General features: G+C 41.1%; 45 protein-coding genes and 3 pseudogenes (1 of these 48 running past the window's edge). 21 read left to right on the top strand and 27 right to left on the bottom strand.

Features of this window, described 5'->3' with window-relative positions:
- Positions 1-8: 8 nt before the first annotated feature.
- Positions 9-1,119: pseudogene (locus ACSQ7D_RS07035) on the bottom strand (ISAs1 family transposase).
- 231 nt (positions 1,120-1,350) lie between these two features.
- Between ACSQ7D_RS07035 and ACSQ7D_RS07040 the strand changes: the two are divergent.
- The 5 genes from ACSQ7D_RS07040 to ACSQ7D_RS07060 are packed head-to-tail and all read left to right on the top strand — an operon-like array spanning position 1,351 to position 4,828.
- The gene (locus ACSQ7D_RS07040; protein WP_016479154.1) at positions 1,351-1,788 is read left to right on the top strand and encodes a DUF6452 family protein; all 438 of its coding nucleotides are present in this window, start codon (positions 1,351-1,353) and stop codon (positions 1,786-1,788) included.
- On the top strand, positions 1,754-2,584 hold the full coding sequence (locus ACSQ7D_RS07045) for a DUF6048 family protein (RefSeq protein ID WP_437135751.1): 831 nt from the start codon (positions 1,754-1,756) through the stop codon (positions 2,582-2,584). The genes ACSQ7D_RS07040 and ACSQ7D_RS07045 overlap by 35 nt, the downstream gene beginning before the upstream one ends.
- A 20-nt stretch (positions 2,585-2,604) precedes the next feature.
- On the top strand, positions 2,605-3,225 hold the full coding sequence (locus ACSQ7D_RS07050; RefSeq protein WP_278590123.1) for a hypothetical protein: 621 nt from the start codon (positions 2,605-2,607) through the stop codon (positions 3,223-3,225).
- A 10-nt stretch (positions 3,226-3,235) separates the two neighbouring features.
- Positions 3,236-4,117 carry a GTPase Era gene (gene era, locus ACSQ7D_RS07055; protein ID WP_437135752.1) on the top strand — a complete coding sequence of 294 codons (882 nt, stop codon included), beginning with the start codon at positions 3,236-3,238 and terminating at the stop codon, positions 4,115-4,117.
- Positions 4,118-4,123: 6 nt separating this feature from the next.
- Positions 4,124-4,828 carry a cell division protein FtsQ/DivIB gene (locus tag ACSQ7D_RS07060; protein WP_437135753.1) on the top strand — a complete coding sequence of 235 codons (705 nt, stop codon included), beginning with the start codon at positions 4,124-4,126 and terminating at the stop codon, positions 4,826-4,828.
- Between the two features lie 107 nt (positions 4,829-4,935).
- On the opposite strand, the gene rfbB is transcribed toward ACSQ7D_RS07060, so the two are convergent.
- The 12 genes and pseudogenes from rfbB to ACSQ7D_RS07120 all read right to left on the bottom strand — a co-directional run bounded on the left by rfbB (position 4,936) and on the right by ACSQ7D_RS07120 (position 26,197).
- On the bottom strand, positions 4,936-5,931 hold the full coding sequence (gene rfbB, locus ACSQ7D_RS07065) for a dTDP-glucose 4,6-dehydratase (protein ID WP_437135754.1): 996 nt from the start codon (positions 5,929-5,931) through the stop codon (positions 4,936-4,938).
- Positions 5,928-8,192 (bottom strand): GH92 family glycosyl hydrolase, encoded by a 2,265-nt coding sequence (locus tag ACSQ7D_RS07070; protein WP_009418795.1) that lies wholly within the window; start codon positions 8,190-8,192, stop codon positions 5,928-5,930. Before ACSQ7D_RS07070 ends, rfbB begins: the two co-directional genes overlap by 4 nt.
- A gap of 88 nt (positions 8,193-8,280) precedes the next feature.
- Positions 8,281-8,942: pseudogene (locus ACSQ7D_RS07075) on the bottom strand (DUF421 domain-containing protein).
- A gap of 40 nt (positions 8,943-8,982) precedes the next feature.
- Positions 8,983-9,765, bottom strand: a complete 783-nt coding sequence (locus ACSQ7D_RS07080; protein ID WP_323977899.1) for a hypothetical protein — start codon at positions 9,763-9,765, stop codon at positions 8,983-8,985.
- Between the two features lie 973 nt (positions 9,766-10,738).
- The gene (locus ACSQ7D_RS07085; protein WP_437135755.1) at positions 10,739-13,513 is read right to left on the bottom strand and encodes an ABC transporter substrate binding protein; all 2,775 of its coding nucleotides are present in this window, start codon (positions 13,511-13,513) and stop codon (positions 10,739-10,741) included.
- Position 13,514: 1 nt separating this feature from the next.
- Positions 13,515-14,393, bottom strand: coding sequence for a carbohydrate kinase family protein (locus tag ACSQ7D_RS07090; RefSeq protein WP_002673142.1), 879 nt, complete (start codon positions 14,391-14,393; stop codon positions 13,515-13,517).
- A gap of 190 nt (positions 14,394-14,583) precedes the next feature.
- The gene (locus ACSQ7D_RS07095; protein ID WP_178957624.1) at positions 14,584-15,750 is read right to left on the bottom strand and encodes an MFS transporter; all 1,167 of its coding nucleotides are present in this window, start codon (positions 15,748-15,750) and stop codon (positions 14,584-14,586) included.
- Between the two features lie 67 nt (positions 15,751-15,817).
- Positions 15,818-18,034 (bottom strand): GH32 C-terminal domain-containing protein, encoded by a 2,217-nt coding sequence (locus ACSQ7D_RS07100; RefSeq protein WP_437135806.1) that lies wholly within the window; start codon positions 18,032-18,034, stop codon positions 15,818-15,820.
- A 361-nt stretch (positions 18,035-18,395) separates the two neighbouring features.
- Complete coding sequence (locus ACSQ7D_RS07105; RefSeq protein WP_437135756.1) at positions 18,396-19,853, bottom strand: glycoside hydrolase domain-containing protein; 1,458 nt, start codon at positions 19,851-19,853, stop codon at positions 18,396-18,398.
- A gap of 122 nt (positions 19,854-19,975) precedes the next feature.
- Positions 19,976-21,355 carry a DUF4960 domain-containing protein gene (locus ACSQ7D_RS07110; RefSeq protein WP_437135757.1) on the bottom strand — a complete coding sequence of 460 codons (1,380 nt, stop codon included), beginning with the start codon at positions 21,353-21,355 and terminating at the stop codon, positions 19,976-19,978.
- The gene (locus ACSQ7D_RS07115; RefSeq protein ID WP_437135758.1) at positions 21,342-23,012 is read right to left on the bottom strand and encodes a RagB/SusD family nutrient uptake outer membrane protein; all 1,671 of its coding nucleotides are present in this window, start codon (positions 23,010-23,012) and stop codon (positions 21,342-21,344) included. Before ACSQ7D_RS07115 ends, ACSQ7D_RS07110 begins: the two co-directional genes overlap by 14 nt.
- A 41-nt stretch (positions 23,013-23,053) precedes the next feature.
- On the bottom strand, positions 23,054-26,197 hold the full coding sequence (locus ACSQ7D_RS07120; RefSeq protein ID WP_278590136.1) for a SusC/RagA family TonB-linked outer membrane protein: 3,144 nt from the start codon (positions 26,195-26,197) through the stop codon (positions 23,054-23,056).
- 370 nt (positions 26,198-26,567) lie between these two features.
- Here ACSQ7D_RS07120 and ACSQ7D_RS07125 point away from each other — a divergent pair, with 370 nt between their 5' ends.
- The 4 genes from ACSQ7D_RS07125 (at position 26,568) to ACSQ7D_RS07140 (ending at position 29,894) form a co-directional block, all read left to right on the top strand.
- On the top strand, positions 26,568-26,828 hold the full coding sequence (locus ACSQ7D_RS07125) for a hypothetical protein (protein WP_437135759.1): 261 nt from the start codon (positions 26,568-26,570) through the stop codon (positions 26,826-26,828).
- The gene (locus tag ACSQ7D_RS07130; protein WP_437135807.1) at positions 26,755-26,955 is read left to right on the top strand and encodes a dihydrolipoyllysine-residue succinyltransferase; all 201 of its coding nucleotides are present in this window, start codon (positions 26,755-26,757) and stop codon (positions 26,953-26,955) included. The genes ACSQ7D_RS07125 and ACSQ7D_RS07130 overlap by 74 nt, the downstream gene beginning before the upstream one ends.
- 263 nt (positions 26,956-27,218) lie before the next feature.
- Positions 27,219-28,307 carry a chorismate mutase gene (locus ACSQ7D_RS07135; protein ID WP_437135760.1) on the top strand — a complete coding sequence of 363 codons (1,089 nt, stop codon included), beginning with the start codon at positions 27,219-27,221 and terminating at the stop codon, positions 28,305-28,307.
- A gap of 228 nt (positions 28,308-28,535) precedes the next feature.
- The gene (locus tag ACSQ7D_RS07140) at positions 28,536-29,894 is read left to right on the top strand and encodes a suppressor of fused domain protein (protein ID WP_437135761.1); all 1,359 of its coding nucleotides are present in this window, start codon (positions 28,536-28,538) and stop codon (positions 29,892-29,894) included.
- Positions 29,895-29,929: 35 nt separating this feature from the next.
- Here ACSQ7D_RS07140 and ACSQ7D_RS07145 read toward each other — a convergent pair whose 3' ends face one another.
- From ACSQ7D_RS07145 to ACSQ7D_RS07165, 5 genes are read right to left on the bottom strand one after another with little or no spacing between them, the layout of a single operon-like run.
- Entirely contained in the window at positions 29,930-30,481 is a 552-nt protein-coding gene (locus ACSQ7D_RS07145; RefSeq protein ID WP_002673201.1) for an RNA polymerase sigma factor, read from the bottom strand.
- Positions 30,481-30,672: a hypothetical protein gene (locus tag ACSQ7D_RS07150; protein ID WP_002673203.1), complete on the bottom strand. Its 192-nt coding sequence runs from the start codon at positions 30,670-30,672 to the stop codon at positions 30,481-30,483. The genes ACSQ7D_RS07145 and ACSQ7D_RS07150 overlap by 1 nt, the downstream gene beginning before the upstream one ends.
- Before the next feature lie 7 nt (positions 30,673-30,679).
- The gene (bshB1, locus tag ACSQ7D_RS07155; RefSeq protein WP_437135762.1) at positions 30,680-31,396 is read right to left on the bottom strand and encodes a bacillithiol biosynthesis deacetylase BshB1; all 717 of its coding nucleotides are present in this window, start codon (positions 31,394-31,396) and stop codon (positions 30,680-30,682) included.
- Positions 31,397-31,400: 4 nt separating this feature from the next.
- Complete coding sequence (locus ACSQ7D_RS07160; RefSeq protein WP_437135763.1) at positions 31,401-32,321, bottom strand: VirK/YbjX family protein; 921 nt, start codon at positions 32,319-32,321, stop codon at positions 31,401-31,403.
- Between the two features lie 20 nt (positions 32,322-32,341).
- Positions 32,342-32,896 (bottom strand): glutathione peroxidase, encoded by a 555-nt coding sequence (locus ACSQ7D_RS07165; protein ID WP_437135764.1) that lies wholly within the window; start codon positions 32,894-32,896, stop codon positions 32,342-32,344.
- A gap of 85 nt (positions 32,897-32,981) precedes the next feature.
- On the opposite strand from ACSQ7D_RS07165, the gene ACSQ7D_RS07170 reads away from it, so the two are divergent.
- Positions 32,982-33,587 (top strand): DUF4254 domain-containing protein, encoded by a 606-nt coding sequence (locus ACSQ7D_RS07170; protein ID WP_437135765.1) that lies wholly within the window; start codon positions 32,982-32,984, stop codon positions 33,585-33,587.
- A gap of 68 nt (positions 33,588-33,655) precedes the next feature.
- On the opposite strand, the gene ACSQ7D_RS07175 is transcribed toward ACSQ7D_RS07170, so the two are convergent.
- The 7 genes from ACSQ7D_RS07175 to ACSQ7D_RS07205 form a co-directional block, all read right to left on the bottom strand.
- The gene (locus tag ACSQ7D_RS07175) at positions 33,656-34,408 is read right to left on the bottom strand and encodes a succinate dehydrogenase/fumarate reductase iron-sulfur subunit (RefSeq protein WP_002673219.1); all 753 of its coding nucleotides are present in this window, start codon (positions 34,406-34,408) and stop codon (positions 33,656-33,658) included.
- 6 nt (positions 34,409-34,414) lie between these two features.
- Positions 34,415-36,442 (bottom strand): fumarate reductase/succinate dehydrogenase flavoprotein subunit, encoded by a 2,028-nt coding sequence (locus ACSQ7D_RS07180; RefSeq protein ID WP_002673221.1) that lies wholly within the window; start codon positions 36,440-36,442, stop codon positions 34,415-34,417.
- 4 nt (positions 36,443-36,446) lie between these two features.
- Entirely contained in the window at positions 36,447-37,121 is a 675-nt protein-coding gene (locus tag ACSQ7D_RS07185) for a succinate dehydrogenase cytochrome b subunit (protein WP_437135766.1), read from the bottom strand.
- 195 nt (positions 37,122-37,316) lie between these two features.
- Entirely contained in the window at positions 37,317-39,971 is a 2,655-nt protein-coding gene (locus tag ACSQ7D_RS07190) for a heavy metal translocating P-type ATPase (RefSeq protein ID WP_437135767.1), read from the bottom strand.
- Positions 39,972-40,069: 98 nt separating this feature from the next.
- Positions 40,070-40,633: a helix-turn-helix domain-containing protein gene (locus ACSQ7D_RS07195; RefSeq protein WP_437135768.1), complete on the bottom strand. Its 564-nt coding sequence runs from the start codon at positions 40,631-40,633 to the stop codon at positions 40,070-40,072.
- 35 nt (positions 40,634-40,668) lie between these two features.
- Positions 40,669-41,451 (bottom strand): porin family protein, encoded by a 783-nt coding sequence (locus ACSQ7D_RS07200; protein ID WP_437135769.1) that lies wholly within the window; start codon positions 41,449-41,451, stop codon positions 40,669-40,671.
- Positions 41,444-42,517: a PCMD domain-containing protein gene (locus ACSQ7D_RS07205; protein WP_437135770.1), complete on the bottom strand. Its 1,074-nt coding sequence runs from the start codon at positions 42,515-42,517 to the stop codon at positions 41,444-41,446. Before ACSQ7D_RS07205 ends, ACSQ7D_RS07200 begins: the two co-directional genes overlap by 8 nt.
- 856 nt (positions 42,518-43,373) lie before the next feature.
- Between ACSQ7D_RS07205 and ACSQ7D_RS07210 the strand changes: the two genes are divergently transcribed.
- The 10 genes from ACSQ7D_RS07210 (at position 43,374) to ACSQ7D_RS07255 (ending at position 54,072) form a co-directional block, all read left to right on the top strand.
- Positions 43,374-43,871, top strand: coding sequence for a Fur family transcriptional regulator (locus ACSQ7D_RS07210; RefSeq protein WP_437135771.1), 498 nt, complete (start codon positions 43,374-43,376; stop codon positions 43,869-43,871).
- 11 nt (positions 43,872-43,882) lie between these two features.
- Positions 43,883-45,154, top strand: a complete 1,272-nt coding sequence (locus tag ACSQ7D_RS07215) for an adenylosuccinate synthase (protein WP_437135772.1) — start codon at positions 43,883-43,885, stop codon at positions 45,152-45,154.
- Positions 45,155-45,186: 32 nt separating this feature from the next.
- Positions 45,187-45,411, top strand: a complete 225-nt coding sequence (locus tag ACSQ7D_RS07220; RefSeq protein WP_437135773.1) for a hypothetical protein — start codon at positions 45,187-45,189, stop codon at positions 45,409-45,411.
- A gap of 14 nt (positions 45,412-45,425) precedes the next feature.
- Entirely contained in the window at positions 45,426-46,352 is a 927-nt protein-coding gene (locus tag ACSQ7D_RS07225) for a Dyp-type peroxidase (RefSeq protein ID WP_437135774.1), read from the top strand.
- A gap of 46 nt (positions 46,353-46,398) precedes the next feature.
- On the top strand, positions 46,399-46,614 hold the full coding sequence (locus ACSQ7D_RS07230) for a hypothetical protein (RefSeq protein ID WP_016479107.1): 216 nt from the start codon (positions 46,399-46,401) through the stop codon (positions 46,612-46,614).
- Positions 46,602-46,913: a type II toxin-antitoxin system RelE/ParE family toxin gene (locus ACSQ7D_RS07235; RefSeq protein WP_437135775.1), complete on the top strand. Its 312-nt coding sequence runs from the start codon at positions 46,602-46,604 to the stop codon at positions 46,911-46,913. Before ACSQ7D_RS07230 ends, ACSQ7D_RS07235 begins: the two co-directional genes overlap by 13 nt.
- Positions 46,910-48,988: a TonB-dependent receptor plug domain-containing protein gene (locus ACSQ7D_RS07240; protein ID WP_437135776.1), complete on the top strand. Its 2,079-nt coding sequence runs from the start codon at positions 46,910-46,912 to the stop codon at positions 48,986-48,988. The genes ACSQ7D_RS07235 and ACSQ7D_RS07240 overlap by 4 nt, the downstream gene beginning before the upstream one ends.
- Before the next feature lie 10 nt (positions 48,989-48,998).
- The gene (locus tag ACSQ7D_RS07245) at positions 48,999-52,178 is read left to right on the top strand and encodes a UvrD-helicase domain-containing protein (protein WP_437135777.1); all 3,180 of its coding nucleotides are present in this window, start codon (positions 48,999-49,001) and stop codon (positions 52,176-52,178) included.
- Between the two features lie 182 nt (positions 52,179-52,360).
- Positions 52,361-53,407 carry a WD40/YVTN/BNR-like repeat-containing protein gene (locus ACSQ7D_RS07250; RefSeq protein WP_437135778.1) on the top strand — a complete coding sequence of 349 codons (1,047 nt, stop codon included), beginning with the start codon at positions 52,361-52,363 and terminating at the stop codon, positions 53,405-53,407.
- Positions 53,404-54,072, top strand: coding sequence for a hypothetical protein (locus ACSQ7D_RS07255; protein WP_437135779.1), 669 nt, complete (start codon positions 53,404-53,406; stop codon positions 54,070-54,072). The genes ACSQ7D_RS07250 and ACSQ7D_RS07255 overlap by 4 nt, the downstream gene beginning before the upstream one ends.
- Positions 54,073-54,085: 13 nt before the next feature.
- Here the strand turns inward: ACSQ7D_RS07255 and ACSQ7D_RS07260 are convergent, their stop codons facing one another.
- On the bottom strand, positions 54,086-55,171 hold the full coding sequence (locus tag ACSQ7D_RS07260; protein ID WP_002677472.1) for an ATP-binding protein: 1,086 nt from the start codon (positions 55,169-55,171) through the stop codon (positions 54,086-54,088).
- A 114-nt stretch (positions 55,172-55,285) separates the two neighbouring features.
- Positions 55,286-56,710 carry a Gfo/Idh/MocA family protein gene (locus tag ACSQ7D_RS07265; protein ID WP_437135780.1) on the bottom strand — a complete coding sequence of 475 codons (1,425 nt, stop codon included), beginning with the start codon at positions 56,708-56,710 and terminating at the stop codon, positions 55,286-55,288.
- A 350-nt stretch (positions 56,711-57,060) separates the two neighbouring features.
- Here ACSQ7D_RS07265 and ACSQ7D_RS07270 point away from each other — a divergent pair.
- Positions 57,061-57,671 (top strand): annotated as a pseudogene (locus ACSQ7D_RS07270) (helix-turn-helix domain-containing protein) (its annotated part continues 1,636 nt past the right edge of the window); the annotation flags it as partial.

Here is a 57,671-nt window from a genome sequence, read left to right on the forward strand (position 1 = left end):
CAGGGCTGTTACATAGAGTTACAAATGTTTGATTTATAATATATTAAATTCATAAGTTCTTTGAAATTAATGATACTCCATTCCATAGCTGACTTGATAGAGTCTTTTCCATTAAGACGAAATAGGTTAATTGATATATTTCTCATTATTGAAAGATTCTCAGGAGCATTACCTGATTTAGTCTTACTCTTGTCCTCTTTCATTTGTACATCTTTCACCCAGTGCAAACGATTTTCTATACCCCAATGAGAACGTATGTGATTAGCAAAGAAATCAGCCTTATTCTTAGCTACACTGCTAATATGGTAAACTATCTCTATTGTCTGACCTTTCTTTGTTTTGACATAACGTGTTGTTTCTATAATTCGCTTTATACCAAACCATTCAGGAGAAATACCCTCTAAATTTTTATAAACTTTGGTAATACGCAATTCATCACGACCTCTTAGCAAAGAACACTCTTGGTAAGTGTGCATTAAATACTTTTTTGTAGCAACATTTGCTTTTATTTGCTCAAAAAGCTTTTTTTGATTACCTTTTACTTGTACTATGTAGTCATTTTTTGACTTTATAATAGTTTCAAGAGTTTTTTTGACAATGTAAGGCATCTAAAGTGATTATTTCACCTTGAATGTCTAAGGCTTGTAAGAGTCTTTGAACGGTATAAATTTCAGATTCTTTTTTGTTCTCTAATTTATCACAAGCTAATACAATGCCTCTTTGTGAAGCAAAAACACTTATCAATGAAACAAAATTCTGATAGTTATTTTGAGTGTCTTTAATAGTTCCTGCAATAGCCTTTCCATCAACAGCAAGTGTTTCACCTTGACACATTGGTAAAAATTGGGCAGTCCACTGATTGAATTTTTGGGCAAAATCATCAAAATCAATTTCCATAAATATCCTTCTAATAGAGCCATATGTAGGTACTTTACAGAAAGTTAGATACTTTTTAAACTCCCATTGGTTTTCTTTGAGGAAACGGCCTATTTCTCGATAACCAGTATAACCTGACATTATTGCTGTTAGGCACATAATCAGGAAGTTAGGCATTTTATGGCGGATACCGCGTCTTTTTCTAGTATCCTCTATACTAGATAACATTTCTATCAGTGTCATAGACTTTTACATTTTATTAGAATGCAAAAATAGTAATTTAAAATAACTTACAAAACTTTGTAACAGCCCTGCCTTCGGAAGGGGGAACGGGGGTAGGCCTTTAAACGCAAGTGTCGTGTTGCTCTGTGAAGTTTTTTTTGTCATTTGTAATTATTTCGTATCTTTGCACCAACTTTATTTTTGATAATGAAAAGAACTATCTTTATATCATTTTTAATACTCTCGCTTTCAATGTTGATAAGTTGTGAGTCCGATGATCTTTGCGACCACAGCGTGAATACGCCTCGCTTGGTGGTGCGTTTCTACAACCAAAATAACACCCGTACGCCTTTTAGCGTGACTAACCTTACAGTTTATGGCGAAGGAAATACTACGCCTCTGGTAAGCAGTGCAACTTTAGATTCACTTGCACTACCTTTACGCTTGGAGTCGCCCACTACCTACTTGTTCCAAACCGTAGTTTCAGGTACTACCACTAGCACCGCAACTCTCACGCTCACTTATACTCCCGAACAGTCGTTCGTAAGCAAGGCTTGTGGAGTGAAAATTACTTACAACACCCTTTCAGCTACCATTCAAGATACAAATACCTCTTGGCTAAAAGGTCTTAACATCAAGAACACTACCGTAGATAATGAAAAAAGAGCTCATATACATTTGTATCATTAGTATTTGGTGGGGCTTAGGTGCAATGGCTCAAACGGCTACCCGCACGACCTCACAAACTACTATCGCCCTACCCGAAAAACAAGAAGCCCCTGTGTACAAACAGCGGTATGGCTTGCGCGTAGGTGCCGACCTGAGCAAACTGGTACGCCCTTTCTTTGATAAGGATTACTACGGACTCGAATTGGTAGGCGATTACCGCCTAACAACCAACTACTACTTCGCTGCTGAACTCGGTATGGAAAAAAGAACTAAAAACGAAGATTTCTTTACTTACTCTACCGAAGGTCAGTTTTTACGTGCTGGCTTCGATTATAACACCTATGGCAATTGGTATGGTATGGAGAATATGATTTACGTGGGGGCTCGCTATGGCATTTCGCTCTTCTCTCAAGACCTTACCTCGTATATTATTCATAAAGATAACCAATATTGGAACGAAACTATCACAGGCTCCGACCCTTCTTTCTTAAAGAAATACGACGGACGTACTGCTCATTGGTTGGAACTCGTTTTGGGCATTAAAGCGGAACTCTTGCACAACCTTTACGCAGGAGCAAGCGTGCGCGTAGGTCTTTTGGTGGCTCAAACGGGCAGTAGTGGTTTCCCTAACTACTATATTCCTGCCTTTGGTCGGGTATATGAAGGGAGTCGTTTTGGTGTGAATTTCAACTATACTCTCAGCTATCTCATTCCTCTTTATAAAAAAGAGAAAAAGAAAAAAGAGACAGATACCCAAAAAACTAACTCCTCTCCTACCCCTTCAGCTCCTGCTAAAAAACCAAAAGGAAGAAGATAATAACAAATGACAAGTTACGAATGAATAGATATATTACTTTTTTTCTGCTATTAGTTTGTTCTGTAGTTTCTGCTCAAGATGTGGAGACAATGCTTACCGAAAAAGTAAAACTCCTTGACAAAAGTTATGCTACTAAAGAATTGCAGACTTTAGCTAAAGATTTTGAAACTCTTGCCAACACAGTGCCTTCGCATTGGCTCGCAAATTACTATGCGGCTTATGTGAACATTCGCCTTGCCGACCAATCATCGGGAGGGTCTATTGACAGTTATTGCAATCTGGCAGAAAAGTACATAAAGATAGCTGAAAAACAACCCGATGCCGACGCATCGGAAATCAACGCTTTATACGCCTATCTGTACAGTGCAAAAGTCAAAGTAAGCCCGATGTTTCGCGGAGCTAAATACGGTAAGCTGAGTCGTGAGTATTCCGAGAAATCTATTAAGGAAAATCCCGAAAACCCAAGACCCTATCTCATTCGTGCTATCGGTATTTACTTTACACCCAAAGTATTTGGTGGGGGAGTAGCGAAAGCTAAACCAATGCTCAATAAAGCCTTAGAGAAGTTTGAACATTTTACTCCAAAAACGCCTAATCATCCTCATTGGGGCAAAGGAATGGCTGAATCAATTAACAAATAACAATTAACAAGTGCACAAAGCTGGATTTGTAAATATTATCGGGAACCCCAACGTAGGAAAATCTACTCTTATGAACGCTTTTGTGGGCGAAAAACTCTCTATTATCACCTCCAAGGCACAAACCACGCGACACCGTATTTTTGGTATCGTAAGTGGTGATGATTTTCAGGTAGTTTTTTCGGATACCCCGGGTATTATCAAGCCATCGTACGCCTTACAAGCCTCGATGATGGACTTTGTAAAGAGTGCTTTCGAAGATGCCGACATTCTCATTTATATGGTAGAAATAGGCGAAAAAGAGTTGAAAGACGAGGCTTTCTTTAAGCGCATCAACCTGTTGGACGTGCCTGTATTGTTGCTCATCAACAAAGTGGATACTTCCGACCAAAATGTATTAGAGGAACAAGTCGCCTACTGGAAAGAAAAAGTGCCTAGCGCCGAGATATATCCTATTTCGGCTTTGCGCAACTTTCAAACCGAAGTGGTGTTTAACCGCATTATAGAACTCTTACCCGAGTCACCTGCGTTTTTCCCAAAAGACCAACTCACCGATAAACCAGAGCGTTTCTTTGTAAACGAGATTATACGCGAAAAGATACTATTGCATTACAAAAAGGAAATCCCCTATTCGGTAGAAGTAGAAACCGAAAGTTTTGCCGATAGCGAGACTATCATTCACATTCGCTCAGTGATAATGGTAGAACGCGAGAGCCAAAAGGGGATTATCATAGGTCATAAAGGGGAAGCCTTAAAACGGGTAGGCATTGAAGCTCGCACCGATTTAGAGAAGTTTTTCGGCAAACAAATACACTTAGAACTTTTTGTAAAAGTAAATAAAGATTGGCGTAGCAATGTGCGACAATTGCGTAGGTTTGGTTACGATATCAAATAAAGAAAAATGTACATAAAAAAGATTATAAAAATATTTGTCATCGTCTTTTTGCCCTTTTGTATACAGTTGTTTGCTTCAGGGCGTAATAAAACACGTACCGTAAAAGAGGTGGTAGTAGACCATCAGGACGAGAATATGTATGTAACCGATGATGCCATACGGCGCACTATCTTCAAAGACCCACAAGCAAAACACCCTATGGGACTCCTCCGTTTAAGTGAAATCGAAAAACTCTTAGACAACAATGTGATGATTGAGAAATCAGAAGTATTTTGCACTATCGACGGCACTCTGAATGCTAAAATCAAACAGCGAGAGCCTATTGCACGTGTATACGACGGCAATGGAGTGTATTATATGGATACACAAGGAAAGAAGATGCCTCTTTCAAGTTCTTATTCAGCGCGAGTGCCTATTCTCAGAGGTAATACTGAGCGCTATTGGCAAGCCTCCTACGCGCTGATGCAGTTTATCCAAAATGACCAATGGATGGCAGAGAATATCACCGAAGTATTGGTAAAACCTAATGGCGAATACGATTTTTTGATGCGTGTACCTACTTTTAAAGTTGTTTTTGGCAAGTTTGAAGACGAAGCGCTCAAGAAAGCAAACCTCAAAGCCTTTTACAAGCAATTGGAGAAGACCAATAAACTGAATGAATATAACACCGTAAACCTAAAATACACCAACCAAGTGGTGTGTAGAAAATGAGACAATTAGTCAATTTACTAATGTATCAATTCAATTATAGAATAACAAAAACAGAGGTTACTTTATTGAGTAACCTCTGTTTTTTGTCAATTATCAATTGTCAATTATCAATTCTTCTTTAATAAATACCATTTTACAGTTTTCCGTATACCTTCTTCAAACTGCAAGGAAGGTTCCCAACCGAGTTCATTTTTCAATTTAGTAGCATCAATAGCGTAACGGAGGTCGTGACCAGCACGGTCGGTTACGAAAGTGATGAGCTTTTCGGAAGTACCTTCGGGGCGACCTAACTGTTTATCTACCTCTTTGATGATAACCTTCACCAAATCGATATTACGCCATTCGTTAAAGCCCCCAATGTTGTAAGTATCGCCGTCTTTTCCTTGGTGAAAAATAGTATCAATAGCACGAGCGTGATCTTCCACAAAAAGCCAATCGCGGATATTTTCGCCCTTGCCATAGATAGGTAGTGGCTTATTATCTACAATATTATAGATACACACGGGTATTAACTTTTCAGGGTACTGGTGAGAACCGTAGTTGTTAGAGCAGTTTGAAATCACCACAGGCAATTTGTAAGTGTTATGGTAAGCTCTCACAAAATGGTCAGAGGAAGCTTTAGATGCCGAATACGGTGATTGAGGGTCGTAAGGTGTTTGCTCTGTAAAGAGGGTATTATCCATTTCTAGGGCTCCATACACCTCATCGGTAGAGACGTGATAAAAGCGTTTACCTTGCATATTATCTTTCCACGATTCACGAGCTGCTTGCAAAAGGCTCAAAGTACCCATCACGTTCGTTTTCGCAAAGATAAAAGGGTCTTCAATACTTCTATCCACGTGACTTTCGGCAGCGAGGTGAATAATCCCATCAATGCAATGTTCAGCGAAGAGGGCTTTCATACGCTCGTAGTCGCAAATATCCGCTTGTATAAAGGTATAGTTAGGGGCATTGGCTACATCGGCAACATTTTCTAAGTTACCAGCATAAGTAAGCTTGTCTAAGTTAAAAATGTGATAGTCGGGGTATTTGTTTACAAATAGCCTTACGACGTGAGAGCCAATAAAGCCAGCTCCTCCTGTGATTAAGATATTTCTTTTCATTTGTTTGTCATTTCAAAAACTAATTCACCGCCTTTTAGAAGGTCTTGGTGAGAAATATGCCATTGGGTATATTCTTTGCCGTTGAGTTTTACGGATTGGATATATTTATTGTCTTTAGACACATTTTTAGCAATGATTGTAAAAGTCTTTCCGTTAGGCAAGTGTATGGTTACTTTATCAAAAAGTGGACGACCGAATTCATACTCGGTAGAAGCTGGGTTCATAGGATATAAGCCCATAGCACTCCAAATGTACCAAGCCGACATCTGTCCGCAATCCTCATTACCACTGAGTCCGTTAGGGGTAGTGTTATACTGAGTTTGCAAGATGCGATCTACCCAATATTGAGTTTTCTTAGGTTGTCCTGCTACGTTGAACATATAGGCAATATGGTGGCTAGGTTCATTGCCGTGTGCATACTGACCTATGAGTCCTGAAATATCAGGAGAGGTGTTATCACCGGTGATTTCAGAACTTTCGGTAAAGAGTTTTTCTAAGTGTGTTACAAAAGGTTCATTGCCTCCAAATAAGCTGATAAGTCCTTGTACGTTGTGAGGCACAAACCAACTGTGTTGCCAAGCATTACCTTCGGTATAGTCGGTGTTTTCGCGGTGGTCGGAGCGTTTAGGGTCAAAAGGTGTGCGCCATTTACCGTCGGTACTTTTACCGCGCATAAAGCCCGTTTCTTTATCAAATAAATAAGTGTAGGCTTCAGAGCGTTTGGTAAAGAAGTCGGCATCTTCGGTTTTACCTAAGGCTTTAGCCATTTGCGCTACACACCAGTCGTCGTAAGCGTATTCAAGGGTAATGGTAACCGACTCGTCTACCCCTGCGTTATAAGGTATGTAACCATATTTTTTGTACGCTTTGAGTCCCCGTGCGTCTTGCATCATTGTAGTTTTCATTGCCTCATAAGCCTTTTCAGCATCAAAACCACGTACGCCTTTAAGGTAGGCTTCGGCAATCACTGCTACCGAGTGATAGCCCGTCATTGTATTGGTTTCATTGCCATAAAGTGTCCAAACGGGTAGCACTTTGTGCACTTGATAGTAGGCTAACATAGAGTTGATAATATCAGCAGTTACTTTGGGTTGCAAAAGGGTAAGCAGTGGGTGCTCGGCGCGGAAAGTATCCCACAGAGAAAGGGTAGAATAAGCTGTGCCTTCTGTTTTTGCGATCTCATCGTTTTGTAGGCGGAACTGACCATTTTTATCAGAGAAAGTTACAGGCGCTACTTGTGCGTGATAGAGGGCAGTATAGAAAATTGTTTTGAGTGAATCGACAGGGGTTTCTACTACTATACTGCTGAGGGTCTTCTCCCATTGTTGTTGTGCTAATGATTTGGTTTTATCAAAATTAGGAGCGTTGTATAACTCCAAGTTATCTAAAGCATTTTCTTCACTTACTGACGAAACGGCTACTTTTACCTCTAACTTCTCATCAGTATTATCAAAGAAGATTTGCCCTGAAGTAACATCATCTTTGTGTTTTTGATAGGTAATATTTTTTATAGGCTTAGAAAACTGAATCGCAAAGAACACTTTTTGGTTTTCAGCCCAGCCAGTACTATAACGATAACCTGTAATAATATTGTCGTTATTATTAGCGTCTAACTTCTTATCCGATTTGCTAAAAGAAGTTTTGGTAGGGCTATCCCAGTTGATTGCAAATCCCAAGTTCAATAGTACTGATTGTTCTGCACCTTTTTCAAAGGTATAACGATGTACAGCATAACGTTGTGCCGCAGTGAGCTCTACATTCACTTTGGGGTCTTCTAAATACACTTGGTAATAGCCAGGTTCTGCTTTTTCGTTCTTGTGGCTGTACTTCGATTTATAAGGCACCATATCGCGAAACTCTTGGGCATTCACAGGGTATTGCTCTTTGCGTCCGTATTTCAGTACACTGAGGTCATATTCTTTAGTAGTAGGCATTAGCAAGATGTCGTTTAGGTCGCCTATACCTGTACCACTAAGGCTCAAATGTCCAAAACCTACCATAAGGCTATCGGAATAGTGGTAACCTGAGCACCAATCCCAGTTGCTGAGACCATTCACTGGGCTCACTTGTATCATACCGAAAGGCGTAGTCGCTCCAGGGTAGGTATGTCCGTGTCCGCCAGTACCAATAAACGGGTCTACATAGCTGATAAGCGGTTTTTGAGGAGTTTGCGCTTCTTGCTCAGAAGCTGTTTTAGATTGATTACAAGCCCCTAGTACAAAAGTAGAGGCTACCAAAAGAGTAATATGTTTTAACTTCATTGTAATAGCAATTAAGTATTTTGGGCAAAGATAATAAAATAACAACGAATAGCAAAATGTTTTTGAGGGCTTTTCTTTCTCATTGTTACTAAATATAGGGTATAACTTTTATCTGAGCATTTTCGTATTCTGCTAAAAATACCTCAGAAGGATTGCTGTATCCTGTCTTTTGTAGCTCTCCAAGTAGCCATTCTTCGCTTTTATCTACATCTTCCAGCACGCTTTTTTGAATAATCCCATCGGTAATGACAGGATATTTGGGGTTTTCTTCTCCTGCCAACACGATAATGAGTTCTCCATTCTGTTCAAGTACCGCTCTTTTTACCTCTCTGATATAGTATACCCCTTCTTTGCGCAGTTTGAAAGCGAGTTCGTGTGCCGTAATTTTAGCTTTTTTGCAGGCGGCTATATCTATCTTACCACGATTGATAACAATCACAGGGGCGCCGTCTATAAACCTCCTAAAAGCTTGGTTTTTAGTTTTTAACTCACGTAACCCTATGATAAGGAATGCCCAAATAGCCAATACGATAGCAAACTGAAAGATACTCACCGATGGACTGTAAATTACACCTCCAATAATACCCCCAAGTACGTAATTTTGCACCTGATCCATTGCCGAACTCGGTGCCAAATTACCCTTGCCCGATTTGTTGATGATTAAGGCAAGAGCCAACAATCCTAAAAGCAATTTTAAAATACATCCAAATAGAAAAATTCCTCGGATTCAATATAAGGAATTGTATACATAATGTTAATCAGAAAATGAGAAAATTAGCAAATGGGGAAATTAGAAAGAAATATTAAGCCCTACTTCAAGCGAATGATAGTCCTTTTTTATAGGTACAATAGGGGCAGAGTCGTAGATAAGTCGGTAGGTACCAAGTATACCTATGGTAGGCGTAATATTGTATTTAAGGTCGATAGCCCCACCATAGCGCGCTTCCTTAAAAGTACTATCAGGTCTAGTTTGATGAATGGCAGTAGTGGTAAGCTCCCATTTTTCACCTATTCGAAGTTTATAACTGAGCGATAAATGACTTTTGATACTACGACTGTAAGCATAAGTAGCCTCAACGTTATCGGGAGCAGGATATTCCCATTTTTCGTATTCAAAGAACAAGCCCACCGCAGCAAACATCAGCGAGGATTGAGTATTCAGCAACCGATAACGCGATTGTAAGCCGGTAGAAATCTTGTGGTTCATTCCCCTGCTCTCTGCCCATTGCGACTCAGCATAAGGATACACCTCAAAAGCGTGGTCTAACAAGTAGCGGTACTCCATATGCACATAGCCACCACTTAATATTACTTGACTACCATAAGTAGATAACTCAAATTTGTTAATTACATTAATAACCCTATTGCAATTGATGAGCAAGTTGAGGTTAGCCGTATTTTTAAAAGTGAAGACATCTTCTTTTTCGGTTTTAAAATCCAAGATAGGCATTAGGCTCCCTTGCAGAGTTTTGGTGCTGTCTATCGTCATAGTAAGATTTTCCGAAAAAAGCATTTGTGAATAGGCAGAAGCCGAAGACAATAGCGCCAATAACATATAAAGTAATCGTTTCATCGTTTTTAAGCATATATTTAATAAGGCACAAAAGTAGAAAATCAATCGCGAATACACAAAAAAATCTCACTTAAAACCAATGCTTCATACCTTTTTTATAACAATTTTCCAAGAGAAGTTTTTCACCACATTACCCTCATCATTCATCACTCGTCATTCATTTTTTCTTCCCTTTTCCGTCATCACATTCCCCCTTTGAACGGAAGTCCGCGAGAGCGGAGTATGTGAATAGGGGGAGGTTTCTTTTGATTTTCCGTCATACTCCCCCCTAGTACCTATGGCCTAAGGCCTAGTGCCTATTCCCTTTTCTTTCGTCTCGAAACCCCGCTTTTAACATTTTTTTCACTATTGTATTACAGTAAAAATCAACTACTTATATACCCTTTCTATACCAATCGTCCAAGATTCGTATAAGCTTCCTATAAGCTCTCTATAAGCTAATCATACCCTCCTCACACCCTTTTTTCACCAAAATTCCTCCCGACTCACTTCCGAACTCCTTCGTTTCCTTCCGAATCCTCCTAACAGTCCCAACCTATCGCTTTTTCATCTCAAAGTTTTTGTCCGTGCGACACACACCTCTCCATTAGCTAATTTCCAAATTTTTTAATTTGCTAATTCTCTCATTTGCTAATTAATCTCAGTTATATATAATACTGATTTACAGCTATGTTTACATTGTAATCTGTAAAATCCAGCAACGCAGTTGCCAATTCGTGCCCACCATATTTTTCAATTATCAATTGTCAATTATCAATTGTCAATTGAAAAACTATCCGTGTAATCTGTGTGTAGTCTGCGAGCTGGCATAGCAGAGTATGTCTTTAAAGGCAACTTGTTGCCTATTTGTTTGATTTTTTCAAAGATTTGTAAGATTTCTGTAGCGTAAGCTACACTTTCCTTACATCAAACTCGCATTAATAAAAAATTATCTGGGAAAAATCAGTGCAAGATTTTAAAGCAGTCTATAACACTACCTAATCCGTTCCAAGTACTCTGTCGGACTTTCGTTGTAAAAATCTTTAAAGCATTTCGCAAAGTAGGAAGGAGAAGAAAATCCTACTTCATAAGCAACTTCCGAGATGCTCTTGGCTTTGCTGTTGAGCAACTGCTTAGCGTATTTTACTCGTATAGTGCGAATAAGCTCATTAGGCGAATAGTCAGTGAGCGATTTAATTTTGCGATATAAGTTAGAACGCGACAAACCTAAGGCGTCGGCTATTTCGTCTATATTCAGTTCAGGATTGGCGATAGAGTTCTCTACGTAATGCGTAAAATCAGTGATAAACTGCTGTTCTACCTTACCTAAAGTCTCTTGTTTAGTTTCGTTCAAGAGGAAATTACTAAAACTCTCACGTATCTTCTTACGGTTTTCTATGAGCTTGCGCACCCGTGTTTTCAGTAATTTTATGTTGAAAGGTTTCGCAATATAGGCATCGGCACCACTCTCAAAACCTACTTGCTTTTGCTCGTCTAACGCATAAGCGGTGAGCAAAATCACAGGAATATGATTAGTAGCCACGTTAGTTTTTATCAACTGACATAAATCAAAACCATCAGTCTTGGGCATCATCACATCGCTGATTACTACATCGGGGAGGTGCTTTTTAGCGACTTCAAAGCCTTCTTCACCGTTTTCAGCTTCGATAAGGTTATAGTCATCACTGAGGATATAGCGAATAAACTGACGCATATCCTCGTTGTCTTCCACAATCAGTACAGTAGGTTTCTCCGAAGCCGTTGGAGAAGCCGGTAGTTTGAGCTTCTCGGTAGGTGCGGGCAACGAAGGCAATAAGTCGAGATGGGTTTCTATGTAATTGCTGTCGTATACCGCTTTTACCGATACTTGTTCTTGAGTGAAAGGCAGGCGAATGACGAAGGTTGTCCCCTCCCCTTCTGTACTCTCTACGCTGATGGTACCGTTGTGTGAGGCTACTAAGGCTTGCACCAATGCCAAGCCAATACCCGAACCTTCGCTATCGGGATTTATTTTGTAGAAGTGTTCAAACACCTCATTTTGTTTGTCTTTTGGGATATATGAACCGCTGTTGAACACACGCAGCACAGCTACTTCTCCTTTGGAAGGTGGTAGAGGGAGGTCTTCTTTAGTTAAAGAAACATTGATACTCCCTTCTTGAGGTGTGAATTTCAGTGCATTGGAAAGCAGGTTGAAGTAGATTTTCTCCACTTTTTCCTTATCGAAAGCCATTTCAAAAGAAGTGTCTTCGGCAACAAACTGAAAATTGAGTTTCTTTTGCTTGATACGGTCACTAAAAAAAGAATTGAGTTCAGTAAGAAACCGTTTTAGATTGCCCTTAGTGAAGTACATTTGCATCTTGCCATTCTCATAACTGCGGAACTCAATTACTTCGGAAATGAGATGCAAAAGTCGGTTGCTGTTCTTTTTGATGAGGAATAACAAGTCTTGTTCTTCTTTGGGGAGTGAATTGTGAGCCAAAAGAGTCTGCACAGGACCTAAGATAAGCGACAACGGCGTTTTGAACTCGTGAGAAATATTGGTAAAGAAGAGTAATTTGGCTTGGGTCGCCTCTTCTAATTGCGCCGAGATTTCCTCTAAGCGTTCTTTTTGTTGTTGCAATTCGGTAGCCTGACGTTTGATTTCTTCATTTTGTTTTTCTAACAGATTATTTGCACGACTCTTGGTGCGATATGCTCTGATAGCTATTGCCAAAAATATGGTAATCAACACAATGGCAGTAATAGAAATGTAGAAGAGTGTGCGCTGAGTAGTATGCTGAATAAGGCTCTCACTCAGCTGCTGATTGATATCCTCTATCTTAGCTTGTTTTTGAGCAATTTGCTCTGTTTGCAACTGTAAAATACGCACGTTGCTCTTGTCCACCACAGTGGTATTTAGGATATTCTCGCGCTCAAAAGGTTGTTTATGGAGTATTTTCATTGCAAGGTCAATAACCTTTTCTCCTCCCGTAGGATAGATAAACGACGCGTCTTGCACGTTGTTCTCTATATTGCTAATTCCTTCTTGTTGTAGCGCATCTACCCCTATGATAAAGGGTATCTTACCGTTGAATTGCATCGCTGCTTCGTGAGTACCCGCTGCCATTGGGTCATTCATTGCAAACACAAGGTCGATATTGGGGTGTTGCTGAAAAAGTTGTTGCATTTGCACTTTGGCATCTGCTTTGAGGAAGTTGCCCCAGGTCTCGGCTACTATTCGCACCTCAGGAGCGTTCTTAAGGGCATCTACAAAGCCTTTATGGCGTTCTGCATCGGAGGTAGAGCCTTTGGTACCTCGCACTTCGGCTATATTACCTTTGCCTTTGAGAATACCTATTGCATAGTGTCCCGCTTCTTTTCCTATTTGGTAATTGTTAGCTCCCACATAGGCAGTATAACTCTCAGTAGCAATTTTCCTATCTACCAAAATCACAGGAATACCCTGCTGGTAAGCCTTTTCAATAACTGGGGTACACGCTTCCGACTCATTAGGCGAAACGACAAGCACATCTACCTTTTGTTCTATAAACCACTCTATATCGGCAATTTGCTTAGGAGTATCGTCTTTCACACTGCGAATCAGTAGCTCAGTATTGGCTTGGTAAAGGGCTACTTCGCGTTTTAGCTCCTCGTTCATCGTTTGTCTCCAAAGGTCTTCACTGCACTGCGACACCCCTATCACATAACGGGGGTTTCGCTCCCTTTGGCAAGCTAAGCAAGCAAAGAGAGCGAAATATAAAAAAAGTATATGATACTTCCTAAAAGTCATTTTATCTAAACAACTCTAAATGAGCATCGGCAAGGCGAGGCATCGCACCGTGTTGCTGACATACGTAAGCCGATACTTCTACCGCCAATTGATGCGATTGGGCAATACTGCGACCATTGAGGTAAGAGGCTACAAAAGCAGCTGTGAACGAGTCGCCAGCTCCTACCGTATCGGCGATAGTAACCTTAGGCGTACCTAAGAACGATTTTTCATTAGGCGTAAACACATAGCTACCTCTTGTACCTTGTGTTAGAATAAGGAATTTGAGGTTATATTTCTCCAATAGGCGCTTACATACCTCTTCATCAGTTCCTTGCAAATTGAACATTTCAGCTACTTTCACTATCTCCTCATCGTTGATTTTCAATGCTGTTGCCTTGTCTAACGAATCGGCGATTACCTCTTTGCTGAAGTATTTCAAGCGGAGGTTGATATCGAATACTTTTAGACTCTCGGCAGGCATTAAATCTAAGAACTTGTGGATAGTAGCGCGCGATATTTCACTGCGCTGTGCCAACGACCCGAAGCACACGGTATTAGTGTTCTTTGCTAAGTTCTCAATACGCGAAGAGAATGGAATATTGTCCCACGCTACATTTTCGCTAATCTCATAGGTAGGCACCCCGCGACCGTCTAACTGTACTTTTACAGTACCTGTGGGGAAATCAGTCTTCTCAATGATGTAGTTGAGTTCTTTCTCTTCTAAACTTTTTAGTATTTCCTTACCGAGGAGATCGCCTCCAATGGCACTCACAGCATAGCCGTTGAAACCAAATTGCGACACGTGGTAAGCAAAATTAGCAGGCGCACCACCTAATACTTTTCTTTCAGGGAAAACATCCCAAAGGATTTCTCCCAATCCTACTACTGTATTTTTCATTGTATGTTATGTTATCCTCTCCCCTGCCCTTCCCTTGGGGGAAGGAGGCAAGAGTGTTGTTGTTAATTCTTTTTCAGCGTACAAAGTTATAAATTCTTTTTGAGATTTCCTACTAATAGTAATAAATACTATCAGTCATCAAACCTTTTTGACTAATCCGACTTATACAATTTGTAGGGCTCTCTAACGACTAAGTGTTAGCATTTGCTTTGAGTCGGGTGCTCATTAGCAATAGGTATAATACTCCTATGCTGAGGACAATAAGGGCACCTATCTGTGAGCCGTTCATTGCATCGGAGGCTAAGCCCATTGCAAAAGGGAAGATAGTACCGCCAAAGAGTCCCATAATCATCAAGCCTGATACTTCGTTTTTCTTAGTAGGGTTCTGCAAGAGGGCTTGCGAGAAGATGATTGAGAATACATTGGAGTTGCCAAAACCTACCAAAGCAATAGCGGTGTAGAGCATTGTCTTATCACTGAAAAAGAACAGTATCGCCATTGAGGCTACCATACAAAGTACACTGAGAGTAAAGAAACTCTTAGGAGATACTTTGGTGAGAATATAAGCTCCTGACAAACATCCTATGGTACGGAATAAGAAATACCAGCTAGTGGCAAAAGAGGCTTGGGTAGTGGTAAGTCCTAAACGTTCCATAAAGATTGTAGGTGCTGAGGCATTAACTCCTACGTCTATCCCCACGTGGCACATAATACCAATGAAACACAAGAGTACATAAGGGTTAGCAAGCAGTGCAAAACACTCGGCAAAGGTGGCGTTTTTACTGTCGTTTTTCTCTTCTTCAATATGGGTAGCACCCAGCCACAAGAGGGTTACTACCGAGATAGCTACAAAAAGCAGGAAGAAAAGTCGCCAATCATTGAATTTATCAAAGCAGAAGCTCATCAGCAAGGGGGCAGAAAACGAGGCTATCGCCTTGATAAACTGACCAAAAGTGAGTGAACTCGCGAGTTTGTCGCCTTTTACGATGACTGACATCAGAGGGTTTAGCGATACTTGCATTAGAGTGTTACCAATACCAAGCAAGGAGAAAGCTACCAGCATAGTGGTATAGTTGTAACTGATAAAGGGCACTACCATTGCTAAGATAGTAATCACTAAGCTGAGGAGTACAGTTTTACGACGACCTATTTTGCTCATCAGTACGCCTGTGGGCACTGAGAAAAGCAGAAACCAAAAGAATACCATTGCGGGGAGCGCTTTGGCGGTGGTTTCGGTCAAGCCAAAATCGTCTTTTACAAAGTTAGAGGCTGCGCCTACAAGGTCTACGAAGCCCATACAGAAGAATGATAGGAGTACGGGCAATAAATATTTTAGATAGTTGTTATTCTGTTGCATACTATGAATATATTATTAGTCTCACACACTCCCCTCTCCTTGTGAGAGGGGCAGAGGGAGAGGTTTATTATTTCAATTTATAGACAGTTACATTGTTAAGGGTGAGGGTACCTTTGCTGGTATTGAAGCGGAGGGTATTGTACACTTCGGTAGGGAATACGGCATTGGTTTGTACTACTTCGCCGTTGTTCACAAAGAGCTCGGTTGAGGCTTTGTCTACCAATAAACGTACGGTATAGCTTTTCTTAGCTGTTAGCGGTGCTTTGATAAGCGTTTCGGCGAAGTTAGCATTGAAGGCTACACTGCTCTTACTGCGGTCTACCGATAGGGTTTTGTTAGCTCCATCGAATAGGTATTTGATAGTTTCACCTTTGGTATTCTCGAGAGCGAATGAAAAAGTATCGGTTTCATTAGGGGTTACCGTGAAAGTGAGTTCGTAAGCCCCTTGATTATTGGGCAAGAAGTTTTCGAAGGTTATAGCATCGGAGGTGTTGGTACGTGTTTTATCACCTAAAAGTACCGCTTCACGACGCAAACTCTCCAACTCTTTTACGGGCTCACTGGCTACTACCAAATGCTCGCCATTATGCACCAAACGCAAAGTGCGCGCAACAGTCATCGCGCTACGGAAATTTTGAGTAGGGGTTTCATTGGCGTAATCCCAGTTGCTCATCCAGCCTATGAAGAGACGACGACCATCGGTAGCGGGGACATTACTCCACGTTACACCTGCATAATTATCGCGTCCGTAGTCTAACCAAAGCGGATAGTTCATAGTATCAGGGGTGAAGGTTTTGCCATCGAAATTACCGATAAAGTACTGAGTAGCACTTCCGCCGTTAGGCCCACCTGGGTTGATACTCACGAAGAGCACCCATTTGGTTTTTCCTTCATAAGTAAGAGGGAAGAGATCGGGGCATTCCCACACACCGCCGTGTCCGCCTAAACCTTCTCCAAACTCACTGAGGCGTGTCCATTCTTTTAAATTCTTAGAGCCATAGAAGGTAATCGTTTGCGTAGTGGCAAGGCTCATCACCCATTGTTTAGAGGGCGCGTGCCAAAATACTTTCGGGTCGCGAAAGTCGATAATATTGGCATCGGTGAGGACGGGGTTGCCTTCGTATTTGGTGAAGGTCTTTCCGCCATCGAGGCTATAAGCAATAGATTGTGTTTGGCGGTCGCCTGCTGAAGTGAAAATAGCCACCATAGCACCTTTGCCAAAGCCAGCAGTATTCTCGTGGTCAATCACGGCACTGCCTGAGAAAATCGCTCCTAACTTATCGGGGGCTAATACATAAGGCTTGTATTCCCAATTCACCAAGTCTTTGGAAACAGTATGACCCCAGTGCATATTACCCCAGCGTGCACCATAAGGATTATATTGGTAGAAGAGGTGGAATACTCCGTCGAGGTATACCATTCCGTTAGGGTCGTTCATCCAGCCGTATTGAGGGGTGAAGTGGTATAGCGGACGGTATTTTTCGTTGTAGTTGAAGTTATATTCAGCCGACTGTTTGATTTCGGCTAATCCCATATCGGTAGTTTTGGCTACTGCGAAAGTAAGGGTTACTTTCTTGCCTTTGTACGCCTCGATAGCGATAGGTACCCAGTAGTCTATTTTGTTTTGGGCGATGCGAATGGTCATTGGCTCGCCTATAAGGGTACCGTCTACCGATAGTTGGACTTTGTTTTCGGTTGCTTGGTCTTCCACAGGAATGAGCAAGTATTTGTCTTTGGCTTCAAAGGTGCGGGTGTAATCAGTCATAAAAACGCTTTTTTGTTTGTTGCCTTGTTCGATTTGGTCGATGAGGATATGCCCCCAGCCGCCACGTTGGTTATCGACAATGCGGATAGTGGCTTTCTTGTTTTTATAGGGTTTTACGTCCCAAGTGAGCCATTGTAGGGTTTCTGTTTCGTAGAGAGAACGCGATTGTAGCACACTCTTTCCGTCTACCAAAAGCTCGATGTAGGTGTCGGCGTGAGTGCCTCCTCCTATGAGGAAGTTGATGTAATCACGCTCGATGGTGAACTCTTTGGAGGTTAGCACTCCTCGAGAGTCGTCACCGTTGTTGAAGCTGTTAGCAAGGTGTTTCCCTTCAAAGCCTGTTACGGGCTGCTGACCGGTATAGCTACCCGTGGCGGGAGTCGCGCCAAAGGCATCGCCTTCTACCGTCCAATTGGCATAAGTGCCTGATTCGAAGTCCTCGATAATGAGGTCATCTGTGTTTTGCTGGCAGGCAGTGAGCGTTAAGACTCCTAATCCTGCTATTAGTTTGTTATTCATATACTTTTTCATATCTCTTTTTATTTAAAAGATGGTACAAATATATATTATTTTTTTTGAATTAGCAAATAAGTAAACTAATTCCTCATCTTCATTTCCTCTCACTAAGGAGAGGGATGAAGCTGAGACTTATAAAGTAATGAAAGTATCTGTTTTTGAGGTAAAAGATAAGATGTTTATACCCGTCCTTCGCCTTAGGTTCGCTTTAGCTTCGCCTTAGACTCATCTTTTGTTCGTCTTTCCTTCGTCTTTCCTTCGTCCTTTGTTCGTCCTTTGTTCGTCTTTTGTTCGTCTTTCCTTCGTCTTTCCTTCGTCTTAGGTTCACTCTTCCTCTTTTTACCTTTTATCTTTTACTTTTTACCTAAAAAGTAAAGTTTGCTGTACCGTTAGCAAAGATACCCCAAGGGTTTTGGTTCATCTTATAGCAACGGATAGAAAGGGCTACTGCATCGTTCACATAGATTGCTGCTGCCGAGCCTTCTTGCACTATTTTCACTGTGTATTCCTTGTTGGCGTTCACGGGGAGTTTTATGCTATTGATGGTAGCAGTGCCTCCATCTCTAATCACACGGTTGAGTTGTAACTCTCCTTTGTTGAGATTAAGCGTTACGCGGTAGGTTTCATAAAGGTTACCACAAGCGCCAAACATCACCCCAAACTCGGTAGCGGTATTGGCTTTTATTTTGGCAACTATCTTATTGAACCCAGTGCCAAGGCGGTCGAATACACGAGTATTATTATCTAACGAAATGCTACCCAAAGAAGCAGATACCGCTTGCTTGCTATCGAAAGCGGTAGGCATTTTTACGTTGAGGGTACCATCGCTGTTTTGAGTGAGCTCGTGAACAGCCAAAGAACCTCCCCAGTGGTAGGCAGAATTATCTTCGTAGTTGATACGTGACGGATTCCACCCCCATATATAGCGGTGAGTGCCGTCGGTAGCGGTTTTTCCGGCATAGAACACACGGTCGTCTAAGTCTTGTTGTGCAGGGGTAATCCAATTCTTGTCACCCACACGACGGTATCTGTATTGCACACGGCGCACGCTTTCTTCGATGTTAGAGAATATTAAATACTGATAGTTTCCTTGTGTAAACACATCGGGACACTCTACCATAAAAGCACTGGGGTCAGTATAGAAGAAGGGTGTGTTCGGGTCTTTTGTCCAGTTCTTAAGGTCGGTAGAAGTGAATTGTGCTACGACACCTTTCCATACACCTCCTCCTATATCGGCACGGGTGCTGACGAGCATCTTATAGGCATTTCCTTCTTTGAAGACAATAGGGTCGCGGAACTCATTGCGGTCATACTTATCAGGGGCACGGAAGGAGTGTTGTGTATCCTTTGTCCACGTTTTCAAATCGGTAGAAGTAGCCCAATAGATGATTTCTTTGGGGTCTAAATCGCCGTTATGCCCTGTGTAGAAAGCGTAATAGGTATTCCCATCTTTGAATACTGAACCTGTACCGAGGGCATCTTCGTGCGAACCATCAGCACCACAAGCAATTGCTTCACCATTATCAGTATAATTAACCAAATCAGTAGTGGTAGCACTATACCAAGGATGGAAAGTTGCAGGTGCTGGACGTTGGTCGTAGAGATAGAAGATATGGAACTTACCATTGTCATAGAACGGCATAGGGTCTCCTACCCAAGCGTTCTTGGGCTGGAAGAAATGCTTATAAGTACGACCATAATCTTGTACGGCATAACAAGTAGAGGCGTCGGGAGCCGCATTAGGGTCGTTACTACAATATTCTTTTTTTTCACAAGCTATTAAAGCGGTAGCACAAAGTGCCAATGTAAGTGTCTTTTTCATTGTTTATTAATTTAATTTTAACCTCCTTTTTATTATTTAACCTCCTCCTATTCCCCCTTTTTAAGGGGGGAAGAAAGGACGGTTACACATATACGTATGAAAAGAGGTATTTTATGTTTCTATTAATTCGCTAAATATTCTAAGGCGTTAGCAGTGAGCAATTCGATATTGCCTTTATAAGCATTAGCAGGTGAATTGTTTTCGTTATACCAGTCGTAAGCTTCACTACCTATACAGATAGTGCGACCTGCATTGCCTCGTTTGAGGTATTCAAAGATGACAGCGCGATTGCTCATCGTTACGTCCCAATGCAAACTTGCTAATATTTTGGAGCCTGCAGCAGTTTGCCAACCTGCAGCATTATGTTCATAATCTCCCCAATCGAAGTTCCAAATAGCATTATGTCCTTTTGTATTTGTTCCTTTAGAAAGAAAGAAGGATATATAATCAACCCCTGACTTTTTAGTCAATCCTTTAAACAATGGGTGGTTTTCATTGCCTTTGTAGCAAAGTGACCAATCTTCACCTACTGTAAATGGAACGTTATTTTCACCCCACATATTGTTTACTACCTTGCCGTCTAAGGCGATACCTAAATCGACTACGTATTGTACTGCCCAAGAAGACAATAAGAACGAACCGCCGGCAGCATAGAATTGTTTCATCTTGTTCACGACAGCATCTGCTTTGGCTTCGGCAGGCAACTCTTTGTTGTTATCCCAATGCCACCAAATCACTTTATAGTCGTTGAGATTAACTTTGCCGTCCTTGATGTCGCTAAACGAAATGTATTTAGCAGTGTCGTAATTTTCGGCAAGCCAAGTGTAAGCTGCTTTCTCGTCTTCATCGGCTATAGCAGAAGCACTGTTAGCTGTACCTACAAAGGCAATAGGTGCAAAGTTAGTAGGGATAATCTCTACGCTATACACAAAGCTTTTTCCACGATAACTCATAGTATAAGTAACGCTTTGGGTAAAGTTTTGGGTAACTCCCGAAGCAGGGCTCACAGTAGCATTAGGTGTTGTGCTGAAGGTGGGAGTAAGCGCAGTAAGGCTTTCACCCTTAGGGTATTTCACACTTATCTTACCCGTACTGTGGTCAATCGTAGCTTTGTATTTGCCAATAGCAAAATTCTCTAACTGTGGATATTGAGCGGTAACAGTGTAATCCCAATAGAGGTTACCGTTGAAAATGCGGTATTTGGCACCTTTGCTCAAATCGACATTCGTTCCTGCAGTAGGCACTGAGGTAGCTCCCTCGGGCAATGAGAGGGAAGTGGTCATTTTGGTAAGATCGGTATTCCAAGGAGCGTACACCGTGATAGTTTGTTTCTCCTCGTCTATAATCCCATCGATACCATCGGCTTGAAAGGCATTAATTTTTGCCTCTTTGTCGTTAATAAGTTCGCCTTCGTGCTTTTCGTCACAGCTGAGTAAGCCGAGCAAAGCTACTACACTGAGGGCGAGTTTGTGTACTATTGTTTTCATATTAGAATCCTGCATTTTGTTTGTAAATACCTTTTACATACCCTATTTGGTTTTGTGGAATAGGGATATACTCATTTTTATTTTTAGTGAAATAAGCACTGCTGAATATCGCTGGACGACGTGTTTTCTCTTTAGTGAAATAGTCGTTGAGTACTTGGTCGGCGATACCCCAGCGTACAAGGTCGAAGAAACGAGAGCCTTCCATAGCAAACTCTAAACGGCGTTCCCAACGGAGTGCTTTGCGTGCGTTTTCTTGATTCCAAGTGATGTTTACTCCATCTTGGTACAAGGCTATATCGGTGTTTGTGGCATAACCGATAAGCGAAGTACTTTGTTTAGCACGTTGGCGCACTTGGTTGATAAGAGCAAGGGCTTCGTTGCTACGATTGAGCTCGATAAGAGCTTCGGCACGCATTAGGAGTACATCGGCATAACGCAACACGATACGGTTCTTAGAGTTACCACGGAAAGGGTTGATATTGCGGAAGCAAGAGCAAGAAGGGTCTACGTTCTCTTTGAGGGAGGCATAGAAGCCATACACATTGCTATTGCGATTCCAGTCGTTCTTGTAAATCAACTCGGTGTTGTACTTATAAGGCAAGCCAGGTAAGGCAACAGTGTGGAACAAACGAGGGTCGGCTTTATCACTAGCAGCGTTGTAATCGTTGTTGTTGAAGTTATCAAAATCGGGTAAGCCATTCACTGTTTTAAAGGCATTTACCAAATTCTGACTTGGTTTATGAAAATCACAGCACCCTAATTTCTGTGGCACTGAAAGTACATCACCCCAGTTGAGGCTTCCGTATTGGGTACCATCGTCCACTGAGTATTGTACCGCAAAGAGAGATTCTTTACCATTTTCATACCCACCAGGGAGGAAGTTAAAAGCAAAGTCGTCTTCCAAACCGTAAGCAGAGCTTAACACTACATTGGTATAAGTAAGTACTTCTTGCAAATCTTGACTGTTAATACCGGTTACACTGTTATTATCGCTTTGGCGATACGCTTTGTACAAATAGGCTTTAGCAAGGTAAGCTGCTGCTGCACTTTTAGTAGCTCTTCCCTTTTGAGCTTGAGTGGCAGGCAATAGGTCGTAAGCTTTTTTAAAGTCGCTTACTATTTTTTGCCATTGTTCATCGTTGGGCAAGGTGTTAGGTGTGGTTTCGTAGGCACTATCAGGAGTGTTTTCGTCTACGAAAGGTATATGCCCAAAGATGGTTTTAAGAATAAAGTAAAAGTGCCCGCGCAAGAAGTACATTTCGCCTATGCGTGATTGGCGGTTAGGCACTTCGGCATCCGATGCTTGATGTAACGCTTTAAGAGCGGTATTGGTGCGCGAAATTGCTTGGTAACACATAAACCAGAATTTATCGGCTTCGGCATAAGTAGGGTCGATATTTTGGGCTATTTCATAGAAGTGAAATACTTGAATATCACTTACGTCTTGACCGCCTTTATAAGCATCATCTGCACGTACATTGCCATAAATCCAAAGACTAAAAGGCGAATCGTAGTGGTCGTTACCCAAAGCGGCATAAGCAGCAATAGCAAGTTCATCGGCTTTAGAAATAGCTTCTTTCTCGGTCATAATCCCTTGTGGATTATCGTCCAAAAAACTGCAACCTGTAAGTAGAGTTGCAAATATTGCGGTGGTATATATTATTTTTTTCATTTTATTATTATTTATCGGACGTGTCGGACTATTAATAATTATTAAAAGCTAGCATTCAATCCCATAGTAAAAGTTATTGGGATAGGATAGCCATAATTAGGGTTTTCAGGGTCTTTACCTGTAAACGATTTGCTCTTGATTGTAAGGAGGTTTTGTCCGCTCACATACAAGCGCAACTTACTGAGTCTTACTTTTTCGGATACTTCTTTAGGCAAGGTATAGCCTAACTGTACGTTACGAAGTTTTAGGTAAGAACCATTCTCTACATAGTAGGTAGACATACGTCCTTCGTTGTTATCGTCTACACTTGAAACACTTGGGATATCGGAATCTGGATTGGTAACAGGATCAAAGGCATCGAGCAAACGGCGACCTTTGTTACCATATGTATCTTGCACACTCCAAAAATCAGTATGGCGTTTTACGTTAGAAACGACATCTACATTCTGTACTCCTTGGAAGAAAGCAGTAAAGTCGAAGTTTTTGTACTCTAAATTGAGGTTGAGACCATAGATAAAATCGGGTTGTGGGTTACCTATCCAAGTGCGGTCATCTTCGTTTACTACTCCATCGTTATTCAAATCGCGGTAGCGAATACGACCAATACCTTTACCATTCTGTATAGGATGCTGGTCTACTTCTTCTTGTGTTTTGAAAATACCGTCGGCTACATAACCATAGAAATTATTAGAACCTACAGGACGACCTAAACCGTTATCCCATTTACCGTTACCTCCATAAGCATTGATCACTGATTCAGGCAATTCAGTAATCTTGTTCTTGTTAGTAGCGATATTGGCATTGATATCGTATTTGAGTCCGCCTTTGGTTTCGTTGCGATATCCTACGGATACTTCCAAACCTTTATTTTCCATTGCCGCACCGTTCACCCATTGATAAGCACCCTCTCCTTTAATACCTGCATAAGGAGGTTCTACCAAGATATCTTTGGTCTTTTTGATATAGTATTCGGCTGAACCGTAAAGACTATTATTGAAGAAAGCAAAGTCTAACCCGAAGTTGGTTTGCGTGGTAGTTTCCCATTTGAGGTTTTTATTACCGAGGCGAGTACGACGGAATCCAGAAGCTAATTGTCCTGAGCCTTTACCTTCGATATCGTAAGAAGTTTTCCAGATGCCATTCCAGATAAAGTCGCCTGTTACCCCATAGTAAGGGTCGAAGATATCGTAGATTGCATAGTTGTTAATATCTTGGTTACCGTTTTGTCCCCAACCGAAACGCAATTTGATTTCAGACACTGTATTGCGAATATTCTCCATAAAAGCTTCTTGAGAGAGACGCCAACCCAAGTTGAAGGCAGGAAAAGTACCCCAGCGGTTTTCTTTGGCAAAACGAGAAGAGCCATCGTGACGAAGAGTTACAGAAGCAAGATATTTGTTATCAAAAGCATAGTTGATTTTTCCGAAGAAAGAAAGTAACTTATAGCCGGTAGATGAACCACTACCGCTAACCCCACCTGTAGCTAAAGTTGGCCACATATATTCAGGAGTTTCAACGGCAAGATTGTTACCTTTTACAGCAAAATTGAGATCATTTTGTGAATACATTTCCATACCTGCTAAGGTTTCGAAACGACTCTTACCGAGCTCGAAGTCATAGGTGGCAGTATTTGCCCAGTTCCATTTTGTCCAGTGAGCTTGCTCGAGTTGAGAGAAAGTTTTTTCTTTACCTTCTTCCATAAATCCTGAAACGTACGAATGATTGAGTACGCGTTTGTAGAAATTACCGTAATCTACCCCAAAATTAGAACGCACATTGAAACCTTTAATAGGCTGAATGTTGATGAAAGCATTCCCAAACATACGCCAATAATTATAACGATTATCCTTATTGTCGTTCACTAAGCGAGCAGGGTTCTGACGGTCGGGCAAACCATTTACAGGACCTCCCCAATGCTTACCGTCTTGGGTGCGCACCGGAATGAAAGGCACCGCTATCATTGCCGATTCGGTAATTTGGTGAGGTTGTTCTACCTCGCTGGTACGGTTTACAGTGAAGTTTTCGCCTATGGTTACCACATCGCCAAAGAGTTTGTAATCGGTATTAATACGAGCAGAAAAACGGGAGAAATCAGTATTCTTTACCAAACCATCGTTGTTATAATAGCCTAACGAAAGGAAGTAGTTACCTTTTTCAGTACCATTGGTAACCGAAAGGTTATAAGATTCAGTTACCCCCATACGAGTGATTTCCTTGAACCAATCGGTATTAGAAGGGAGCATAGGGCTTCCTGTTTTATCGAAATACTCACGTGGATAGTACAAATTATTAAGGGTGCTGTGACCATTGGCATCGGTAGTGTAATCATAATGAATACCAAGTGGGTTTTGATTAGGGTCGTTACCACGGTTTACCGCTGCTTTCCAAAGCACTTGTGCATACTCATTAGCATTGAGCATCTTCATACGAGAGTGAAACATCGAAACGGTAGTATAATGGTCGAAATCTACCTTTAACACTCCGTTTCTACCTTTTTTGGTAGTAATAACGATGACCCCATTGGCAGCACGTGACCCATAGATACTTGCTGCCGAAGCGTCGCGCAACACTTGTATACTCTCGATATCGTTAGAGTTCAGCTCGTGCATACCACCCTGAGTAGGTACTCCATCGATAATATAAAGAGGGTCGTTGTTATTAAGCGTACCGATACCGCGAATGCGAATGGTAGCTTTACCAGCAGGACCACCGTTATCGGTTACTTGCATACCTGCTACACGACCTTGGAGGGCTTTCATAGGGTTGTTTTCGGCAGTAGACATCATTTCGTTTACCTTTACTACTGATACTGCACCGGTAAGGTCGGTTTTACGTTCAGTACGATACCCTACAGAAACGGTAACTCCTTCGAGAGTAGTCACCTCTTCTTCTAAACTTACGTTTATTTCCTTGCGTCCTTTCACGGCTACGGTTTGGGATTTGTAGCCTATATAAGAAAAGACCAAACTATCGGTGGCTGCAACAGGTTGAAGGGTATAATTCCCGTCGAAATCAGTAGAAGCACCTACTGTTTTGTGCTTTACCACCACACTTACACCCATCATAGGGCTGTTGTCGGATTTTGCTTTCACCACTCCTTTTACTTGTTGGGCGAAAAGAGCACCCGAACAGTTGCAGAGCAAAAGCGATAGTAAAATGCGCTTGTTTATCTTTCTACTCATCATATTGGTATTTGTTTTTTAACAATTGGTTTTATTTTCTTCGTATTGATGAAAATACGATGTTTTTTCGGAGGCAAAGGTAAGGCAAAAGAAAGTATAGCACTATCAAAAATCGGTCAAACACTATCAAAATTGTGGCTAATTTTTGATAATGAAGAAAAATATATAAAAGTTAATTGACTAACTATTAAACATTTAAATATTTTTGATAGCAGATGATTAAAAAGTGATAGGAGGAAATTTCTATTATTTTCGTTTGTGTATTTAAAAATTATAGTAATCTTAAAGAAAATGATTAATGAACAAAGGGAACCTACCCTCCTTATCCCCTCTCGCTGAGAAGAAACTACAACGACGATAATACGAACAAAGGGTGGTTTTACAGTGGCTCTACAGTGGCTCTACAGTGGCTCTACAGTGGCTCTACAGTGGCTCTACAGTGGCTCTACAGTGGCTCTACAGTGGCTCTACAGTAGCTCTACAGTGGCTCTACAGTGGCTCTACAGTGGCTCTACAGTGGCTCTACAGTGGCTCTACAGTGGCTCTACAGTGGCTCTACAGTGGGTCTACAGTGGGTCTACAGTGGCTCTACAGTGGCTCTACAGTGGCTCTACAGTGGCTCTACAACGAATAAAAGACGAACGATGAACGAAGGAATAACGAACCTAAGGCAAAGGAAAGTTGAAGCTAAGGTAGAGATAAAAAGAAGGTTATTAGTGGATTTCAACTTTGCCAAAGGTGCGAGTCGCACGGGCAGGTAGAAAAATTAGCAAATTAGGAAATTTGAAAATTAGGAAATGAGAGTACGAGCTACACAGACAAATCAAGAGTGAACGAAGGTAAGAGAAAACTAAGGCAAAGGCAAGAGATTATAAAGATAATTGTTAAAGATTTGAAAATGGGTATATTTTACTTTTTTGCTGATTTATCAGTTGATAATGTAGAGTTTTTTGGTTTTTCATTACTTATTCTTTAGTTTTTTGTATCTTTGCCCTTTGACAACTAAAAGAATAAGACCCATAGAATGGAAATAACCAAAGAAAATAGACAGTGGCTCGATGATTTACACCTTAACCACCCCGTAGTAATTGCTGGACCTTGCAGTGCTGAGACTGAAGAACAAGTGCTGAAAATAGCACATAGCCTAAAAGATACTGATGTATCTTTCTTCCGTGCAGGTATTTGGAAACCTCGTACCCGCCCAGGTATGTTTGAAGGTGTAGGAGCGTTAGGGCTCAAATGGCTACAACGGGTAAAAAAAGAAACGGGACTCAAAACGGCTACCGAAGTAGCCAATAAAGACCACGTGAAGCTTGCCTTGGAGCACGATATTGATATGTTGTGGATAGGAGCGCGCTCTACTGTGAGTCCGTTTATTATTCAAGAAATAGCCGATGAGCTAGAAGGCACTGATAAGATTATCTTGGTAAAAAATCCTGTAAATCCCGATCTTCCGTTATGGATAGGTGCTTTGGAACGATTACAACGCGCAGGCATCAAAAACTTGGGGGTGATACATCGCGGATTTTCTACTTACGAAAAGACCAAATACCGCAATATTCCTGAATGGCAATTGGTAATTGAACTGCAAAACAAGTTCCCTGACTTGCCACTTATTTGCGACCCTTCGCATATCACCGGCAAACGCGATATGATTTTTGATGTATCGCAAACGGCTCTCGACTTAAACTTCGATGGCTTAATGATTGAAACGCACTGTACCCCTGATGCTGCGTGGAGTGATGCAGCACAACAGATTACCCCTGAACGCCTCATACAAATAATGAGAGATTTGCGCATTCGCGAGGCTTCGGTAGCTGAAGAAGACTATGTGAGTCAGTTAAGTAATTTACGTTCGCGCATTGATATACTGGACAACAAATTATTGGATTTACTCAAAAGACGTATGGAGGTAGCCGATGAGATAGGAATGCTGAAAAAAGCGAATAATGTAGCGATTTTGCAAAACCAACGTTGGCACGAAATTCTTGGCAAAATGATATCAGAAGGCGAACAACGCAACCTAAGTGAGGATTTAGTGATTCAGGTATTTAAGACTATTCACCAAGAATCTATCAACCGCCAGGAGAGAGTGGTAAAGAGTGAAAAGTGATTGATAGACTTTTCTGACCTTTCTTACCGAAAAAAAGACAGTAAGCCAAAATAGCTCAAAACCGATGTGACTCCAGTGTCCATACGTCTTTTGTTTAATTAAAATATGACATAAAGATATGCTATATTTTTAATATTTAGAAAGAGAAACGAAAAAATATAAAATGATATTTGTTTTTTAATAGAAAAGTCGTACATTTGTTGCGAAAAACTATTGTATAAAATGACTATGGAAAAAACTGTCAAACGTTTTTTAGACGTAATACTTGAACAAGCAACTCCTCTTATTGCAAGTCTCAACAAAGGTGTTTCGGATACCCAAATAGCGGTATTTGAGGAGGAAATGGGTATTACTTTGCCTTCTGAGGTGAGAAAGTTATACCAGACTTTCAACGGACAAAAAGAAGGCGAAAACGATGTATTCTTCCTTAATGGTTTGCGCTTTATCCCCTTAGAAGAAATCAAACGCACCCAAGAACACTGGCTTGAGCAATTGGAGAGTATGCCTAATTGGCAGTCACTCCGCTTTGATGAAGAAGAAGCGATTGATATGTGCTGGGATAAGGTAATAAAAAACCAATTTTATAATCCTAAATGGATCCCGTTCCTCTCCAATGGGGCGCGCTTTATGTTCATAGACCTCGATCCCGATGAAGAAGGCGTGATAGGTCAGATAGGAGAAATAGATTTGGTGTTGGATTCTATAGAAGACTCTTTTATGGATTTGCACCACGACTCTATGGAAGATTGGCTAGAATTCCTTACTGATGATATTGAAAAGGGAATCGTATACTACGACAACGAGATGCACTCGCTCATTGAAGCCGTTTCTTATGACGAAGAAAACGATTTGCCTAATATCTTCGCTCCTACCCCCGATTATGTATCGGAAGGAGGCTCGAACGTTTATAACTATTCAGAAAAAGACAGAAGCAATTTTGTATTGCCTGACCGCACCTGTGTGTATATGGACGAAATTTGCGACCATTTTGAAAAATATATCGGCAAAATAGACAGCGTATTCCACGAAATCGTCTCAGAATATGTGCATATAGATGTACATTGGATTAAACCTACCCCCGAAACGCCTTACAACGTACTCTTTACGACCGGTATGAGCGATTACCCTATGTACTTACCCGAAGGCTTAGATGACCCGAACGACTACAGCCACGCTGAGCTGATGGTCTACCTCCCCGCCGATTGGCCTATCAGCGATGAAGCTTTTAAAGACGACGATAACTATTGGCCTGTGTACTTCCTGAAGATGATAGCGCGTTTCCCGCATCAGTACAAAACGTGGATGGCTGAAGGACACACTATCCCCAACGGTCCTGATGCTGAACCTATTGCTAATACTGATTTCGGTTGTATCCTGCTGATGCCCCCTTACTTATCGGCACCACAGGACTTCTTAAAGTTACACACTAAAGATGGTACGATTATCAATTTCTATTGTATTTTGCCTATTTATCCAGAAGAAATGGATTTAAAATTAGAAGAAGGGGTTGACGAGCTTCTCAGTCTTTTTGATGAATACCAAATCTCCGAAGTCATAGATATCCACCGCAAGAATGTAGCTTTATAAAACAAGTATAAAAAAACAGATGAAACATAAAGGTCTCATCTGTTTTTCTTTAATATCTCTGCCAGCATTTTCTTAGCTCTTAGCAGGGTAATCTTCACACTGCTCATCGGTGATTGCATCTCTTCGGCAATCTCTTTATAGCTTTTTTCGTGCAAATAGCGCAGTTGTATTGCCGTTCGGTAAGGCTCTTTTAGTTGTTTTATACTCTTTAACAAGTAGTCGAACTGCTGTTCCATAATGAGGCTATCCTCTATGATGGGGGTCTCATCTATCAGCGTTTTAGATTGCTTTTCCTCTCGATCTAAGTGCAATAGCGACTCATTTTGCTTTCTCAGGTTATCTATGTGAATATTTTTAGAAATAGCAATTAACCAAGTGCGGAAAGAGTATCGCTCGTCGTAAGTATGGAGCTTGTCGAATGCTTTAGCAAATGTTTGTATGCTAATATCCTCTGCTTCAACTTCATCATTCACACGCTTGAGCTGAAAGTTGTACACATCAGTCCAAAACTCGTCTAACAACCAACTAAAAGCTCGTTGTTTACCTGCTTTTGCAGCGACTATATTTTCAGCAAGTGCTTCAGCCATTATTTATTTCTGCACTCTTGTTCGTCGGGTAAGCGACCGCAGAAACTACAAGGTTCCCCTTCAGGGTTTAAATGTGGATTTTGGCTCGCACAAGTGCCAGCAAATTTACCGCCTTTTTTACCCCAAATCTTAATTGCCATACCTGCTACACATAGCAGTAATATACCAATAGTTAATAATATTAATTTCATTTTTCAGTTATTTAAGATTAAAAAGAGATTCCACGGCGGGAACTCTCTCACACGTAAAACCTTCCGCAAAATCTGTACCAATTAGCCTACCCAAATCGCGTGCTCTGTAAGTAACGCTATCTAAAAAGTTCTTGTCAGAAATTGGAGTAGTGGGCTCATTGCTATTACTGTCGTAAAACTGAGAGCTGTAAGCCAACACAGCATTCACTTTGGCTTCCATAAATCCTGTGATATCTACCACAAAATCAGGGGCTATATTCTTCCACTGAATGTAGTGATACACTACTTTAGGACGCCAAGCCGTTTGTGCTACACCGTCGAGAGTAGTTTCGATGCGTCGCAAACCGCTGAGAAAACAAGCATCGCTCACGAGTTTGCTACCTTTGCCGTGGTCGATATGACGGTCGTCTATAGCATTGCAAAGCACTATCTCGGGCTGATATTGACGTATTTTTTTAATAATCTCCATTTGATGAGCTTCGTTATTTATGAAAAAACCATCACGGAATTTTAAATTTTCGCGTATACTTACCCCTAATAGCTCTTTGGCTTTGGTTGCCTCTTGGTGGCGTATTTCAGCACTGCCACGTGTGCCCAATTCCCCTTGAGTCAGGTCGATAATGCCCACACTTCTGCCTAAGCTAATCTCTTTGGCAATGGTGCCTGCAGCCCCTAATTCTACATCATCGGGGTGTGCCCCAAAAGCTAATATATCTAATTTCATCTTGTTATTTCTTAATTGTCTCTTTTATTTCTGTTGCAATTTTGTCTAACATCTCATACCTATAGCGGTAGAGCGACCGCTTGCTCGATTTGATTTCTTCCATTGGTTTGCGGTGCATTTCAATAGGAAGCTTGAACCACCCATCTTTATCGGGAGTGCCATCGGCTTCTTTCCACAATGTGTCATAACTAAAACTGAGTTTGTGCAACCATTCTATATGAATAAAGTGTTTTTTGTTATGTGCCTGAATTTTACTGCCTACGCCATACAAAGCGGTGCAGCCTAATTGCCTGCTAAGTTCCTGAATGATAAATATCATCAGGGCTTTAGGACGAAGAGCATACATCTGTTTTTGTAATTCCTTGATAGCATTCTCAGTTTCGGCACTTTTGTTGCCTTGTACACAGCCTATACGACATACCCATCCCTCATTTTCTTTGTCAATCACAAAAGAAGCTTCACAGATAGCCTCCTGATAACTATCACAATGCAACGAGACCACCAATTCCCCCTCTTTGCGGAAACGTTCATTGTATCCGAGGTATATTTGTCCCTTTTCGCTGTTGTATTTCATTGTGAACTCAGCCAATTTGATAGGCTTTTCTTCTTGGATAACACGCGTCAAAAAAGGCTGTTGCTTGATAAAAGCATAACAACTCAGCAAGGCTTTAGTTCGTTCTTTCTTGCCCCATTTGGTAGACATATACACCCTAAAAGGCTTAAAATAAATACGTGAACGGTGTGAAAGCACCCACTTATACTCCTCCGATTGTATCAAACTAAACCATTTTTTAGCAAATGGAATGTTTAACAAGGTGTGGAAGAGTATCTTGTTCTTTTGTTTTTTGATGTATTTGGGATTTTCGTTGGCAAAACTATGTTCTGTCAAAGCTAAAGCATCGTGTAGTAGTTCTCTTGTCGTCATTAATTCTCGATTCTATTTGATTATTTTTCAATCCATTGTTTCACTTCATCGCTAGAAGGTAAGGTTTTAGGGTCGATTACTTTTTCTAACTTGCCATCTCTGCCAATGAGATATTTTTGGAAGTTCCATTTTACTTTAGAATCTTCTACACCGTTTTTCGCTTTCTGGGTAAGAAACTGATATAGAGGGTGCATATTCTTTCCTTTTACCGATATTTTGCTCATCATCGGGAATGTTACTCCATAGTTGATACTGCAAAATGAAGCGATTTGTTCATTACTACCCGGTTCTTGTCCTAAGAAATTATTAGCGGGGAATCCTATAATGATAAAGTCCTTTTTCTTATACTGCTGATAAAGTGCTTCGAGTTCTTTGTATTGAGGGGTGAGACCACATTTTGAGGCAGTATTAACAATTATTACTTTCTTGCCTTTGAGGTCGGCAAGGGCAAAGGGTTTGCCATTGATATCTTCTACAGTAAACTGATAAATAGTTTGATTATCAGCGTTGTTTTGTGCTTGTAGGTTTTCCATAATGAGGGTGAATAAAGTGATGATAAAAATGAAGTGTTTCATAGAAAAATTAAAATTTGTGGCAAAGTTACATAAAAGGTTTGATTTATTAAAGAAAAACTTTATATTTGCCCAAAAATTAATGACTATGTTTTCAGAAAAAGCTTTTAAAATATTTGAAGAAAGTATTGCGCAATACCACATTGCCGACGATGTATATCAGTCTTTTACAAACCCTTATCCATCAACCGACTTGCTCAATCACTTGCTTTATCGCAAAAATTGGATTGACACCGTGCAATGGCATTACGAGGATATTATTCGCGACCCACATATCGACCCAGTGGCTGCCCTTGACCTCAAGCGCAAAATCGACGCTTCTAACCAAGATCGCACTGATATGGTAGAGTATATAGATAGCTATTTTTTAGACTTGTATAAGGAGGTGAAACCACTTCCTGAGGCTACTATCAATACTGAAAGTCCTGCGTGGGCAGTGGATAGGCTTTCTATTTTAGCACTGAAAATTTACCATATGGAGGAAGAAGTAAACCGCCTCGATGCTACCCCTGAACATCGCGCTAAATGTCAAGAAAAACTGAATGTACTGCTCGAACAGAAAAAAGACCTTTCAACGGCTCTCAACCAACTTTTAGACGATATAGCCACTGGTCGCAAATATATGAAGGTCTATAAACAAATGAAGATGTATAACGATGATGAGTTGAACCCAGTGTTGAGAGGAAGTAAATAAGAGATAATAAAAACTGCCCCAAACTATTCTGAGGCAGTTTTTTATTTGCTAATTTCCAAATTTGCTAATTATCGAATGCTTGCTTTGAGATATTCACGATTGAGGCGTGCGATATTTTCAAGTGAAATACCTTTAGGGCATTCTACTTCGCAGGCACCAGTGTTGGTACAGTTACCAAAACCTTCGTGTTCCATTTGGTTTACCATATTGAGTACGCGCTCAGTAGCCTCTACACGACCTTGAGGAAGGAGGGCAAATTGCGATACTTTGGCAGCCACAAACAGCATAGCCGAAGAGTTTTTACAAGTAGCCACACAAGCTCCACAACCTATACAAGCCGCAGCGTCCATAGAGCGGTCGGCATCGCGTTTAGGGATAGGAATAGCGTTGGCATCTTGGGTATTACCAGAAGTATTTACAGAGATATATCCCCCTGCTTGTTGAATGCGCTCAAAAGCAGTTCTATCTACCATCAAGTCTTTGATAACAGGGAAAGCAGTAGCGCGCCAAGGTTCAATAGTGATGGTATCACCATCTTTGAACATACGCATATGCAACTGACAAGTAGTTACCCCACGGTCGGGTCCGTGAGCTTCCCCATTGATGAAGAGAGAGCACATACCGCAAATACCTTCACGGCAATCGTGGTCGAATGCTACAGGTTCTTCTCCTTTTTCAATGAGTTGTTCGTTGAGTACATCCAACATTTCCAAAAAAGACATATGGTCTGAAATGTTGGTTACTTTATAATCTACCATACGACCTTTCTCTTGCGAGTTTTTTTGTCGCCACACTTTGAGTGTTAGGTTCATCGTTGCCATATCTTTCTATTTATAACTACGTTGTTTAAGTTCAATATCTTTAAATACAAGAGGTTCTTTATGCATTACCTCTTCACTAGGGTTGTAGGTATTCACTACTTCTTTAGGATTACCAGTGTATTGCCAAGCGGCTACATAAGCATAGTTTTTGTCGTCACGGAGGGCCTCACCATCAGGAGTTTGATACTCTTCGCGGAAGTGACCACCACAAGACTCATTACGCTCTAAAGCATCTTTAGCAAATAACTCACCAAGTTCAAGGAAGTCGGCTACACGACCCGCTTTTTCAAGCTCTACATTCATACCAGTGAGTTCACCAGGTACTTTTACGTTTTTCCAGAAATCTTCGCGTATTTCGCGTATTTCTTTTATAGCTTCTTTCAAGCCTTCTGCATTACGCGCCATACCTACTTTATCCCACATCACTTTACCAAGTTTCTTGTGGAAGTAATCTACAGAGTGGGTACCCTTATTGTTGATGAAGTAAGCTAAACGCTCTTTTACGATGCGTTCTGCTTCGTCAAATTCAGGGGTATCAGTAGGGATTTTACCAGTACGGATATCAGCGGATAAGTAATCGCCAATAGTGTAAGGTAATACAAAGTAACCATCAGCTAAACCTTGCATCAAGGCAGAAGCTCCTAAGCGGTTTGCTCCGTGGTCGGAGAAGTTTGCCTCACCAATAGCATAACAACCAGGTATAGTGGTCATCAAGTTGTAATCTACCCAAATACCACCCATAGTGTAGTGAGTAGCAGGATAAATCATCATTGGTGTTTTATAAGGGTTTTCGGCTACAATCTTTTCGTACATTTGGAAAAGGTTACCGTATTTGGCTTCTACGATTTTTTCACCACGTTTAGTAACTTCTTCTTTAGTAGGTTCTACACCGTGGATTTTACATTGTTCTTTACCGTAACGTTCGATAGCAGAAGAGAAATCCAAATAAACAGCTTCACCTGTTTCGTTTACACCATAGCCTGCATCGCAACGCTCTTTAGCAGCACGTGAAGCTACGTCACGAGGCACGAGGTTACCGAAAGCAGGGTAACGGCGCTCCAAGTAGTAATCGCGGTCTTCTTCAGGGATTTCAGTAGGTTTTTTGCGTTTTTCGCGTATCGCTACTGCATCTTCCATTTTCTTAGGTACCCAAATACGTCCGTCGTTACGCAAAGATTCAGACATCAAAGTTAATTTAGACTGATAGTCACCTGAACGAGGGATACAAGTAGGGTGAATTTGAGTGAAGCAAGGGTTAGCAAAGTAAGCACCTTTTTTGTGGATTTTCCAAGCTGCGGTGGCGTTAGAGCCCATCGCATTGGTTGAAAGGAAGTATACGTTACCATAACCACCAGAGGCGATAACTACAGCGTGAGCAGAGTGGCGTTCAATTTCGCCAGTAACAAGGTTACGAGCGATGATACCACGAGCTTTGCCGTCTACGATTACCACATCGAGCATTTCGTGGCGGTTGTACATATCAATTTTACCACGAGCGATTTGGCGGTTCATCGCGGCATAGCAACCGAGCAAGAGCTGTTGTCCTGTTTGACCTTTGGCATAGAAAGTACGAGAAACCAATACCCCACCGAAAGAGCGGTTATCAAGTAGCCCACCATAATCACGAGCGAAAGGTACGCCTTGCGCCACACATTGGTCGATGATATTGCCAGATACTTCAGCAAGGCGATATACGTTAGCCTCACGAGCGCGGTAGTCGCCCCCTTTTACAGTATCGTAGAACAAGCGATAGATAGAGTCGCCATCGCCCATATAGTTTTTAGCGGCATTGATACCCCCTTGAGCAGCGATAGAGTGTGCACGACGAGGAGAATCTTGGTAAGCAAATGCTTTCACGTTGTAGCCTAATTCAGCGAGGGTAGCTGCAGCCGAACCTCCTGCCAAGCCAGTACCTACCACAATCACATCGATATTACGCTTGTTAGCAGGGTTTACGAGGTTGATATGGTCTTTATATTTCGTCCATTTGTCCGCTATAGGACCTTCAGGAATTTTAGAATCTAATGTACTCATAAGATTAAGCTGTTAAAAATTTAATGTAATGGAAGAGGGCGATGAAGATAAAGCCTCCACAGATAATGTAAGAATACCAATTGCCAACGCAACTGATAAACTTTTTGCGCTCATCATCTTTCCAGCCCATAGATTGGAAAGATGATTGAAAGCCGTGTAGCAAGTGCAAAGCCAAAGCGATAAAGGCTAACACATAAATACCCACACGCACAGGGTTGTGGAATTTCTCTACTAATTCTTCGTAGTAGCGGTCGGGGTTTGGAGGTAATTGCTCGATGTACTTGTAGTTCATTTCGCCTAGCCAAAAATCATAGAGGTGCAACCCTAAGAAGAGAAGAATCACCACTCCTGTGATAATCATATTACGAGACATCCAAGTGGAGTTAGCACCCCCATTATAGCTGTAATATGCCTCACTACCACGAGCTTTTTTGTTTTGGATTTCCAAGACAAATCCCATAATGAAGTGGAACAACACCCCAGCGAGCAATACAGGTTGCATAGCAAACTGAATAAGAGGATTGGTGCCCATAAAATGAGATAGCTCGTTGAAAGTACTCTCGCTAATCACAGAGGTGAAGTTTACCGCAAAGTGAATGATTAGAAAGAGAATGAGAAAGAGTGCCGAGAGAGCCATCGCCACCTTTCTTGCAACAGATGTTTTAAATAATCCTGCCATTCGTTTTATAGTTTTATATATGTATATATTACGTTAAACAATTTCGCTACAAAAGTACGGCATTTTTATCAGTTGTACAATAAAAAATGTACAAAAACCTTAATTTATATTCGGTTTAAAGAAGGAAATAAGAGTTAGTAGCTGAAATTGATTTATTAAGAGGAGATTAACATTCTGTATCGCTTTTTTTATTCTTTATAATTTCGTTCTTCTCAATCTTAAAGCATTACTTATAACACTTACAGAGCTAAAGCTCATTGCTAAAGCACCCAACATAGGAGAAAGCAAGATACCAAAAATAGGGTATAGCACCCCTGCCGCAACGGGAATACCTACGCTGTTATACACTAACGCAAAGAAAAGGTTTTCGCGTATGTTTTTCACCACCGCTTTGCTGAGTTTTTTAGCTTTTACAATTCCGCTCAAGTCGCCTTTTACCAAAGTGATTTTAGCACTTTCTATCGCAATATCAGTTCCGTTACCCATTGCGATACCCACATTGGCTTGTGCTAAAGCAGGAGCATCGTTGATACCATCGCCTGCCATTGCTACGATTTTACCTTCCGCTTGCAAACGCACTACTTCCTCTTGCTTGTTTTGAGGAAGCATTCCCGCTTTGTACTGAGTGATACCTATTTCTTTGGCTACAGCCTCAGCTGTAAGCGGATTATCACCGGTGAGCATCACGATTTCTACCCCTAAGTCTTGCAACTCTTGTATCGCTTCAGCAGTAGAAGCTTTTACTTTATCGGTTATGGCGACTGCCCCTATCACTTGGTTTTCTACGACTACGAGCGAAACGGTCTTTCCTTGCGCCTGTTCCGCTTTTACAGCAGTGCTTACTTCTTCGGGCAAAGCAATATCGAGTTCTTTTATTAGACGTTCGTTGCCAAAGAAATAATCTTTTCCTTCAAAAGTAGCTTTTACTCCTCTGCCCGCTATAGCTTCAAAGTGGGTGAAAGATAAGGAAGTAATACCTTGTGCTTGAGCATACGCATTGGTAGCTTTGGCAAGCGGGTGTTCGCTATGCTTGTTAAGACTGTAAAGCGTTTGTAGCAAGTCTTTTTCGGTAGTATCGCCAAAAGTGAGCACACGACTCACACTGGGTTTACCTTCGGTGAGGGTACCCGTTTTATCTACAACCAAAGTATTAACACGGTTCATCACTTCTAAGGCTTCAGCATTGCGTATCAAGATACCGTTTTGAGCTCCTTTGCCTACGCCTACCATTACCGACATAGGGGTAGCTAAACCGAGTGCACAAGGACAAGCAATAATCAATACTGCTACGGCATTGAGCAGGGCGTATACGTAAGCATTTTCACCTCCAAAAACCGACCATATCACAAAGGTAAGCACTGAAATCCCTATCACAATAGGTACAAAGTAAGAGGCTATCTTGTCGGCTAAATTTTGAATAGGAGCCCTACTACTGCTGGCTTGCTGTACCAACTGTACGATTTGAGAAAGCAGAGTATCGCTACCTACCTTTTCGGCTTGCATCACAAAGGACTGCATACCGTTGAGCGTACCTGCCGATACCTTATTGCCCACTTCTTTTTCCGCAGGAATAGGTTCGCCCGTAATCATACTTTCGTCTATACTGGCACTACCTTCGGTAATTACACCATCAACAGGGATTTTCTCCCCAGGTTTTACCCGAAGCAAATCGCCTTTTTTCACTTCTTCTATAGAGACGGTTACTTCTTTGCCGTGAATAATTTTAGTAGCTTCATTAGGCGCTAAGTTCAATAGTTTTTTGATAGCGCTTTGGGTACGACTGTGGGCATCGGCTTCGAGCACTTGCCCTAAGAGTACCAAAGTGAGAATGACGGTAGCAGCTTCGAAATACAAGTGTACTGAGCCGTGTTCTTTAAATTGTTCAGGGAACATATCAGGAACTAAGAGTCCTACTACACTGAAAAGCCAAGCTACGCCAGCACCTATCCCTATGAGGGTAAACATATTGAAGTGCAAGGTCTTGATACTGCGCCAAGCCCTTTCGAAGAATATCCAGCAGAAATAGAAAACTACTGGTAAGGAGAGCGCAAACTGCACCCAGTTCCAAGCACTTACGGGCATTAGCTCATACAGCGGATTGTTGTGCCACATTCCGCTCATTGCGATGATAAAGATAGGGAGAGTAAAGGCTACAGCACCCCAAAAATGACGACGTAACTTTTTGCGTTTTTGGTCTTCTGCACTTTCACCTTCAGGAGCCTCTGTACTTACTTGCTCTACTAAATCCATACCACATACGGGACAATCACCGGGGTGATCGTAGGTTTTATCACCCTCGCAGTGCATAGGACAATAGAAAACACCATTGCCTTTAACTTTTTTGGGAGACTCTTGGTGGTGATGATGTTGTTGAGCTCCTCCTACTTGCTCTACTAAATCCATACCACATATAGGACAATCACCAGGGTGGTCGTAGGTTTTATCGCCTTCGCAGTGCATAGGACAATAGAAAACACCAGAGCCTTTAGCTTTTTTTGGGGTTTCTTCGTGGTGATGATGTTGTTGCTGAGCTCCTCCTACTTGTTCTACCAAGTGCATACCACATATAGGACAATCACCAGGGTGATCGTAGGTTTTATCGCCTTCGCAGTGCATAGGACAATAGAAAACACCAGAGCCTTCAGAATTTGAAGCCTGATGAATGCTATAATGAGTACCCTCTAAGGCTTTTTCAAGAGCTTCAAAAGGGATTTCTCTATCAGTTTCGACAGTAGCTTTTTTAGTAGCGAAATCTACGGTAACAGCTGTTACGCCTGCTACTTCAGAGAGCTTTTTTTGTATGGTATTGGCACAACCTGTGCACCCCATACCTTCTATATTGTATTCCATAAATTGTAAATGTTAAAAAGTTATTTGTTTTACGCTGCAAAGATACAGCAAAACATCTACTTGGATATTACACAATTTTGTATTTAATTTGTAAGATTTTAAACCTCATCTAAAGACTTACGTTTGTTATCTTTTATCTGCTTGAAAAAGCTAGGGGTGAGTCCTGTAACTTTTTTAAACTGATTGCTTAAGTGTGCTACGCTTGAATAGTTGAGTTGATAAGCTATTTCACTAAGCGTCAGTTCGTCATATACTAAGAGTTCCTTTACTCTCTCAATCTTTTGAGCAATAAAGAATTTTTCAATAGTTCTGCCTTCTACCTCAGAAAACAAACGCGATAAAGCCCCGTAATCTCGACCTAATTCACTGCTGAGTATTTCAGAAAGGTTAAACGATAGTTTGTTGTCTTGGTTATATATCAAATTGATAATGATAGATTTTATTTTTTCAATAACAACGCTTTTCTTATCGTTCATCACCTCAAATCCTAAGGGTAAGAGAGCTTGTTTGATAGCTTGTATCTCATCAGACGAAAGTTCCTGTGTAAAAGTAATTTCACCTAAATTGATGCTTTGTGGTGTTAAGCCTAATGCTTTTAACTGTTCATCGAGTACTATTATACAACGATGGCAGACCATATTTTTTACAAATAACTTTGTCATATATTTCCTTTAAGGATTAAGATATTATAAAGTGCTTAAAAGTGATACCCAAAACCTATATTCATATAGATAGGATACATATCAAAAGTAATTGTCTTAAAGTCCTTTTTAAAGATATCATTTATTCCGTAGGTGAGTTCAGCATTGATATTGAAATGCTTGAACGCTTGCCAAGAGCCTCCTATCAGTGTACCCCAATGCCAATGGCGGAGATGACTGCTAAAATCATAAGAGGCTATCTGTCCGTTAGTAAAACTCACTTTCTCACCGATAGGACTACCTTCTCGTAAATAACCTTCGGTTACATAGCCTGAGAAATTACCGTCCATACGATAAGAAACAAATGTACCTAAGCACAGTTTCCAACGATTAGCAAGGTGATAGTTCAGTGATATGGGCAGGGTAACAAATGAACTTTTGTAAGTAGTATGTACATCACCCGTCCAATAGCCCGCCACGTGGTTACCTTGTTCTATAATCTCCATACCGTAGTTCTTTACATTTGCATCGGTTTCCATACCCTTTTCTTCGAATCGTAAGCTAGCTGAGATACCCCATTTAGGAGTAAGCCATTTGGTTACAGTTCCTTCAAATGAGCCATTAAACTTTGGGCTATATCCCTTTATCTTGCGTATTTCTTTAGGGAGTGGTATTGGGCTTGCTCCTCCTATATTTACGCCAGCTTTTAGTTCGTATTCCCAACCTTTAGCTTCTGATTGTACAAGCGTTTCAGTACGTTCGTTTTGCGCATATGAAAAACAGCTCAATAGCATTAAGCATACAATAACGATATTCTTTTTCATAACTTCATTATTCATAAGACAATTGCATTTCATCTACATAAAGAGTACTACCTACGGCTGCTGTAAAATCAGCACCTTTTTCACTGGAACTAAGTACTATAGCGAGACTATACTTTCCTTCTTTTAGTTTTTTAGTATCGATAGAGCGACCTTTTATTGTTTTAAAAGGAATAGAGAACTGTACCCAATTATCGGTTTCTCTCTTGTCGGTTAGTTGTGCCATTAACACTATATTATTGTGTGTTTTGATGTTAGTACCATCTAAATGAGGTACTTGAGAAGTTACCTCGTAGAGCACTGCATAAATATCACATTTGTCTTTTTGGTTAGGTATTACATTGCCGTTTTTATCGGTAAGTTTTTCACCTGCTTTGTATTTGTAGTAGCCTGAAAGATTAGTAGGTTTTCTTTTGAAAGGAATCCCGAAATGAGTAGATTTTGCAGGGGTGAACAAATCTATTTCAAAACTTCCTGTGAAGAGATTACCAGCTGCGATAGGAGCACCAAAAGTTTTTCCTAAAACCCCTGTGCTTTGCGTTACGAGTTTCACGCATTTCCCTCTGTATCCACTCTCACTCTGACTTGTGGGGAACTCATCGGGTTTAGCATTACTGTTGGTAAATTTAAAACCTGCATTTCCGCTACTCCAAGCGATTTCCTGTCCGCTTACTGAGGTATCGTAAAAAGTGTAGTAACCATCAGTAATACGAGCGTTTTCGAAGTGATAGTGAGCGATAATTTCATTAGTGAGACAACTCACTTTATAAGTTTTCTGCCAATTACCGTCCTCAGAGGTTACCACATAAGTTTGAGGGGTAGAAAAATTGCGTGCTGTACCACTGGTAGGACTGATAGTTGCCCCTTGTGTAAGGGTGAAGCGAGGGGCGAGGTTTTTTACTTTATCTAAATCGGTTACGTAGAGTTTTACCTCAGTGTTCTGGATTATGGGCTCACGAATGAGCAGATTGCCGTCGACCTCACAGGTTAGGATATCAGCTTCGGCATTTGGGGCTTCGCTTTTGATACAGCTTTGCAATGTGAATAGCGAGGCTATGGTAATGATGATGTTTTGAAGTTTCATATATGCTGTTCAATGAATTTAGACTGCAAAGGTAGGAAATATTTTTTTAATATCAATAATGCCAATAATACCAGAAATTAGAAAATGAGAAAATGAGAGAATTAGAAAATTAGAAAATTAGCAAATGAGTAGTGATAAAAATTGTTTTTTGACAGGTAAGACTTGTCGGGCAAAAATCGGATAGGTTAGAGAGAACGAAAGGAAACGGAGGAGTTCGGAAGAGGATTGGGAGAGATTTTGGTGAAAAAAGGGTTTAAGGAGGGTGGGGTTAGCTTATAGAGAGCTTATAGGAAGCTTATACGAATCTTGGACGATTGGTATAGAAAGAGTATGTAAAAAGTTGATTAATAATATAATACAACGGTGATAAAAATGTTAAAATAAGGGTTTCGAGGCGAAAGAAAAGGAATAGGCACTAGGCCTTAGGCCACAGGTAATAGGAGGGAGTATGATGGAAAAGAGCGAATGTAGCGAGGCACTTATTCGGTAAGCCCCCGAACCCCCGAAGGGGGACAAGCTGGAAAAGGTGACAAACCTCTCTCTTTACACATACCCAGCTATTGCTGGCTACCTTCAAAGGAGGAGTTGATGCAATGCTAAAAGGGAGAATGTAGCGAGGCTCTTATTCGGTAAACCCCCGAACCCCCGAAGGGGGACAAGCTGGAAAAGGTGACAAACCTCTCGCGGTGCACATTCCCAGTTATTGCTGGCTACCTTCAAAGGAGGAGTTAACGCAATGCTAAGAGGGTGAATGTAGCGAGACTGAGGTGTGTTTGCTTTGAAAAATAATAGTAGTGTTTTGTTTTCTGAAAAATAAATAGTACTTTTGCCCTTTATTGAAAAACATATTTAATATATGAAAAATATAGCTGAGAAAGATAAAAAAAACACCTCCGAAGAGAACTTGGAGATTGTAAAAAAGGTACTTACCAAATATTTGGAAGACAACGGACACCGTAAGACCCCTGAACGCTATGCGATTGTGAAGGAGATTTACGAATACAACGACCATTTTGACATAGAGACGCTCTATGAAAATATGAAAAAGAAAAAATATCGGGTGAGTAGAGCGACCCTCTACAACACGATTGAGCTCTTGCTGGAATGTGGTTTGGTGCGCAAACATCAGTTTGGACAAAACCAAGCGTATTACGAGAAATCGTATTTTGACCGTCAGCACGACCACGTAATCCTTACCGATACGGGTGAGATTGTGGAGTTTTGTGACCCTCGTATTCAAGCAATACAGAAAACCATAGAAGAGGTTTTTAACATTAATATTAGCAATCACTCTCTTTATTTTTACGGTACACGCAAAGCAGATGCCCCAGAAGAAGAGAGAGCAACTAAATAAAAGAAACAAAAATGGCAGTAGATTTATTATTAGGTCTTCAGTGGGGAGACGAAGGAAAAGGGAAAATAGTAGATGTCCTTACGCAGAACTACGACATTATCGCACGCTTTCAAGGAGGCCCTAACGCAGGACATACTCTTGAATTTAAAGGTATTAAACACGTGTTACACACTATTCCGTCGGGAATCTTCCACAAAGGTGCTGTAAATATTATAGGCAATGGGGTGGTGATAGACCCTATCATTTTCAAAAAAGAAATAGAGGCGCTCGCTCCTTACGAGGTAAATTTAAAACAGAATTTGCTTATCTCGCGCAAAGCACACCTTATCTTGCCTACCCACCGCCTCTTAGATGCTGCTTCGGAAGCTTCCAAAGGTAAAGCTAAAATAGGTTCTACTCTTAAAGGTATAGGTCCTACTTATATGGATAAGACAGGTCGTAACGGCTTGCGCGTGGGCGATATAGAGCTCAGTGACTTTAACGAGCGTTACCGTAACCTCACCGATAAACACGAAGAAATGCTCGCTAACTACAAGGTGGATATTCAGTATAACCTACAAGAGTTGGAAGCCGAGTTTTTTGAAGCGATAAAAGTGCTGAAAGAGTTTCAGCTTATCGACAGTGAAGAATACCTATACCAAGCCCTCAAAAAGGGTAAAAAAATACTTGCCGAAGGAGCACAAGGTTCTATGTTGGATATTGATTTTGGTACCTATCCGTTTGTAACCTCGTCGAACACAACGGCTGCCGGAGCTTGTACAGGCTTAGGTGTAGCCCCTCGCAGTATTGGTGAGGTAATAGGTATCTTTAAGGCTTATACTACCCGTGTGGGCAGTGGACCTTTCCCTACCGAACTATTCGACGAAGTGGGCGAAACAATGACCCAAGTAGGTCGCGAATTTGGAGCCACTACCGGTAGGCGTCGCCGTTGTGGTTGGCTTGATTTGGTAGCCCTTAAATACGCTGTACAGGTAAACGGAGTTACCGAACTTACAATGATGAAAGCCGATGTGCTCAGCGGTTTTGAGACTTTAAAAGTATGTACGTCATATCTTTATAAAGGAAAAGAAATCAAGCACTTACCTTACAATATAGAAGAACAGAACGTAACGCCCATATATACAGAACTCAAAGGCTGGCAACAAGACCTTACCAAACTCACCAATTACCAGCAACTTCCCAAGGAACTTTTGGATTATATCAGTTTCTTAGAGAAAGAACTCGAAGTGCCCATCAAAGTAGTATCGGTGGGGCCTGATAGAACTCAAACGATTATTCGGTAGAACATTAGATGATTTAGGAAGTTATAAAATGAATGAACTATGAACATCATAGTACACAACCTTTACATACCGAAGAGCAATTATTAGTAGAAGAATGGCTCAAGGAAAAACAGATTTCTTTTAACAGAAGAAAAACTTATTTCACAAAAGGGCAATTAGCTTCCACAGAAAGAGGTATTGAGCAAGCTAATAACGGATTGTTGAGACCTTATACTGAAGTTAAGAAAAGAGCACGTGAAATATCCCTAAAAAATTAAAAATACTTAATATAATGAATTATCAGAATGTAACAGACTTGCCTAATAACAATACCATATTTTTGGTATGGGCATTTAAAAAAGATATAGACAAGACATTGCTTAATAATACTTTTGCAAAAGTATGTGGTTTGGTAGGAAACCTCAACAACTCGGTAGCCGACCGCTTTCCTGAAGGTCGTGCCAGTGTAACGATAGGCATTAGCCATAGGGCGTGGCTTACTTTAGGGTTACCCAAACCGCTCCCCAAAGAACTCAAAGATTTTGAGCCCATCAGAGGTAGTAAACACACTGCTGTAGCCACCGAAGGCGACTTACACTTTCATATCCGCGCGCACAACCCCAGCTTGGCTTACGATATGGCAACTACCATTAGTGAGGTAATGCAACCCATCGCCAATGGTATTGTAAACGTACAAGGTTTTAGATATTGGGACGGACGCGCTATCATCGGTTTTGTAGACGGTACCGAAAACCCGCGTGGCGCAGAACGCGAACAGTTTGCCGTAGTGGGTGATGAAGACCCCGATTACCAAGGAGGAAGCTACCTATTCGTACAAAAATACGTACACGATATGAACGCTTGGCGTGCGCTCCCCGTTAGCGAACAAGAAAAAGTAATAGGGCGTAGCAAAGAAATGGACATAGAAATGGACGAGGATACCAAGCCTACCAATGCGCACTCGGCACTTGCCAATGTAGGTGATGATTTGAAAGTAGTGAGAGACAATATGCCTTTCCACGACCCCGTAAGTCACCAAATGGGCACTTACTTCATCTGCTATGCCAATACGTTTAGCACGGTAGAAAAGATGCTTACCAATATGTTTATAGGCAATCCCGCTGGCAATTACGACCGCCTATTAGATTTCAGCACTGCCGAAACAGGAACACTTTTCTTTGTACCATCTTTGGATATGTTAGACGAGTTTGCAGGATAAAAGGAACTATACAACTAATTATCCTTAACAATATACCTAAAAAACTATGAATATATTAGTACAACCTTTAAACACAGAAGAGCAACTTTTAGTGGAAGAATGGCTCAAGGAACAACAAATCTCTTTTGAAAGGAGTGAAACACATTTCACTGAAGCACAATTAACTTCCATAGAAAGAGGTATTGAACAAGCTAATAATGGATTGTTAAAACCTTATACTGAAGTTAGAAAAAAAGCACGTGAAATAGTATGTGGAAATTAGAATGGACACTAGAAGCAGAAATGCAGTATTATGATATTTTGTCTTATTGGACAAACCATAATAAATCAAACTCTTATTCTATAAAAATTATGAATGAAGTGGAGAAAAGTGAGGATTTGCTTATATATAATCCCTTTATTGGACAAGAGCATTATTTGAGCACTCCATATTTCAAGATAAGGAGTCTATTAGTTCTTAAAAACTTCTCTATTATTTACCGCATAACCGACAGAATTGAAATACTTTCTTTTTGGGATAATAGAAATGACCCTACAAAATTAGAAAGATTAACACTATGAAACTCCTTTTAACCAGCTTACTATTAGTTTATTTTATGACCACTACAGCGCAAGAAGTAGTGCCTGAAACACCTTTGGATACGATTGTGCTCAATGAGATAATTGTAAAAGCACAGCGCAAAACACAGTATACCGATAAGGCGAGTTTTACCTTTGAAAAGAAAGCTGTGGCACAAGCACGCTATGCCAAAGACCTCTTGCGCAGTTTGCCTAACCTGCACCTGAATCCTGTAACCAACCAGATTGCCACTCTTAAAAGGGGTACGCTCTTGGTATTGGTAAACGGTGTAGAGGCAACCGACCTACAAATACGCGGTATCGCTCCTCAAAACGTAGCACGCATAGACTATTACGATATTCCGCCTGCGCGTTGGAGCAATAGGGCTGATACAGTGGTGGATATCATCACACGTTCGGCTGAAGAGGGGTATTCGGTAGGGGTGGATGCGCTTTCGGCACTTACTACGGGTTTTGTAGATGCTTCGGCTTATGGTAACTACACCAAAGGCAAACATACGTTGGGAGTGGAATACAAATTGGAGTTTCGCAATTACAATGACAGACATTATGAAAAACATTCCGATTATGAACTATCGGGTGTGCGTTATGCAAACGACCAACAGTCAAAATCAGGGTTTAGCTATAATGCGCACAACGCTTCGGTGCGTTATAGCGCAGTAGTACCACAAAACTATAGTTTCCAAGCTAAAGCCGAAATGGAACTTTTGAATCGCTCTGCACATAGCAATGGCATAAATCTATTTACACAAGGTACAACGGTTATCCATCACACATTATCAGGTAAAAGTCACGACCACTGGTTGCGCCCCAAAGTAGACCTATACTTCTCTAAAAAATTAGGCAAACGTGATGAATTGAGCGTGAACGTCGTGGGGAGTTATTACAACACTACCAAAGAGAACCTCTCAAAAGAATGGGAGACCGCAACCCAGCAGAATGTGTACGACGATGATATGGATTTGAAAGTAAAACAACGCGGTTGGGTAGGTGAAGTAGCACATACTCATCAGTTTACTATAGGCAAACTCAATTCGGGCTACCGCATTAGCAGTACTTTTATCGACAACGATTTACGTAACTTGGCAGGTACTTCGGCTTACGATGTTACCTATACCAATCAGTATTTGTACACCGAGTTTGTAGGTAAAAAGGCTAATTTTATGTACAGAGCCAGTGCTGGGCTCACCCACACCCACAACCGTAGTGCCGAAAATACTTTTACCGAATGGGTGTTTACGCCAAAAGTAGTGTTGGGTTATGAATTAGCTAATAACCAGAGTTTGCGCCTCACAAGTTACTATGTACCCCGCAGTCCGCGTAGTGCAGAACTCAGTAGCAATATAGCACAACAAGCGCCGAACATCTTGGAGACAGGAAATCCTTACCTAAAATCACAACATATATTTTGGGCTGGACTCTCTTATACTTTCAACAATGAGTACACCGATTTTAACCTTCAACCCTTCTACAAAAACACCCAACGAGTAATTACTGATATTTATATCAAAGACCCTGTACGCAATGGAATACTCAGCACTTATGAAAACAGTAAATATCACGAGGAGTTTGGTTTTTCATTAGATGGTACTTTTAAACCATTAAGGAATGATTTATTTGTATTTTCAGCTAATATAGCCCCTACACGTGAGACTTTGGTTACTGATGCTGGACTACGCGCTCGCAATGATTATATTGACAACAACCTATCACTTACTTTTACCTATAAAGATTTGAGGGTAGATTACAGTTTCAACTTTCCTATTTATTACATAGACGGCAACACTATGAGCACTTATGAAAATAACAATGATATTTTTATAGAATACCAGTTAGGTAGTTGGACACTTAAAGGTGGTGTGTTTTGGTTAGGAATGCCTTCGGAATACAAGATGAAGAGCAGTTACGAAGGTTTGGTAAACCAGCATAGTTATACCTACATAGAGAACAACCGCAATATGTTTGTATTAGGGGTTAGCTACGATTTCTCCAAAGGAAAGAACAATTCGGTAGACAAGAAGCTCAACAACGATACCGCTCCTGCAGCACAATTTTAACAATTAACAAATGTCTGAACCAGCAAATTATACTATATACAACGCCTCGGCAGGCTCTGGAAAAACCTACAGTCTGGTGAAAGCCTATCTGAGAATTATTCTCGGCAGTAAGCAACCCGATTTGTTTAGGCAGTTACTCGCTATTACCTTTACCAATAAGGCGGTTTTTGAAATGAAGAACCGCATCATAGAGTTATTGGGGGTATTCAGTGAGGACAAAATGCTCACTAAACCTCACACTATGTTTACTGAATTAGCAAAGGAATTGAATCTCCCCGACGAAGAACTGAGAACGCGTTCGGCTAAGGCTTTGGAGCATATACTGCACAACTACGCAGCTTTTAATATCAGTACTATCGATGGGTTCAATCACCAACTGATACGCCACTTTTCACAGGATTTGCATCTCAATCCTTTCTTTGAAGTACAGTTGGACAGCAAGGCTTTACTAGAGCGAGCGGTTGATAATTTGATGAATCAGGCAGGAAACGACCCTGAGCTTACCCAATTGCTCATTGATTTTGCCAATGAAAAGATAGACGACGACAAGAGTTGGGATACTACTAAAGAATTATTAGGCGTAGCCGAAATGCTCACCAATGAGAACCATTACGAGCAATTACAATCGCTGAAAGACAAGGAAATACCCGATTTTCTAACTCTTAAAAGCACCTTACTCAACCAACGCAGAAATGCCTTGAAGAGCATTAAAACTTCTGCCCAAGACTTTATGCAACTGATGTGTGAACACGGTTTAGATAAAGGCGCTTTTAATGGAGGACATTTATACAAATTCTTCGATAACCTCACTGCCGACAACTCTAAGGAGCCTTCGTGGGGCAGTGGTTGGCAAAACAATCTATTAGAAGGCGAACCTCTTTATTCTGGTTCAGCGGCTAAGAAGTATGACACTGCCCTGATAGACAGTTTGCAAGAGATGATTGCCAACTTGTTTTTGGCAATCAAAAAGGCTTTTGGTGCCCTTGCCTTTGCGAACAACGCGCTGAGATATGTTGTGCCTTTGGCTTTGCTCAACCGCATACAAAAAGAAATAGAGACCATTAAAGAAGAAGAAAACATCTTGCCTATATGGGAGTTCAACGGAGTGATTTCCTCAGAGCTCAGCAACCAGCCTGCACCTTTTATCTACGAGCGTATAGGTGAGAAATTCCGCCACTATTTTATCGATGAGTTTCAAGACACCTCAGTACTGCAATGGCAAAACTTTATACCGCTTATCCTCAATGCAGTGCAAAGTGAGGTGAACAATAAGTGCGGGTCGGTATTACTTGTAGGCGATGCCAAACAATCGATTTACCGTTGGCGAGGAGGAAAAGCGGAACAGTTTATGAGTTTGTATAACAATGAAGTAAACCCTTTTCTCATCAAAGGAGAAGTGAAAGACCTCAATGAAAACTTCCGCAGTTTAGAAGCCATTATCGATTTTAACAACCATTTTTTTAAGTTTGCTGCAGACCTTTTCCAAAGTGAGACCTACAAAGAACTTTACAAAAACTCTACACAGGAATATCCCAAAAACAAAAAAGACCAATCCCTACCTGAAGGCTATTTCAATCTTTCGTTTATAGCAGTGGGAGAAGAAGAAATGCCTACAGAAGAAGACAACAGCAATGTTGTAGCACTTTCACCACGCGAACGGAGTTATTGTGAAGCGATTTTAGAAAAAATAGAGCACGCTAACCGAGCAGGGGCTGCCGATAAGGATATTACTATATTGGTGCGCACTAACCGCGAAGGGGCTGCTGTAGCCTCTTTCCTTTCAGAACAGCAAAGAAATGTGATTTCTCCCGATTCGCTATTGCTGAAAAACGTTGCTTCGGTACAGTTTCTCGTCACCTTGTTGCGTTTGCTCTACCACCCTGATAGTAAGGAAATCAAACTGCAATTACTCTTTGATTATTTGCGTTTTAAAGAAATTAAAGACCCTCACCTATTCCTCAGCAAATATGTAGAAGAACCCATAAATACTTTCCTTGCCGATTTTCAGTTCTCTATAGAGCTGTTCAACCAATATTCTCTATACGAAGGGGTAGCCTTAGCGGTAAATTGTTTTGGACTTGCCCGTTCTTCCGATGCTTATCTCACACACTTTATGGATATTGTATTCGATTTTAAGAATGCGCGCAAAGGAGGCTTGTCCGATTTTTTAGAGTTCTGGGACGACCAGCAAGAAAAACTCAGCATCAGTTCACCCGAAGGTTTGAATGCCATTACTGTAATGACGGTACACAAGAGCAAAGGGCTTTCTGCTCCCGTGATTATCTACGCCTTTGCCGATAGCAAACTCATCGACACTCACACCGAGAAGTTTTGGTTTCCCGTGGATGCCAAGCAGTTTAACAGCTTTGACTATCTGCTGGTGAACAGCAATAAAAGTTTAGTGAACTACGACCCCAAAGCTGAGCAACTGATGACACAATTGCACGAACAAAACCTCCTCGACCAGCTAAATGTGCTATACGTAGCGATGACGCGCCCTGAATCATTTCTCTATGTAATCACCTCACTATCGAAAGGCAGTACCGAGACCTATGGTACGCTCTTTAAAAAGTTTTTAGTAGAAAACGGGCAGTGGAATGACGATGTAGTTGAATATACCTTTGGAAGTGCTGTATTTCCTAAGAAGAAAGAGAAAGAAGCTACAGAAGAAGCAACTATTCCTTTTCAAAAAGGTTGGCAACAACCGAACTACAAGATTGCGATGAGGGCTTCCCTGCTATGGGACACTCACCAACAAGAAGCCTTGGAGCGCGGTAACCTCATTCACGAGTTATTCTCGAAAATCACTTACGCTACCGACCTCGACTCTGTGCTCAACGATGCCCTACAAGAAGGTACACTCACTACCGAACAATACGAGCTATTGCACCCCCAAATGGCGCGATTGCTTAGCGACAGCATTTTAGCCCCCTTCTTTAGCAAAGACTACGAATACTTTATGGAACGTGAATTTATAGACACTAACGGCAACTATTTTCGCCCCGATAGACTCGCCTACAACCCAAGTACTTGCAAAGTCTATATCATAGATTACAAAACCGGACAACCCAACGACCAATACCGTACCCAACTACAGCATTACCAACAAAACCTAACAGCCATAGGCTGGCAAGTAAAAGGGAAATATTTAGTGTATTTAGATTTAGGAAAAGTGATAAAGATTCTCTAATCTTCTCTAAAATACGCCTTAGGATTGTTCAAAAAGGTTTTAGTAATGATTATTTGTTTTTTAGTTTACGGTGCAAAGATAAGGCATTACTCTGACAAATCGTGTCAGTGATAGAAAAAACACATCCTTTCTTTGTTATTCCAACCAAAAACATTATCTTTGCCTTTGTTTATCACTGATGTATGAAACATATTGCTATTATTTTTATATTGCTTTGTCTTGGGGCGTGTAAGCACTCTAATCCTTATAGAGACACTACTATCGAATTGGTAGAGGTAAAGTCTTTTGCGTTGGAGAAAATAAGCGTGCGTGCAATGGTGCTCTTAGAGAAAAACGTAGCTTTTGCAGGCTCCGATGCTACTTTTGGTTTTATCAATACGCAAAACCAAACTATTGCGACTTCTAACCTAAAAAACCGCGGAGTGATTTCGGATTTCTGCGCAGTGGCAGCAACGACTCAGAACTTTTTTATGCTCTCTATCGGCAACCCTGCATTGCTTTACAAAGCAGAACAAAGTGGTATGGAGGAAGTGTATCGCGAGGAACACCCCGATGTATTCTACGATGTATTGCGCTTTACGGACGACCAATTTGGCATCGCTATTGGCGACCCTATCGACCATCGTCTATCGGTAGTAACAACTCTCAACGGCGGACAACAATGGACGAAACTCACGTGGTCACAATCGCCCAAACTCGAAGAGGGTGAAAGTGTATTCGCCGCTAGCAACTCGGCTTTGGCGCACTATGACAACAAACTATGGGTAGTAACAGGCGGCAGTAAGAGCAGGGTGTTGTTCTCGGACAACAAGGGCTATAAATGGCAAGACCTCGCTACCCTACCTCTTGCCCAAGGTTCAGCTACTCAAGGAGCTTTCACCATAGCTTTCTACAACGACCAGCAGGGCATCGTTCTCGGCGGTGATTATGAACAACCTACAGAGCGCAAAGGCTCTGGCGCACTAACTTTCGATGGGGGTAAAACTTGGCAGCCTATCGTGACCGACAAGGCTATTGGCTATGCAAGTTGTGTGCAATACATTCCTAATAGTGAAGGAAATGCTTTGGTGGCAACTTCGCCTAATGGTCTTTTCTTCTCTAACGACCAAGGTAGAAGTTGGCAACAACTTTCAGATAAAGTCTATCACGCGCTACTCTTTGTAGATGAGCAAACTATGGTTGCTTCGGGCAATGAGAAAATCACCCTTTTTAGAGTTGTAAAGAAATGATGATAAGTGAGGTAACGGCTTTGCGCAAAGCAGGTGACTTGGACGAGGCTTTGCGCATCGCTCTTGAGGAATTTAAGGAAAACGATAGCAGTATCAACAAATATTCGTTGGGCTGGGTGTATTACGATTTTTGCAAGAGGGCAGTAGTCGAAAACGACTTAGACACTTTTCTGCAATATGTGCAAGCACTCAAAGACCTGCGTTTTAGCATTGAAGAAGTGCTCATCACCGACCAACTGCTTTGGCAATACGTGAAGTTCTTCGCACAGTTGCGCAAAACAGGAAAAATGGAACTTATTGATGTGCTGTACGAGAATTTGAAAGGTATGTATTTCACGATGCCTTCAAAAGCGTTTTCTGCCCTAGCTGAGCAGTTGCACAAAGCTTATAAAGAGCGTGAGGAATATTTGGAAGTAATTACTGACGTGATGCCGTTTCTGCGCGCTGAGGATTTCGCACCTAAGTCATATCAAGGTATACTTATTATGCCTTTGGCAGAGCAAATCTATATCGCTTATAGCAAACATATATTAGAAAGTGGCGATAAAGAGATTATCGCCACCTTTATACCTATCTTGCATCAGTGGATTCAAGCGCATCCTGAATACAATTCGCTTATTTATTACTATGTGGAAATGTGCAATTTTGCCAATTTGCCAATGTAATAATTGTCAATTATCAATTGTTCATTGCTGAACATTGATTATAGAGTTCACGCCACGATGCTCCGCGTTTCTTCATTACATTTTCGAGGTATTCCTTCCATACCATTTTATCTTTATCTTCATCTTTTACTACAGCTCCTTGCAATCCCGATGCTAAATCTTCATCGGTAACAGTACCGTTGCCAAAACTGCCTGCTAATGCCATACTATTGGTGATAAGCGAAATAGCTTCGGCGGTAGAAATAACTCCGCTAGGCGATTTGAGTTTCTGTTTTTCGTCTAAAGTAGCTCCTTTGCGCAATTCGCGGAAAATAGTTACAATCTTCTCTATAGCTTCATTGCTTGGCAAGGCAGCTTTCAGTTTGTAGTTGTTAGAAATCTCGGCTACGCGCTTGGTTACGATAGACACTTCAGTTTCTAAAGTAGCAGGAGCAGGTAGCACGATGATGTTGAAACGTCTTTTAAGTGCTGAGGACATCTCGTTTACACCACGATCGCGAGTATTAGCTGTGGCAATAATAGAGAAACCACGCTGAGCAGGTAATTCTTCACTGAGTTCTGGAATGGCAATATTCTTCTCCGATAGAATAGAAATCAATGCGTCTTGCACTTCAGAAGCACAACGTGAAATCTCCTCAAAACGAGCGACAGTTCCTGTTTCCATCGCGCGATAAATAGGTGATTTAAGTAAGGCTTCGTGCGATGGACCGTTAGCCAAGAGCATTGCGTAGTTCCACGAATAGCGAATGTGTTCTTCGCTGGTGCCCGCAGTACCTTGAATCACTTTGCCCGAATCGCCACAAATGGCTGCTGTAAGGTTTTCGGAAAGCCACGATTTGGCGGTTCCTGGCTCACCTATAAGCAATAGTGAGCGGTCGGTAAGGAGTGTAGCTATAGCGATTTCCACCAAACGATTATGACCGATGTACTTAGGAGTAATTTCCACCCCACAGGCAGTACCTCCAGTTACAAATTTCAACACAGCTTTAGGCGACAATTGCCAGCCTATGGGCTTTTCTTGTTTTTTATCCTCTTCTTTTAAAGCCTCTAATTCTTTTGCATATAGTTGTTCCGCAGGAAGACGTAATACGTTTGACATAAGTTATATAATCCTCCCTCACCCCCTCCCAAGGAAGAGAGAATGCAATATAAATAGTTAGAAAAATATATTATCCTACCCCCTCCCCTTGGGGGAGGGAAAGGGGTGGGGATTCTAATTAGCAAACGCGTGTTTGTAACCTTTTTGTTTATTCCAAGCTCCGCGAGTAAAATCGGGTATTTCTACAGGAGCACTACCGTTTTCTAATGATAGTTTAGAAAGAGGTGCTAAGCAACACCATTCAGCAAGGTCATACACGTCCATATCCAAAGGCAAACCATTGCGCAAACAGTAGATGAGGCGATAGTCCATAATGAAATCCATACCTCCGTGACCACCCACTTCTTTTGCTTTAGTTTCCAATTCTCTAAGAATACGTGGTTTGTATTTTTCCATCATTGCTTTTTTAGCCTCTTCGGGCATAAAGCTGTGTGCCGAAAGATTTTCGTGATTAGGCACTTCATCTTTTGCTATACTTTCTGGCTGAATAAGATAACCTTCAATCGGATATTTATTCGCAAATCCATTCGTTCCAGTAAGTTGATACATACGTGAATATGGGCGTGGTGTTACCACATCGTGTTGTATTTGTATGGTTTTCCCTTTTTCAGTTTTAATCATTGTAACAGTAAGGTCACCGTTTTGGAAGTTAGGTTCTTCTTTGCCCATTACGCGTTTGTACACTTCTTTACCTCTAAAAGCGTGCGTATCAAATGAAACCAAATAGTTCATCTTGTCTCCTCGGTGAATATTAAGTGCTTGGCATACAGGACCTATACCGTGCGTAGGGTATATATCTCCACGATTTTTAGCATTGTAGTCTAAACGCCAGTTGTTCCAATACTCAGTCCAAAAGTCGTCTAAGTTATGAATATAAGAACCTTCGCCGTGAATCACTTCACCCAAGAGCCCTTGTTGTGCCATATTAAGAGTAGTAATTTCAAAATAGTCATACACGCAGTTCTCAAGCATCATACAGTGTAAACGTTTCTTTTCACTCATATTAATCAATGCCCAAATCTGTTCCATATCAAGAGCTGCGGGCACTTCTATCGCCACGTGTTTACCGTGTTCCATAGCATAAAGCGCCATTGGTACGTGGTGTTTCCAGTCAGTTACAATGTACACGAGGTCTACATCTTTGCGCTCACATAGCGCTTTCCAAGCATTTTCATCACCTGTGTACTGGGCTACACGCTTATGCCCTGCTTTTTCAATTACTTGTTGCGCTTTTTCTACCATTTCAGGACGTATATCGCAGATAGCTGTAACTTTCGCTCCGGGCACGTGCATATAACGTTCTACCGCACTATGTCCGCGCATTCCAAGGCCGATGATTCCTATACGCACCGTATCCATTTTAGGTGTAGTAAGGTTTAGTACATCTGTTTGCCCAGCTGGACGAGGGGGGGTAGTTACTTTAATTTGATAAGAACTTCTACTCTTATTCTCATTAGAAGTAGCTTGATTGCAGTTACAAGCCACAAAGCCAAGACATACAGCAATGCCTATGGCTACTTGATAGATTTTTTTAATCATAGCTGTGAATATTTTTAAAGGTTGATTATTAATGTGACAAAAGTAGCAAAAAAAATTAATAGTAACAAAAGAAAAGTAAAAAAGATTTATTTATCCACTCCTGTACAATTACTTTTTAGCACTTTTTTACAAAAAAACGTTCACTCTTAACCATTCACCTTCAACTATTTATATACCCTTTCTATACCAATCGTCCAAGATTCGTATAAGCTTCCTATAAGCTTTCTATAAGCTAAACCTACCCTCCTTCCTACCAAAATTTAGCTGTGTAGTTCACATCTAATTTGTTAATTTGCTAATTAAAATAAGTTTCGTATCTTTGCGTTTTAAATGATAACAACCAAACAAATGGTATGGAAGAGTACATACTTACACTTGTAAATCAAACAAATAGAAATATTTTTCTCACAGGGAAAGCAGGAACAGGTAAAACTACTCTGCTACACAAAATCATCAATACTTGTTATAAAAATACGGTGGTAGTTGCCCCTACGGGTATTGCTGCTCTCAATGCTGGCGGGGTAACTATTCATTCGATGTTCCAACTCCCTTTTGCTTCTTTCTTACCAACACTCAGCAATCCCCCTATTGTGAATGAATTCTTGCGCTTCGAAAACCGATTTTCTTTGCGCAAACACTTCCAAATGCACAAAAATAAACAGCAGGTTATCCGCAATATGGAATTGTTAATTGTAGATGAAGTGAGTATGCTCCGTGCTGATGTGCTCGATGCTATGGACTATATGTTGCAGTTTATCCGAAAAGACAAACGACCCTTCGGAGGCGTACAAGTGCTCTTCATCGGCGATTTGTTACAGTTGCCCCCCGTAGTAAAACAAGAGGAATGGGAAGTGCTCAAACATTATTATAAAGGAATGTTTTTCTTTCAGTCCGAAGTCATAACTCAAAATCCTTTGCTATATGTAGAACTCGAAACCATTTACCGACAAACCGATAAGCT

This window comes from Capnocytophaga sp. G1920 (genome assembly GCF_051417515.1).

Bases quoted from the DNA above. Each gene is read 5' to 3' on its own strand.
- ACSQ7D_RS07160 (WP_437135763.1), bottom strand. From the start codon at position 32,321: ATGACGACAAGAGAACTACTACACGATGCTTTAGCTTTGACAGAACAT.
- ACSQ7D_RS07150 (WP_002673203.1), bottom strand. From the start codon at position 30,672: ATGAAATTAATATTATTAACTATTGGTATATTACTGCTATGTGTAGCA.
- ACSQ7D_RS07110 (WP_437135757.1), bottom strand. From the start codon at position 21,355: ATGCAGGATTCTAATATGAAAACAATAGTACACAAACTCGCCCTCAGT.
- ACSQ7D_RS07070 (WP_009418795.1), bottom strand. From the start codon at position 8,192: ATGAAGTTAAAACATATTACTCTTTTGGTAGCCTCTACTTTTGTACTA.
- ACSQ7D_RS07235 (WP_437135775.1), top strand. From the start codon at position 46,602: ATGTGGAAATTAGAATGGACACTAGAAGCAGAAATGCAGTATTATGAT.
- ACSQ7D_RS07175 (WP_002673219.1), bottom strand. From the start codon at position 34,408: ATGGCAACGATGAACCTAACACTCAAAGTGTGGCGACAAAAAAACTCG.
- ACSQ7D_RS07080 (WP_323977899.1), bottom strand. From the start codon at position 9,765: ATGAAACGATTACTTTATATGTTATTGGCGCTATTGTCTTCGGCTTCT.
- ACSQ7D_RS07135 (WP_437135760.1), top strand. From the start codon at position 27,219: ATGGAAATAACCAAAGAAAATAGACAGTGGCTCGATGATTTACACCTT.
- ACSQ7D_RS07145 (WP_002673201.1), bottom strand. From the start codon at position 30,481: ATGGCTGAAGCACTTGCTGAAAATATAGTCGCTGCAAAAGCAGGTAAA.
- ACSQ7D_RS07045 (WP_437135751.1), top strand. From the start codon at position 1,754: ATGAAAAAAGAGCTCATATACATTTGTATCATTAGTATTTGGTGGGGC.
- ACSQ7D_RS07220 (WP_437135773.1), top strand. From the start codon at position 45,187: ATGAACTATGAACATCATAGTACACAACCTTTACATACCGAAGAGCAA.
- ACSQ7D_RS07060 (WP_437135753.1), top strand. From the start codon at position 4,124: ATGTACATAAAAAAGATTATAAAAATATTTGTCATCGTCTTTTTGCCC.
- ACSQ7D_RS07245 (WP_437135777.1), top strand. From the start codon at position 48,999: ATGTCTGAACCAGCAAATTATACTATATACAACGCCTCGGCAGGCTCT.
- ACSQ7D_RS07215 (WP_437135772.1), top strand. From the start codon at position 43,883: ATGGCAGTAGATTTATTATTAGGTCTTCAGTGGGGAGACGAAGGAAAA.
- ACSQ7D_RS07170 (WP_437135765.1), top strand. From the start codon at position 32,982: ATGTTTTCAGAAAAAGCTTTTAAAATATTTGAAGAAAGTATTGCGCAA.
- ACSQ7D_RS07100 (WP_437135806.1), bottom strand. From the start codon at position 18,034: ATGAATAACAAACTAATAGCAGGATTAGGAGTCTTAACGCTCACTGCC.
- ACSQ7D_RS07210 (WP_437135771.1), top strand. From the start codon at position 43,374: ATGAAAAATATAGCTGAGAAAGATAAAAAAAACACCTCCGAAGAGAAC.
- ACSQ7D_RS07095 (WP_178957624.1), bottom strand. From the start codon at position 15,750: ATGCAACAGAATAACAACTATCTAAAATATTTATTGCCCGTACTCCTA.
- ACSQ7D_RS07050 (WP_278590123.1), top strand. From the start codon at position 2,605: ATGAATAGATATATTACTTTTTTTCTGCTATTAGTTTGTTCTGTAGTT.
- ACSQ7D_RS07260 (WP_002677472.1), bottom strand. From the start codon at position 55,171: ATGTCAAACGTATTACGTCTTCCTGCGGAACAACTATATGCAAAAGAA.
- ACSQ7D_RS07265 (WP_437135780.1), bottom strand. From the start codon at position 56,710: ATGATTAAAAAAATCTATCAAGTAGCCATAGGCATTGCTGTATGTCTT.
- ACSQ7D_RS07090 (WP_002673142.1), bottom strand. From the start codon at position 14,393: ATGAAAAATACAGTAGTAGGATTGGGAGAAATCCTTTGGGATGTTTTC.
- ACSQ7D_RS07195 (WP_437135768.1), bottom strand. From the start codon at position 40,633: ATGACAAAGTTATTTGTAAAAAATATGGTCTGCCATCGTTGTATAATA.
- ACSQ7D_RS07140 (WP_437135761.1), top strand. From the start codon at position 28,536: ATGGAAAAAACTGTCAAACGTTTTTTAGACGTAATACTTGAACAAGCA.
- ACSQ7D_RS07200 (WP_437135769.1), bottom strand. From the start codon at position 41,451: ATGAATAATGAAGTTATGAAAAAGAATATCGTTATTGTATGCTTAATG.
- ACSQ7D_RS07040 (WP_016479154.1), top strand. From the start codon at position 1,351: ATGTTGATAAGTTGTGAGTCCGATGATCTTTGCGACCACAGCGTGAAT.
- ACSQ7D_RS07165 (WP_437135764.1), bottom strand. From the start codon at position 32,896: ATGAAACACTTCATTTTTATCATCACTTTATTCACCCTCATTATGGAA.
- ACSQ7D_RS07255 (WP_437135779.1), top strand. From the start codon at position 53,404: ATGATGATAAGTGAGGTAACGGCTTTGCGCAAAGCAGGTGACTTGGAC.
- ACSQ7D_RS07230 (WP_016479107.1), top strand. From the start codon at position 46,399: ATGAATATATTAGTACAACCTTTAAACACAGAAGAGCAACTTTTAGTG.
- bshB1 (WP_437135762.1), bottom strand. From the start codon at position 31,396: ATGAAATTAGATATATTAGCTTTTGGGGCACACCCCGATGATGTAGAA.
- ACSQ7D_RS07115 (WP_437135758.1), bottom strand. From the start codon at position 23,012: ATGAAAAAAATAATATATACCACCGCAATATTTGCAACTCTACTTACA.
- ACSQ7D_RS07205 (WP_437135770.1), bottom strand. From the start codon at position 42,517: ATGAAACTTCAAAACATCATCATTACCATAGCCTCGCTATTCACATTG.
- rfbB (WP_437135754.1), bottom strand. From the start codon at position 5,931: ATGAAAAGAAATATCTTAATCACAGGAGGAGCTGGCTTTATTGGCTCT.
- ACSQ7D_RS07105 (WP_437135756.1), bottom strand. From the start codon at position 19,853: ATGAAAAAGACACTTACATTGGCACTTTGTGCTACCGCTTTAATAGCT.
- ACSQ7D_RS07180 (WP_002673221.1), bottom strand. From the start codon at position 36,442: ATGAGTACATTAGATTCTAAAATTCCTGAAGGTCCTATAGCGGACAAA.
- ACSQ7D_RS07190 (WP_437135767.1), bottom strand. From the start codon at position 39,971: ATGGAATACAATATAGAAGGTATGGGGTGCACAGGTTGTGCCAATACC.
- ACSQ7D_RS07085 (WP_437135755.1), bottom strand. From the start codon at position 13,513: ATGACTTTTAGGAAGTATCATATACTTTTTTTATATTTCGCTCTCTTT.
- ACSQ7D_RS07240 (WP_437135776.1), top strand. From the start codon at position 46,910: ATGAAACTCCTTTTAACCAGCTTACTATTAGTTTATTTTATGACCACT.
- ACSQ7D_RS07185 (WP_437135766.1), bottom strand. From the start codon at position 37,121: ATGGCAGGATTATTTAAAACATCTGTTGCAAGAAAGGTGGCGATGGCT.
- ACSQ7D_RS07250 (WP_437135778.1), top strand. From the start codon at position 52,361: ATGAAACATATTGCTATTATTTTTATATTGCTTTGTCTTGGGGCGTGT.
- ACSQ7D_RS07225 (WP_437135774.1), top strand. From the start codon at position 45,426: ATGAATTATCAGAATGTAACAGACTTGCCTAATAACAATACCATATTT.
- ACSQ7D_RS07120 (WP_278590136.1), bottom strand. From the start codon at position 26,197: ATGATGAGTAGAAAGATAAACAAGCGCATTTTACTATCGCTTTTGCTC.